The sequence below is a fragment of the Bradyrhizobium sp. SZCCHNPS1003 genome, assembly GCF_032381555.1.
Taxonomy (GTDB): Bacteria; Pseudomonadota; Alphaproteobacteria; order Rhizobiales; family Xanthobacteraceae; genus Bradyrhizobium.
Genome location: NZ_JAUHIU010000027.1, coordinates 1 through 57,671 on the forward strand (window position 1 = coordinate 1; position 57,671 = coordinate 57,671).

Genomic DNA, 57,671 nt, shown 5'->3' on the forward strand with positions numbered 1-57,671 from the left:
CTCTTGCTGCCACAGGTCATCCTCGAAATGCCTGTCACAGAAATTATCGTGTCTCACTTAAGGGGTGCAGTCCAGCAGCGTCACCGTAACCCCTGGCGCATTCAGCCGGGCGGAAGCGACAGGGCGTCACTCGAGAGCAGGCGAAAGCAAACGATCAATCAGAGTTTCGTGCACTGCACCGTATTCCCCACCAGGTTCCGAGTACAATGTCACCATCATCCCCAAAGTCGATCGGAAAGCCGCTGCGGCTTTGTGGAAACCGGGTTACGGTGACGCTGCATTTTTTCTCCGACGGGCTCCTGCCGCCCTTACCCCATGCCAGACATGCCCATGGATGACCAAACGACCATGACTGGGCCAAGGAGCTGTGTCACATATCCGGGACCGCCGTAGCGAAGGACCGGTTCAATGCCAACATCGAGTGCCTCAGAGTGGATCGAATGGCAGCGGCAGCTTGAACGACCGTGTGTGCCGATCAAGGTTGGTGGCTCCCTTTCACCAGATAGGAACCAGCTCGCCTCGGTCTTTGGCCGGGTCGATGTTTGCTTACCCGGGGAGCATTGGCCGACGTGGCGCGAAAAGCCGCTCTGGCCCCTGTGCCAACTGAACCTGACGGAGGCTCCCTGGCGTCCGAACAGCCTCGCCGATATTGAACTCATTGCCTTGTTCATTTCGTTCCACTTCATGGAGGCCGAGTTTCCGTGGCTGCGAGATCCGGGTGAAGGAAAGGGAGCGAGTTGGTGCTTAAGGACGTATCCTTCTGTTGACGCGCTTGTCCCGCTCGTTGCGCCGTCACACGGCTCCACCATCCGTGACACCCAAGTTCTCTGGAGCAATGTCACACCCGACTCGCCGACGCACGATCTCCTGCCGCTCGACCTTCCAGACAATCTCCGCGACACTTATTATGAAATGAATTTCCCACGCATACATGCGACCAAATTGGGAGGTTGGCCCAGCTGCGTTCAGTCGGAGCCGTGGTGGTACCATCAGGACAGCGATGACGACTTCTCGTTTGCCATCCAAATCGATAGCGAAAGCGAGGCTGGCTGGATGTGGGGAGACAGCGGCACTGCGTATTTCGCCCGCAGCCAACGCGACCCACGGAAATGGGCATTCGACTGGCAGTGTTATTGAAAGTCCGATAGCGGACGAGCGGAAGTGCATATCGCCTTCTTGCATTCAGCTGCAATTGGCACGACGCGATTGCCCGAACGCTCTAGGATTTCCGGAGCTGGTGATAGACCGGCTGTGCCATCGGAGCGGGCTCTCAGTCAGAGTTTAGATTGGGACTACGTTGACGCTGCACTTTTTTCCGCGCGTTTCTTGCGAGCGCCAAGCGGCGATGTTTCGTCGTGCTCGGGAAGCAGGTCGTCATCAATGGTGAGTTTGATGGCGGCCAACTCATGTGATCAACTGATGCGGCACGACAGCGGCGCAAGCCATAAATTCTGAATACCAGAATATTTATTGACACCACCCCCAAATCAGTGATTTTATTCCCGCCATCCTGCTTCGCCGAGAGGGGCGTATCGCGATCGTCACGGCACGTGAGGCGGGGATGCGGTGGCCGCGGCTTCGTCAGGCGCTTTTGCGCGACGACTGATGAGCTGCGGACGGCGAAGTCGCGTGGTCCTGGCGCCCCGATGCTGGCGCCAAGGTCGCGGCGTTCATGACGAGCGCGGCGGGCGACGGGGGCAAGACAGCCGGTCCCCGGGGAGATCGCGTATAAGCCGTAAAGCCATCGCGCGGGGAAGGCCGGATGTTCGGCCGTACCTGTGGTTCTGCCGCGTGCTTTTTTGCTGCACGCGGACCGCGGGTGCGACCAGCACCCGGCCTTCCCCGCGCCCTCTCATCTGACGAGGACGCCAACTGCAGCAGAGCTCGGGCCGATCAAGCCGCGGGATCGCGGCGGCATGACCGTGAGCAACGCTGCGACGAGCAGCAGGCTGTTTGACAGAGTTGATTGGGATTAGAGAGCGCGGCTCAGTCGAGACGCGCGACGCTCGCGGATACGAACATGCCGAGATGCCCGACATGCGGGTTGATGAGATAGACGATGCGCTGGCCCGCCCGCTTCAGGTCGTCCGTGTCGGAGTAAACACTCGGAATCCAGCCGAGCGCCTGATGGGGCGGCGTGATGTTGTCGCCAGGCCACACGCCGATGGCGGCCGTCGGAGCGGCACCGGCGGCCGGCTCGGAAGAATCCGCCAATGGCCTGACCACTGGACCAGCCTGCGATCTGCGTTCGCGGAGGGTCTCAGGGAGGAAAGCGTGGGCCATGGCAGCCCTCCAATGGGCGAGTCGGAGCCTTACCGTCCCTGACCCTGCGTCATCATTCCCGGTTGCATCTGGCCGGACGGCATCATGCGCGCCATCGCGTTCATGCCCATATGTGGCGCCAGGAGTTCGTCGGCGGTTTTCTTCTGTTCGTCGGAAAGGGTGCCGACGAGGTTTGTCAGCGCCGACTTCATCGCGCGGGTGCCTTCCAGGCGCGCAGCCAGCCACTTCTCCTGCAGCGCAAGACGATCGACCAAGCCTTGCTGCCCAGCCCCCGTCTGCGGCATCATCGAGGCGCGCACCTCGCCAAGGCTCTTTGCGTTGGTGCGGAGTGCGTCGGCGAAGGCATTCCAGGCGGCGTCCTGCGCATCGGTGATCTTGAGCTCGGTCTTAAGGAAGGCGATCCGGCCCTCGACCCGGTCGATGGTGGCCAACCCGCTCATGCCAGCGCAGCCCCCTTCAGCGCCCGATTGCCCCATCATCCCCATCATGTTCGCCATGGGCATGTTGCCGCCCATCATGCCCCTGCCACCCATCATGCCTTGTCCCATCATTCCGGGCTGGCCGGCAGGCGACTGAGGTTGTGCGGCGGCGGGCGCCCCCTTCTGGTCAGGATGGTGCGCTTCGTGATCGGCGGCCGATTGCGCCCAGGACGTTGTGCTCGCCGTTGCAAGCAGCAATGCGACAGGCAGTGCCAGACGTTTCATGGAACCCTCCCGCTGATCAGTTGATTGGTCGCAATGAGTGCCGATTTTTACCGGCTACCGATTGATGCAAGTCAATCTCAGAAGCGATCCCAACTCTAAATTGCTTCCTGCGCGGTTTCTTATCGTCAGCGATCCGTTCGCTGATGTGGATTTTTTCACAGCGCAAACGAGCTTCGTCTGGGATCTTCACGCGAGACCGCGACCCGACATCTGTCGTCCAAGTTTCACAATGGAGAAGCCAATATGACCCTTCCCAAAATTCTTGCCGCTGCCGCGGCCCTGTCGCTCATTGCGTTGCCAGCGATGGCGCAGACCGGATCATCCGACACCGAAAAGAACGGCCATCACTATCAGGGAGGGCCGAAGACCGAAGTCCCCCACCATATGGGCAAGAAGGAGACGGTCGGCGTCTCCACCAAGACCCAGGGCACCGGCGGTCACCACTACCGCGGCGGACCCGCGACGTCGACGCCGCATCACATGGGCGACAAGGAGCGGTGAGCTGCGAGGTTGAGTAGGTGCGACGCCCCTGCGGGTCGCCGCACCCAATCAGCCGATATTGATTCCGACTGACACCAAGTCAGGCGCGAGCTATTTTTGAGCCTACGCCATCAGATGTCAGCAAATGTCGAAATCATCCAAAAGACGACCCGCACAACACGAAAGCGGCAAGACTTATCGCGCCGCGCTGCACGACCTACAGGTCGAACTCGTCAAGGTGCAGCGGCACGTCACGCACCTCCCACTCGCCGCGCCTCACCTCCAGCAATGGATTATAGGCGGCTGACTTCGCGTTGGTCGGATCGAACAGCAAGACCCGGCCGTGTTGGGCTCGGAAGCCCGAGGTCAGGGTCCAGTTCTCGCCCTTGATGTCGTGAACGATGCAGCTGCCCGGCCAGGTCAGCAGCGTTGGCACCACCAGACCGACGCCTTTACCGGACCTGGTCGGCGCGAAGCACAGCACATGTTCCGGTCCATCATGACGCAGGTAATTTTGCTCGAAACGCCCGAGCACGACACCATCAGGGCCGGTAAGGCCGGCAGCCCGAATCTCCTGATGCGTCGCCCAGCGAGCTGAACCGTAGGTCGCGGCAGTCTTGGCTTCGCGCGCCCGCCATACCGACATGCCAACGGCAACCGTGATCGAGATGAATCCGCCAGACGACGCGATGTAAGCCCCCTCTACGAAGACCTGCGGCGCATACGCGTCATAGGCGTACCACCACCAGAAGAATGCTGGCGGGAAGTAGATGGGTACTCCCGAGATCAGCTCGAACCATGGTTGTCCAAGCTGAGGTTGGTAACCGAGCCTCCAAGCCACCCACTGCGTGGCCGCCCACTTCGATCTCGCCGCCGGTCGCGTAGGTCGGGAGACGCCGTCATCACGACAGCGCCGCAAGCTCCCTCACGCCAACAGGAGACTTGGTTCGCCAACCGATCATGAATGCCCGCTCTGCGAGGCCGTTCCGAACGCGAGCGATCTGAGTCCGCTCTCTGACGAGTCGCGATCGCAGCAGGGGATCGTGAGTTCCCGATGCAATCAGGCATTTGTTGATTACCCAACCGAATGGCTCAATGCAGGCGCGCCGCAAGTCCTCCTGAAGAGCAGCGGCCTCTGAAACCGGAGTCGTCTCCGGCAGCGTCACCAGGATCACCCTTGTGTAGGTGGGGTCTTGCAGCCTCATTAGCGGGGTGACGATACGCCCGGCTCCGCTTGGCGCAAGTTGGCTTGTCATCTGGCGATGATAGGCCCCGGTCGCATCCAGCAGGAGTAGCGTGTGGCCCGTGGGCGCCGTATCGAGCACGACGAAGTCGCTACGGGCCTCCGCAACAATGTGCGAGAAGGCATGGAAGACGGCGACTTCCTCGGTACATGGCGAAGCGAGGTCTTCGAGCAGCAGAGCTTTGCCTTGCTCGTCCAGATCACGACCCCGACTTGCCAGGATTTTCGCGACATACCGCTCCGTCTCGACCCGAGGGTCGATCCGGTCAACGGTGAGGTCAGGCATGGCGCCATCGACCACGAAAGCGACATGAGCTGCGGGATCGGTGGTGCTGAGGTGGACGGCATGACCCCGCTTGGCCAATCCCACGGCAATGGCGGCAGCAATCGTCGTCTTTCCGACGCCGCCCTTGCCCATGACCATGATGAGGCCGTGCTTATCCCGCGCGATGTCATCGACCAACCGGTCCAGGCCCGGCAGGTCAACCGGTTCCAGGTTCGGCATGCTCGCAGCAACTGAAGGCTGGCTGGAGGGCGACAGAAGCGCCCTCAGAGCCGTCAGACCCACGATGTCGAAACCAAGCAACGGGATTTCGTCTCGCGAAAGTTTCGTGAGCGACGCAGGCATTGCCGCTAGTGCCTCGTCCTGATCCCGCTCAAGGGCAGTCGCGACGACGTCAGTTCGATCCGCCGCGTGGAAGCGCCCGTTCACCACGAGGAGCTGGTTCGAGAGATTGAGCGCATCGAGTTCGCCCGATGTTCTGGCCGCCTCACGGATGGCCCCCTTGTCGGCGCGGGTGACGAGAACGATAGTGGTCCGCTCGGAATCGCCCAAGGCCTGGAGCGCCTTGCGAAAGCGGTCCTCCTGCATCTTCAAGCCTGAATGCGGCCCGAGGCAGGACGCTCCTCGGTCATTGTCCTTGAGAAAGCCGGTCCATGCCTTTGGCAGGCTGAGCAGCCGTAGAGTGTGGCCAGTCGGGGCCGTATCGAATATGATGTGATCGAATCCTGCCATATCGCCGTCCAGCAGTCCCACGAACTCGTCGAAGGCGGCTATTTCGGTGGTGCAAGCTCCGGAGAGCTGCTCGCGCACAGTCGACCGCTCACCGGCGGTGACTTCCGGTCCGAGCTGTTCGAGGACCCGGGTGCGATAGCTCTCGGCAGCAGCTTCGGGATCGATATTCATCGCCGAAAGTCCGGCCACGTTTGCCACCGGCGCTGGGCGATCAGTCAAAGTGACTTCGAGCATCTCGTCCAGGTTCGACGCCGGGTCGGTACTGACGAGAAGAACGCGTAGTCCACGGTCGGCGAGGCCAACAGCGGTGGCACATGCAAGCGACGTCTTACCGACACCACCCTTCCCGGTGAAAAACAGATACGGCGTCGGGGCGTTCAGCGCGCGAAAGTGAGACATAATAAGCTGTCCTGCAGACGCTGCAGTCATGCAATTGCCGTCAGTCCGATGGGTGCGACGAGCATTGCGTTCAAAATGACCGCATCGTTGCATCGCTTTGCGATGGGATACCTGCGGAGATTCAATAGCAACGCCGCGAGCTCCTCTGTTGCGATGGATCAACGGATGGGAGTGACCAACGGGCTACGAGGCAACAACAAAATAGGTATCGATGGTGTGTTCTGGGCACGCCTGAGGCCCGCCCTCTAGCGATTAAGCCGTCGGACACTGCGCCCGGCATCGCCTTCGACCGAGCGATCTAATGCGGTCGTTGTACCGGCTCATCTGGGCTCGATGACCTCGCCATCCTCCTTGACGAACCGCCCGAACGGGCCGTTAAGGAGGTCGATGACCGCTTCCGACGGTCTGCACAACCGGACGCCCTTCGGCGTGACGACGATCGGGCGATTGATCAGGATCGGGTGTGCGATCATGAAATCCAGCAGTTCGTCGTCGGTCCACTTCGGATCGCCGAGGCCGAGTTCTTTGTAGGGCGTTCCCTTCTCGCGCAACAGGTCGCGAACCGGAATTCCCATGGTGGTGATGAGCTCCTGGAGCTTATCGCGCGACGGCGGCGTCTTGAGGTACTCGATGATCTCAGGCTCGATGCCGCTCTGCCGGATCATCGCGAGCGTGTTGCGGGACGTACCGCAATCTGGATTGTGGTAGATCGTAATGGTCATCTGTGAGCCTCCATCGCGGGCTTGGCCGCATTCGCTCCGGATTCATACCAGCCGCGAGTCGCCTTCACGATGCGGACCACCGACAGCATCACGGGCACTTCGACCAGCACGCCCACCACGGTCGCAAGCGCAGCTCCGGAGTCTAGTCCGAACAGGCTGATGGCAGCAGCAACCGCGAGCTCGAAAAAGTTGCTGGCGCCGATCAGCGCCGCAGGTGCAGCGACGCACCAGGCGACGCCGAAGCGCCGGCTCAGCCAGTAGGCGAGACCGGCGTTGAGATAGACCTGGATCAGAATCGGCACGGCGAGGATCGCAATCACGACCGGCTGCTTGACGATCTGCTCACCTTGGAAACCGAACAGCAGAACTAGCGTCGCCAGCAGAGCAACAAGCGACAATGGCTGCAGCCTCCGCATGGTCCGCTCGAAGGCACCACCGCCAGCGGCGAGAAGGGACGTCCTCCAGGCCTGCGCTACGACGACCGGCACAACGATGTACAGGACGACCGAGAGCAGAAGCGTCGCCCAGGGAACGCTGATGGAGGCTACACCGAGCAGAAGCCCCACCAGCGGCGCGAACAGGAAGACCATGATCACGTCATTCAATGCGACCTGGCTGAGCGTGTAGTGAGGCTCTCCTTCGCACAGGTTCGACCAGACGAACACCATCGCGGTGCAAGGAGCGGCTGCGAGCAGGATCAGACCCGCGATGTAGGATGGGATCTGCGCGGACGGCAGCATCGGCGCGAACACGTTGCCGATGAAGAAGGAGCCGAGAAGCGCCATCGAGAACGGTTTGACGGCCCAATTGATGAACAGGGTAACCCCCACGCCGCGCCAGTGCTCTCGGACCTGGCTCAAAGCACCGAAGTCGATCTTCAGCAGCATCGGCACGATCATCAGCCAGATCAGGACTGCCACTGGCAAATTGACCTTGGCCACTTCCGCGGCTGCAACCACTCCGAAGAAGCTAGGCATGAAGTGGCCGAGCACGACGCCGGCGACGATGCAGAGGGCAACCCAAAGTGTGAGGTAACGTTCGAAGATGCTCATGTGTCAGGCCACGTCGTTGCGGGATGAACTCGCGCCTTCCGACCGGCCGATCTCGCGCAACTTGGTGCCGAGCGACAGTTTGTCGATGCTGCGCAGAGGAAGATTGGTGAAGGTACCGATGCGATTCTTCAGGTACCGGAAGGCGGTCACGAATGCCGCCTCCTTCTGGAGATCAGTACCTTCAACTGCGGCGGGATCCTCGATGCCCCAGTGAGCGGTCATCGGCTGTCCAGGCCACACCGGACAGGTCTCACCGGCGGCGTTGTCGCAGACGGTGAAGACGAAATCCATGACGGGTGCATCGGGGGCGGCGAACTCGAGCCAGCTCTTCGAGCGCAAGCCGTCGGTCGGATAGTCCAGGCTTTGGAGAGTGCGTAGCGCCAGCGGGTTGACCGCGCCCTTCGGCGTGCTGCCTGCCGAGAACGCCCGGAAGCGGCCGCCGGCATCCTTTCGCAGGATCGATTCCGCCATGATTGAACGGGCGGAGTTGCCGGTGCAGAGGAAGAGAACGTTGTAGAGGTGATCAGACACGGCTTCGCTCCCTTTTCTTTTTCGGAGGACAGCAAGGCGCAAGGCTTTCAATCAATGGTGCGCAGACTTCCGGCCGGCCGCCGCAGCAGTCCTGCAGCAGAAACAGCGCCACCTTCTGGAATTCGGCAAGATTGGCGCGATAGATGATCGACCGGCTGTGGCGCTCCGAGGTGACGAGGTCCGCCCTTGAAAGGATCGAAAGGTGCGCCGAGAGCGTGTTCTGGGGAACTTCCAGGGCGCGAGCAAGCTCTCCGGCCGACAGACCCTCCGGCTCATGACTTGCCAGAATACGAAATGCGTTCAGCCGAGTGGGCTGAGCGAGCGCGGCGAGCGCCAAGACCGCTTCTTCATTATCCATATTTCTAGACTTATGGATATTACAGTACTCTGTCAACCACAGAGTGGCGCTGAGCTCCCGCAGGTCCTTGAGACGCGCGCCGGTGAGCTGTTGCTTGAGCTATCTCAATACCTCACCGTCACATGCCTGTCATATTCGTTGCCGCGCCAGACGCCATTCGATACTCTCTAAGAAAAAAGGGGCGACGATGCTCTAGGAGGGATCGCCATGGGTTTGCGTCAAAGGCAGGCCCCTGCATCACATGTGAATAGAAAGCGAGTCACGAGGCGCGTAGTCCTATCCGGACTAGCGGCGAGTACGATTGCTCTTAAGGGCAGACACGCCGTAGCGGCTGATCCGCGGCCGGTGCAGATTGGGCTCACGCCCGTGCTTCTGACTTCCGACCTGGAGCTGTTGGCGACACTTCGCTCTTATCTTGAGCGCATTTGGAGCAGGGAAGTCCAGATCCTCACGCGCCGAACCTACCAGGAGATCACGCTCCTCCTGGTAAACGGACAAATTGATGCGGCCTGGATCTGCGGCTACCCCTACGTCCAATTTCGCGAGCAGCTCGATCTGGTAGCGGTACCGGTGTGGAAGGGCCGCCCACTTTACCAGTCCTACGTAATCGTCGACGCCCGCCGCAAGGCCGACTCGTTCGAGGATCTGAAGGGCGACACGCACGCGTTCTCCGATCCCGACAGCAATTCCGGCTTCCTCGTCACGCGAGCCCTCCTCACGGATCTGCACACCAAGCCGGAGGATTTCTTCAGGCATCACTTCTTCACCTATGGTCATCGCAATGTCGTCCGCGCAGTCGCCTCCGGGCTGGCGGACAGCGGATCCGTCGACGGCTACGTGTGGGAAGTCCTCAGCATCGTAGAGCCCGATCTAACCACTCCGACTCGCGTGTTGCGACAATCGGAATGGCTAGGATTTCCGCCGGTGGCGTGCGGAAAGAACCGCCCGAGCGGGCTTTCGGTCGATGACCTGGCCGCCGCATTCGTCGGGATGTCCTCCGATCCAGAAGCCCGTCGGGTGCTGCAGATGCTGCATCTCGACGGTTTCACGAGAAGCGATCCATCCCTGTTCGACACGATTGGGGCGAAGATGAACTATGTTCGGAGCCTCGGATGAGCGCTCGCTTCGACCTGAGATCGAATCTGCCGGTCGTGATCAAGGTCCCTGCGCTTGTGGCGCTGCTCATGGTCGCCATCGGGGTGGTGCTCACAGATCAGGTGCTCAAGAGGCTCGCCGAAACCCAGGATCGCCATTTCCGGGAATTGACCGCCGCCTACCTGGACGGGCTTTCGTCGTCGGTGATGCCTGGGGTGATCCGTGGGGACGCCTGGGAGACGTTCGACAATCTCGACCGCGCTCGTTCACTGTACCGCGGCTTGACAATTCTCGAGACGGTGGTGGCGGAACCCGACGGCATCGTCCTGGCTTCCTTCGATCCCCGTACCGTGCCGGCCTTTGCACCCGTGCCGAAGTCGATCGTCGATCGGTTTGCGGACGCAAACGATAGCTGGCTTGACGAGCAGGCCGAGCGTGCCGGCGTCCGCCGCGTGCTGCTCGATCAGGGGCGTCGCATCGGGGTGATCTACACCCAATTCGACGTCGGCGCTCGATTCAAGGAGCGGCGGGACGTGCTCTGGACGTTGGTCGCGACCAATATCGCCATCACTATGCTCGTCGCGGCGGTCGGCTTCATCGCGGTGCGCAGAATGCTGCGACCGGTGCAGCTCTTGACCACGCATTTCAGGCGGGGGCAGTCCGGCGAACTGCTGTGCATCGCAGATGAGGATGTCGGACCGCCCAGTTCGGAGTTCGGTCGCCTATTCAGACACTACAACATGATGGTGCGATCATGGAACGAGCGTGAGGCGCTGGCTGCTCGCGTCGCGGAAGAGCAACGCCTCACTAGCCTCGGCCGTCTTGCCTCCGGGATGGCCCACGAAATCAACAATCCGCTGGGAGGCATGTTCAACGCGATCGAGACGCTCCGGCGACATGGCCATCAGCTTGGGGTTCGGGAGCGTGCACTCTCTCTTCTCGAGCGGGGGCTCGCGGGCATCCGCGACGTCGTGAGGTCCGCATTGGTGACCCACCGTGTCGACACCGCGATGCGTCCGCTCAAGCCAAGCGACATCGAGGACCTGCGTCTTCTGATCGGTCCCGAGCTCGATCGCAGAAACCTTTCGCTGTCGTGGGCGAACGAGCTTCCCGGCGAGATTCCCGTCAGAGCGAATGCCGTCCGTCAGGCCGCGCTTAATCTGCTGCTCAACGCGTGCCAAGCAAGCGCGCCCGCCGGCCGTATCGCATTCGAAGCGGGGCTGGTGGACGGCAGCCTAGTCCTGACAGTGAGCGACGAAGGCGCCGGACTCGACCAGGATAGGGTCAGCTACCTCGAAAGCCGTGAAGCGGATGCCGCGCCACGGCCCGGAGAGCCCGGCCTTGGCCTTTGGATCATTCGGCGTCTCGTTCTGGAAGTCGGCGGCTCCATCCGAGTCGAGCATCCGGCCGGCGGCGGAACGGCGATCTCCATAGCGATACCCGATGGCTCGGGGGAGGAGCAGCGCAATGTTGCCTGAGTCAGTGTCCATCGCTGTGATCGAAGACGATCCGATCATGGGAGAATCCCTCAACCAGTACCTGGAGCTGGAGGGCTGCAAGGTCGAGTGGTGGCGCAGCGGCCAGGAAGCTCTCGCGGGCCTGAGGCGAGGTGCCCCCGATCTTGTCATCTGCGACATCCGTTTGCCGGACATGTCGGGTGAGGACATCTTCCGGAAAGTGAGCGGCGAAAGTGCCGCCCCGCCGTTTCTGTTCATGACCGCATACGGCCAGATCGACCATGCGGTGGCTCTCATCAGGGCCGGCGCGGGCGACTACGTGACCAAGCCATTCGAACTCGACGATCTGATATCGCGCGCCCGCGCTCTGATCGGCCGTAGGCCGGCGGTTCCGGACGGCGTATTGGGACTGTCGCAGCAGATGCGCCGCATCGAGGAACTGCTCGCCCGCATGGCCGGCCGTAATACGCCTGTGCTGTTCACCGGCGAGACCGGCTCTGGCAAGGAGGTCTGCGCACGCCACCTCCACAACATTTCGGATGCCGCTTCCCGGCCATTCGTGGCAGTCAACTGCGCCGCCATCCCGGACAGTCTGCTCGAGAGCGAGGTCTTCGGACACGAGAAGGGCGCCTTCACGGGCGCCAACAGCAGGCACCTCGGGTATGCGGAGCGTGCCCAATCCGGGACCCTCTTTCTCGACGAGGTCGCGGAGCTACCACTGCAACTTCAGGCAAAGCTGCTTCGGCTGCTCGACGAACGCCGCTTCTACCGCCTGGGCGGCGAAGCCATCGTCCCGTTCCGGGCGCGCGTCGTTTGTGCCACCAACCGGGATCTCGCGGCGGAAGTCGCTGCGGGGCGATTTCGCGAAGACCTGTACTACCGCATCAACGTCGTCGCGGTCGCGATTCCGCCGCTTCGCGAGCGGCCCGAAGACATTCAGCTTCTCATGCATCGCTTCTTCACCGAACTTGCCAGCGCAAATCCGGACCTGCGCGGACTGAGTAGCGGCGCCGAAAGTGCCGCTCTGGCTCACCCCTGGCCCGGCAACGTGCGCGAGCTGCGGAATCGGCTCGACAGGGCGGTCGCGTTGGCGACGGGCCCATGGCTTATGCCGGTCGATCTGTTTCCCGAGACGATGCGCAGCGCGAGCCAGCCGTCCGGAAGATCGCTCGCCGAGGCGCGTGACGCCGCGGAACAACAGGAGATCGAGCGCGCGCTCAAGGATACGGGCGGGCAGATCGCCGAAGCGGCGAAGCTGCTCGGTGTCTCGCGAACCACGCTGTGGGATCGCATGCGCCGTTTCGGCATCAACGCGGTCTGACACGTTCAGTATTCTGAACATCTCGCTTTGTGAACGTTCGGATAATTGGACGGCTTGCTGCAGCGCGTCCTAGAGACTTCAAGAACTTAGACCGTTCGCGCTTCTGGCCCGGGAATTGAAGTCCAGAGATGAACGGATCAGCCCAATGATCCGCGCATCACCCGGGAGAAGCCCTCATGAAAAAGTGCGATCTGATGGTCGACGCCGGCAGGCGCCGATTTCTAAGCGGCGCAACGGTGGCCGCCGCCGGCGCCGTGGCCGCGAGCGCGATGTCGACGCCCGCTCAGGCTGCCCCGTCCCAAGCCCGCGTCGCATATCCATCGAGCCGCCTGGCCAACGTGTCTCAGCTCAAAACGAATGAGCCCATGGACGTGGCGTATCCGGATGCGGACGCGCCGGGCGTGCTGATCAAGCTCGGCACCCGCGTGGAGGGCGGAATTGGTCCCGACGGCGATATCGTTGGGTTCTCGACCGTGTGCCCGCACAAGGGCTTCCCTCTGAGCTACTCGAAGGAGGATAGGTCGCTGAGCTGCCCCGGTCACTATGGACGCTACGACGTCGAAAAGGGAGGACAGCAGATCTGGGGTCACGCCACCCAGAACCTCGCGCAATACCAGCTCCGGATCGACGGCAAGGGCGACATCTACGCCGACGGTGTGGACGAGCTCCTGTACGGCCGGCTTTCCAACGTTCTGTGAGGGAGGGACAACATGACCTATAAGCGCCAGACCGACCGCCTCCCGATCATCCCGGCGGATGCCAAGGAGCACAACGTCACCTGCCACTACTGTATCGTCGGATGCGGCTACAAAGCCTACACCTGGGCGATCAACAAGCAGGGTGGCTTCGATCCGAAGTCCAACAAATTCGGCGTCGACCTGTCCAAGCAGCAGGGCGCGGAGACCGCGGCCTGGTATTCGCCGTCCATGTACAACATCGTCAAGCAGGACGGTAAGGACGTTCACCTCGTCATCAAGCCGGACACGGACTGTGTCGTGAACTCCGGTCTCGGTTCGATCCGCGGCGCGCGGATGGCCGAGAACCACACCTCCCAGCAACGGAACACCCAGCTGCAGCGTCTGACCGACCCGATGGTCTGGCGCTATGGCTCGATGCAGCCGACGAGCTGGGATGACGCGCTCGATCTGGTGGCACGCGTCACGGCAGCGGTCATCAACGAGCAGGGCGAAGACGGCCTCTTCGTATCGATGTTCGACCACGGCGGATCGGCTGGAGGATACGAGAACACCTGGGGTACCGGAAAGCTCTACTTCGGCGCCATGAAGATCAAGAACGTCCGCATTCACAATCGGCCCGCCTACAATTCCGAGGTGCATGCGACGCGCGACATGGGCGTCGGCGAGCTCAACAACTGCTACGAGGACGCCGAGCTTGCGGACACGATCGTGGCGATCGGCACCAATCCGCTCGAGACCCAGACCAACTACTTCCTCAACCATTGGATACCGAACCTGCGCGGCACCACGATGGACAAGAGGAAGAAGGAATTCCCCGGCGAACCCGTCGAGGCCAGCCGGATCATCATCATCGATCCACGCCGCACCGCGACTACGGCAGCCTGCGAAGCCGAGGGCGGGAAGGATCGTGTCCTCCACCTCGCGCTTGAGCCTGGCACGGACCTCGTGCTGTTCAACGCGCTTCTGGCCTACGTGGCCGACAAGGGGTGGATCGACAAGGAGTTCATCGCGGCAAGCACGTTGCCCTCGGGTCAGGCCGCCGGTCTGATATCGCGGCCCGGCGGCACGCCGGCCGATCAACCGTTGACCGATTTCGCGTCGGCCTTGGCTGCGAACCGCACGTCGATCGAGGACGCGGCGAAGATCACCGGGCTCCGCGGAGAGGACATCGTCAAGGCAGCCCAGTGGATCGCGGAGCCGAAGGCCGGCGGCAAGCGCCGGCGGACGATGTTCGGATACGAGAAGGGCATCATCTGGGGCAACGACAACTACCGCACCAACGGCGCCATCGTGAACCTCGCGCTCGCGACCGGCAACGTCGGCCGGCCGGGCGGCGGAGTCGTGCGCCTGGGCGGCCACCAGGAAGGCTACTCGCGTCCATCCGACGCCCATGTCGGGCGGCCGGCCGCCTACGTCGACAAGCTCCTCATCGAGGGGCGCGGCGGCATCCATCACATCTGGGCCTGCGACCACTACAAGACGACGCTCAACGCGTTCAAGTTCAAGCAGGTGTACAAGCGCCGGACGGACATGGTGAAGGACGCCATGAACACCGTGCCCTGGGGCGACCGCAAGGCCATGGTCGACGCCATCATGGTCGCGATCCGGCAGGGCGGCCTGTTCTCGGTCGACGTCGACATCGTGCCGACCCAGATCGGACAAGCCTCCCACGTCTGGTTGCCTGCAGCCATCTCCGGCGAGATGAACCTGACATCCATGAACGGCGAACGACGAATGCGGCTGACCGAGCGCTACATGGATCCGCCCGGCAACGCGATGCCGGACTGCCTCATCGCCGCCCGGTTTGCGAACACGATGGAGCGCGTGCTGCGCGAGCAGGGCAATGCCTCCTACGCCGATCAGTTCAAAGGGTTCGATTGGAAGACGGAGGAAGACGCCTTCAACGACGGCTACCGCAAGCACGAGAAAGGCGGCGAGAACGTCACGTATGCGCGCCTCCGCGCGATGGGCACGAACGGCTTCCAGGAGCCATCTGTCGGCTTCGCCGACAACAAGATCCAGGGAACCAAGCGACTGTACACGGACGGAAAGTTCTCGACCAAGGACGGCAAGGCATTCTTCATGGCCGCGCCCTGGCGCGGGCTTCAGGCCGCGGGCAAGGCCGAGCAGAAGGCCAAGTACAAGTTCCTGGTCAACAACGGACGGACCAACCTCGTTTGGCAGAATGCGTTCATGGATGCCCAGAACGACTTCGTCATGGACCGGACGCCGTACCCCTTCATCGAGATGAACCCGAACGACATGAAGGAGCTCGGCCTGGGCGAAGGCGATCTGGTCGAGGTCTATAATGATGCCGGTTCGACCCAAGCGATGGTCCAGCCAACGCCGTCGGCGAAGCCAAAGCAAACGTTTATGCTCTTTGGGTTCCCGACCGGCGTGCAGGGCAACGTCGTCAACGCCGGAGTGAACGAGCTCATCATTCCCAACTACAAGCAGACGTGGGCGGACATCCGCAAGATCGCTTCGGCTCCCGAGACCACCAAGCGACTGTCGTTCAAATCGCCGCACTACAAGGCGTAGAGACGAGGACCGGGCGGCGGGAGCCGCCCGGCCCCGATCAAGTGTATTGATCTCGGTCATGTCGCTGCCGGTCAGCCGAGGTCAACATAGTGCCGGGCTCGGCAAAATGCCGGATGCTCGACCTGTTGGACCTTCGCACCGGGGAGCGGGCGAGGATCATCCAGGATCGCGGAAGCGAATCTCGCGGCTGCAAGCTGGACGAACAGGCCCAGCTCTCGATGGCGCATTGCATAGAATCCGCGATCAGGGATGCAGTGGATCTCGTCGTCATCAGTCGGTTTGGCAGAGCCGAGGCCGCAGGACACGAGCTGCTCGCTTCCTGCGCGGACATCGTCTGCGCGGGAACCCCGCTCCTGACAGCGGTGCGGGAGCCCTACGTGGAACGCTGGCGCCAGTTTCACGGCGGCTTGGGAGCTGAGCTCCCCTGTTCGGCCGAGGCCGTTCTTGCCTGGTTCGACGCGATCCATCGCAATCCACAACACCGGGAGCAGAGCATGCACGCTGAACCCGCCGGATAGAGGTGCAATCGATGCCGCCCCGCTAAACCTGCGCCGGCTCTAGGTCTTGAAAGGCGAGAGGGCTATAATCGGCGGCCCGGAACGCCCGGCAGACCGCCATGTCGCGTACTCCATCGCTGTACGACCCGATTAACGAATACAAGCCCTTCGCGCCAGGAATCGGGGTCGTCGACGGGCCATTCGAGTACCTGACGATGGCTGGCGTGACGCTGCCACTGCCGTTTTCGACGCGCATGACCGTCGTGCAGCTTCAGAATGGTGAACTATTCCTCCATTCACCCATCGCGCTCGATCTCGAACTCGCGCGCCACCTACGATCGATCGGTTCGATCAGCCATCTCGTATCACCAAACCAATTTCACTATGCTCACATCGGGGAGTGGTCGCGAGCATTCCCCGATGCCACTACGTGGGGGTCTCCGGGCGCACGCCGACGCGCACGGGCGCGAGGAATTGACGTGCGGTTCGATGATGAGCTTACGTCGACGCCGCCGCCGGCGTGGGGAGGTGAAATCGACCAAACTGCCATCCCAGGAGGCATTTTCGGAGAAATCGTCTTCTTTCACAGGGCGTCCAGAACGCTCATTCTCACCGATACGATCATCAACCTTGAGCTGGACAAGATTAGCGAGCCCTGGCGCTCGGCTGCGCACCTCACGGGAATGTACCATCCCAATGGCCAGATCTTTTTCGGAATGCGCTTGCCACTCTTGTTGCACCGAAGAAGAGCCCGAGCCGCAATTGACAGAGTCTTGTCTTGGGACCCCGAGCATATAGTCGTGAGTCACGGGCGGTGCTTCGAGGCGAATGGCCGTCAAGTTCTCGATCGCTTCTTCGCCTGGTATGCCTGAGAGAACCAGAGCACGCGCTATTTCGACATTTCTAGAAATATAATTGACTCTTCCTGCGCGCCGGCGCATATTTGCCACATGAAGATCGAAGACGTCGCAGCGCGCCTGGAAGCGCTTGGAAACCGGACCAGGCTCCAGATCTATCGGGCCCTCGTGAGAGCCGGCAGGGCCGGTCTGCCGGTTGGCCGGCTCCAGGAAAAGCTCAAGATTCCTGCGTCCACGCTGTCGCATCACATCAAGACGCTGGTCTCCGTCGGCCTGATCACGCAGGTCCGCGAATCCACCACGCTCGTTTGCCACGCCAACTACGAGATCATGCGCGGGTTGGTCGACTTCATGGCGGCCGAGTGCTGCGCCGACGAAGTGGAGTGCCGGAGCAAGAAGCCGGCGGCTTGATTTCTGGTCGATCAATATTCGATAATTCTAGAAGGATAGGAGACGATCATGACGGAGAAGAAGAAGGTGGCGATCGTGGGGGCAGGCCCCGTCGGTCTCGCCGCGGCTGCGCACGTTCTCGAGCGCGGAATGGAGCCGATCGTGCTCGAGGCCGGACCCGAAGCGGCACATGCCGTTCGCCAGTGGCAGCATGTCCAGCTCTTTTCGCCCTGGGAGTACAACGTGGACAAGGCCGCGCGGCGTCTGCTCACGCCGACCGGATGGAACTCTCCGGACCCTCAATCCTACCCCACCGGCGGCGAGCTCATCGACCGCTACCTGGAGCCGTTGGCGACGAAAACCGCGCTCCGCGAGTCGATACGCACCTCGAGCCGCGTGACCGCGATCAGCCGGGTCGGATTCGACAAGGCCAAGACCAAGGGTCGCGAGGGCGCTCCTTTCGAGATCCGCTATCAGAACGGCAAGGGGCCCGAGGTGCTGCGGGCTGATGCCGTCATCGACGTGTCTGGCACCTGGTTCTCTCCCAATCCCGCGGGCGCAAACGGTCTGCCCGCCCTCGGAGAACGGGAGTACGGGGGCAAGATCACCTACGGCATGCCGGACGTCCGCGGCGCCGAGCGAGCCAGATACGCTGGGAAGGCGGTCGCCGTCCTCGGCGCCGGCCATTCGGCCGTCGGTACGCTCATCGACCTCGCCCACCTCGCCGAAAAGGCACCTGGCACTGAGCCGGTCTGGCTCTTGCGCGGCGCCGACCCTGCGAAGGCGTTCGGCGGCGGCCGCAACGACAAGCTCGCGGCACGCGGCGAGCTAGGCGCCGCCTTCGCCGCGCTCGTCGCCTCCGGCAAGGTCCGGGTCGAAGCCGAATTCGGCGTCACGCATATCTCGGAAGTTGAAGGCCGGCTACGGATCGCGACCGGCGCGTGCTGCGGGGCGCGCAGCGTGGTCGCCGATGAACTGATCGTCTCGACGGGCTTCCGTCCCGACCTGTCGTTCCTGTCCGAACTGCGCCTAAAACTCGATCCGGCCATCGAGGCGCCCGTCGCTCTCGCTCCCCTCATCGATCCGAACGAGCATAGCTGCGGAACGGTACGCCCCCATGGTGCGCGCGAACTCGCACACGACGAGCCCGGTTTCTACGTGGCCGGCATGAAGTCCTACGGCCGCGCCCCCACCTTCCTCATGATGACCGGCTACGAACAGGTCCGCTCGATCGCAGCCGACCTTGCGGGCGACAAGGCCGCCGCGGCGAGGGTCGAGCTCGTGCTGCCGGAGACCGGCGTCTGCACGCGTGGAAGCGTCGCGGCGGCCACGCTCGCGACGGCCTGCTGCGGCGGCCCTCCCAAGGAGGATGCATCGGCCTGTTGCGGCGCCGACGAGGCGGCCAAGAAGACGGGAGCTTCGGGGTGCGGGTGCTCATGAATCGAATTCCTGCGGGCCAGGCTGCAGGTCCGGTCGCGGTCGTCGTTGCACTCGGCACCACGCAAACCATTGCGTGGGCCTCGAGCTATTACCTTCCGGCCATCCTCGCTGCGCCAATCGCGCGGGATTTGGGTCTTGCACCCACCCATGTCTTCGCGGCGCTCTCGGGCGCCCTCGTGATCGCGGGACTTCTGGGGCCACGGGTGGGGCATGCCATCGACACGTTCGGAGGCCGAGGCCTGCTCGCGGCCTCGAACCTTGTTCTGTCGGGCGGCTTGTTCGTGCTCTCGATCGCAGAGGGGCCAGCACTCCTGGTCGTATCCTGGGTGCTGCTCGGGATCGGCATGGGAATGGGCCTCTACGAGGCGGCGTTCGCAACGCTCGCGCGCATCTACGGCAGCAAGGCGCGACGCTCCATCACCGGCATCACGCTGATCGCCGGGTTTGCCAGCACCGTCGGCTGGCCCTTGTCGACGTGGCTGGATGCCCAATACGGCTGGCGAGTGGCGTGCCAGGCTTGGGTGCTGATCCATTTGGTCCTGGCGCTTCCTCTCAATCTCTACTTGCCGCGTGCCGCGCCCCTACGACAGGAAGCCGGGACGGTGGATCATCCTCAACTCCCCTCGCGTGAAAGCGAAACGTTCGCGATCGTGGTGCTGGCCTACTTGTTCGCCGCCGTCGGGTTCGTCAGCTCGGGGTTTTCGGCCATCCTGCCGACGATGCTGGTGTCCCTGGGTGCCTCACCGGCTGCCGCGTTGTTCGCAGGAACGTTGGTGGGGCCCGCCCAAGTTGGTGCCCGGCTTCTCGAAGCGGGTTGGCTCGGTCGCTTCCACCCGCTGCTCTCGGCGAGACTTGCTACACTGATGAATCCCATCGGCGTCATTACGCTGATCCTGGGAGGTCCTCTGTTCGCGTCTGCCTATGCGGTCCTGTACGGCGCTGGCAACGGGATCATCACCATCGCGCGCGGCACGCTGCCGCTGGCTCTGTTCGGACCCGCCGGCTTCGGGAGACGGGTCGGCATGATTTCGCTTCCGGCACGGGCAACGGGAGCCGTCGCACCGCTCGCGATGGGGCTCATGGTGGAACATGTCGGTAGCGTCGCGCTTTGGGTCAGCGCTCTCGCATCGCTGTCTGCCTTCGTCGCGCTGCTGCTCCTGCAGCCTGGGCGAACCGCATGAATGCCCACAAACTCGAGGGGAGGCGAGCATCCGCAACTTGACCGGCCGGCCGCTGATCGCGGTGATGTGTCTTGGACAGGTGGGCAACCTGCTGCCGCACGTGACCCTTTCGGCAAATCTGGCTCAACACCTGATGCCGGCATGGGGGCTCAGTGCCGCCGAAGGCGGCTTGATGGCAAGCGGCTACGCCTTCGGCTACATGCTCGCGGTGCCCCTACTGACGACGCTGACGGACCGTATCGACGCGCGCTTGGTGCTCCTCTGCGGATCGGTCGTGAGCGGACTTGCGACCATCGCCTTCGGCTTGTTTGCGCAAGGATTCTGGTCGGGCACAATCATCTGGTCGATCGCCGGACTCGGCTTTGCGGGGGCGTACATGCCGGGCCTGAAGGCGCTCACCGACCGGCTCCCGGCAGGAGACAGTTCGCGTGCGGTCACGCTGTACACATCGAGCTTCTCGTTCGGGGTGGGCATCTCTTTTCTGGTGGCGCAGGTGACGGCGGACAAATGGGGCTGGCCTGCTGCGTTCGTGATCACCGGAATCGGACCCATTGCAATGGTGATGGCGTGCGCGCTGATGGTAGCTCGCCGACCGGCGTCCAAGACGGGGCGTCTTTTGAACTTCAAGCCGGTGTTCGCCAACCGAGAGGCACTCGGCTACATTTTCGGCTACGGTGCCCACTGTTTCGAACTCTACGGCATCCGTACCTGGCTCGTAGGTTTCTGGACGTTCGTGGTTGCGCACCAGGACGCGCCATCATGGCTGTCGCCAGTCGTAGTGAGCTTCTTCTTTGCAATCATCTCGATGCCCGCCAGCATTTTGGGCAACGAAGCCGCGCTGAAGTTCGGGCGGCACCGTGCGATTATCGCGGTGATGATCACGTCCGCCTGCGTGGCGACCATCATCGCCTTCAACGTAACCGCCCCGGCCTGGGCGCTGGTGCTGCTGCTGCTGATCTACGGCGTAACGGTCCCTGCCGACTCTGGAGCGTTGACCGCGGGAATGAGCGCAGCGGCCGACCCCAATTATCGGGGAGCCACGTTGGCGCTGCACTCCACTGTGGGCTTCGGGTTGTCGGCCCTCGGAGCCTGGGGCACGGGCGTGGCCCTCGACGCGGCGGGAGGACCCCAGAGCGCCGGCGGGTGGCGGCTTGCCTTTATGATGCTGGCCGTCGGGATTCTCATGGGTCCGCTTGCGCTGCTCCTGTCCCGGGCGGCTCGACCGAAGAGGGACGTCCCTGCGCAATAGGGCGAAGCACCTCGAGCGCCCTGTGCTTCTAACGATTTTGATCACCTCCACCAGTGTGATCAGGGAGAGTTCCTTGTGCTCCGGTCTCGTATCTACATCGTCGCGTATGGTTATCGGACTATCGCCTTCCGGGTCTCTAATTCGAGCACGGCGCTCGCGCGCCTTTGTCGCGAGTCGGCTTTGACGCGCGGAGACATGAACCAGATCCAAGCCACGACCTGGAGCGCGAGATTGAGAGCAAAGGCTGTCCGATAAGCGATTTCGGGATAGTGTCCCGCTTGAGGTGTCCAATACTGAAGTACAACGCCGGTCGCGTATTGCACAACGAAGGCCGCGGCAATGTGGAACAGATTCAGCGCGCCGTTGGCCCTTCCGGGGAGCTGTTTCGGGAAATACTCGGCCAGAGTCGCGAAGCTCAGCACCGTAGCCGCGCCGACGGCCGCTACAACGGCCCACTGCAAATATGACGGCAAGGGCAAGCGCAGATCAATGCGAACTGAGTTGCAATAAAGACAGCCGCAACAAGCCCCAGGAGCACCTCCGGTCCAACACCGCGCCTTCGCAGCCGATCGGCAGCGCCCCCAAGAAGAATGGCACCCAGGCTGAGCGCGACCGCCATCGCAAACAAATGAAATACCACGCCGGCGCGATCGAGGCCCTCAACGTCCTTGAGCCACTGCGCCGCCCAGAGCCGTTGGAGAGCCCAGGCCGTTCCAATGCAGGATGCCGAGAGCGGCGCAACGCGCCAGAATCGCGGATCGGCATAGACCTCCTTCAAACCGGCTGCGATCGCGCCGCCCGGAACTGCAGTCCTGTCGGGCACGATCAGATAAATCGTGACCGCACTGGCGACAGTCAGCCCAGCGAGCAGACCAAATAGTTCACGCCAACCAATCCACTTCAGCAACAGGTCGGCCGGCAATGTCGCCGTGACCGCACCCAGCGCGCCTAGCATCACCATCAAGCCGTTCAGGAGCGGGACGCGATCCCCGGGAAACCAGAGAACGAGTGGCACGGGGATTTTTTGGCCGCTTCTGCCAACCGCGCAGCCATGCCCTCGGAGAGGTAAACGCCAACTCTGGGTTTCATGAGAGAGACTTGCTCTGAGAGCGACTAAAGAGTCGTTAGTCGTGCAAACAAATCACGCTGGCATCAGCGGTCTGGTGCCGCGGCCGACGAAGGTCAGGATTTCGTAGGGCGTTGCCGCCATCAGACGGGACGTCTTCAGTCCGCCATCGCGAGCTTCAACGATTTGCGAAGCAGCTCAGATCAGGACGTCGGCGTCCCAAATAGTCGCCATGCCGTGCTCCGGAACGGCTTCGACACGAATGCTGATCTCGCCGGCGCGAAAGAGCACCAATCCATGGGATGAAGTTGCCGCGTGATTAAATGGACTCGCAATGACCACTCTGCGTATCAAGTACGTATACGAGGACATGGATCGACACGGTAATGTGCTCCGGTATTTCCAGCGCAATCGAGGACCCAAGATCCGTCTTCGTGCCGTGCCAGGTACCGACGAATTCGGGAGAGAGTACCAGGCCGCTCTGAATGGCAAGATCGAGCCCAGAGAGACCGAACAACTGCAGGGCTCGCGCGCGAAGAATGGGTCGCTGCGATGGCTGATTGAGCAATACTACGCCTCGGCGGAATTCACGAGACTCGACACCAGCATCAAGTCAGCCCGACGCGGCATTCTCGATAATTTGTGTAGCGAACCGGTCTCGGACGAGAATTCAAATTTGATCGGTTCCTTGCCCTACGCCTCGATGCCGAGCAGCAAGGTGCGCGCGCTGCGCGATCGCAAAGCGGAATTTCCCGAGGCTGCCAACGGTCACATCAAGGCGCTGCGCCAAGTCGTCAAGTATGCAATCGCGGCGGAGCATCCCGGCGCCGAGCGAAATCCGGCCCGGGATGTGCCGTACATGAAGACCGGATCGCAGGGCTTCCACACTTGGACGATTGCTGAAGTGCTGCAATATGCCAAGAAGCATCCAATCGGCACCAAGGCGCATCTCGCACTCGCGCTATTGCTGTTCACCGGTCAGCGAAGATCGGACGTCGTTAAATTTGGCCGACAACACATCAAGAATGGTTGGCTTACGTTTACGCAGGTGAAAAACCGGAAGACCAAGCCCGTAACCCTGTCGATCCCGATTATGCCCTGGTTGCAATCTGCAATCGACGCGTCGCCATGTGGCGATCTGACGTTTCTGGTTACAGAGTTCGGCCGCCCATTCACCGGCAATGGTTTCGGCAACAAAGTTCCGCGATTGGTGCGACCGGGCCGGATTAAATCATTGTTCGGCACATGGCCTGGGAAAGGCTGGCGCATGCGTTGCGGCCGAGAACGGCGCGGCCGAGAAGCAGCTGATGGCGATCTTCGGATGGCAGGCGATGAAGGAGGCCGCGCACTATACCAAGAGGGCCAACCAACAACGTCTCGCCGCGAGCGCGATACCGCTCCTGTCCCTCGATCAAACCGCGAACAATAGTCTCCCACTTTTGGGCCCGGTTGAAGAAAGTGGGAGTAAAAGGGGAAAAAACCGAGGAAGATCAAAGCCTGATTTGAGACATGGTGCCCAGGGGCGGAATCGAAAATTTCTCTATCAGCATGATTAATATGATGTTTTTCGCGCGCCAAAGGCATCGTGTACCTGCCAGTGTACCCGACGATCATCTCTCCTCCGCCACAGTTTACCCCCCCGCTCTGGCCTGAGCTACGTGGAGAATCTCCGCTGGCTGATCGATGAAGGCCCCCGCCAGTACGCGCCGAGAGAATGTTCTCGCGCTGGCCATGATGCGTCCTGCGAATTCGAGCTCATTGGCCCAAAAAGACGCGAGCGAGCCGCGATCCAAAGAGGGGAGTCAGAATGCACCCACACGAGGGCGACTTTGGCTCTTAAGGTTCCGAAGTCGAGTCGCGACGCGCAACTCCCCTCCTAGCGGGCCGGACTTTAGGCGATGCCGCGGCGGAGACCGCCCCCTTGCGGTACTGACGCCCCAGCGGCTAAACAGCCGCGGGGTGCCGTCAATGGCCTCGCAAACAACCGGAACACCAGTTTATGTCCCATGGACTGACGATCGCAGCGATAGGCGGTGCTTATGCCGGCTCGCCGATCGCGGCAGCGTTCGTGCAAGCCGGCCACCCGGCGATCGGATTTGACATCGACGTCGTACAAATGGCCGAGCTAGAAGACGGCAGGGACAGCAGCTATGAGATCCCGTCGGCCACTCTGAATCGGCCGGACTTGCACTTCACCACCGATCCGAGCGAAACGGTCGCGGCTGCTTGCGTCTTCGTCACCGTTCCGATTGACAGTGCCCACCAAGCCGATCTGGGCTCGATGCTCCCGGCCACGCGTGCCCTCGGGAAGGTGCTTGAGAAGGAGTTCGGCCGTCCGCCCATCATGAAGATGTTGCCGATGCAGCCGGAGACGTCGAGACGAACTATGCTGATGTCGGCGATCTTGAGCGCGACATCGGCTTCCGGCCGGCGACATCGATCGCCGACGGCATCGGACGTTTTGCAAAATGGTACCGCGACTACCATCGGATTTGACGGGTTGATTTCATGACCGGACGCATCATTCCTCTCATCATGTGCGGCGGCGCCGGGACCCGGCTCTGGCCGGCCTCGCGCGAGGTCAGGCCGAAGCAGTTCCTGCCGCTGTTCGGCGCCCGTTCCACGTTCCAGGACACGCTGCTGCGCGTCTCCGATGCCGATCTCTTCGAGCGGCCGATCATCATCACCAATCTGGCCTATCGCTTTATGGTGCTGGAGCAACTGGCCGAGATCGGCATCGAGGCAGACGTTTTGCTGGAGCCCATGCGGCGTGATTCAGGCCCGGCCATCGCCGCCGGAGCGGCCTTCGCCCAGTCGCGCCATCAGGACGCTGTCGTGCTGGCACTCGCGGCCGATCACGTCGTCCGCGACACCCCCGCTTTTCTCGCGGCGTGCCGCCAGGGGCTCGCTGCCGCCGAGGCCGGCCGCATCGTCACCTTCGGCGTCAATCCGGAGCGCGCGGCCACCGAATACGGCTATATCAGCCCGGGTGCACCGGTATCCGGGGAAGTGCGGGCGGTCGCAAAATTCGTCGAGAAGCCGGATCAGCCGACCGCCGAGCGCTACATTCGCGAGGGCTATCTCTGGAACAGCGGCAACTTCATGTTCCGCGCGTCGGTGCTGCTCGACGAATACCGCAAATACGATGCCGCCAGCGTGCAGACGGTGACCGACGCGGTTGCCAAGGCCGGCCGCGACCTCAGCTTCATCATCCTCGACTCCGACGCCTTCGCCGCGGCCAAGCCGATCTCGATCGACTATGCTGTGATGGAGAAGACCGAGCGGACGGCCGTGGCCCCAGTGTCGTGCGGCTGGTCCGACGTCGGCTCCTGGCATGCGGTCTGGGAACTGTCCGACAAGGACGGGCAGGGCAATGCCGCGCGCGGCACGGCCGTGTTCGAGGATTCCCGCAACTGCAATGTGGTCACCGACAAGGCGCTGGTCGCGCTCGAGGGCGTCGACGACCTCGTCGTGGTGGCGGCGCAGGATGCAGTGCTGGTCTCGCGCCAGCGCGATGCCAACGGATTGAAGCGGCTGGTCGCCAAGCTCAAGACCGTCGCGCCCGAAGTGACCGAGGCGCACATCAAGGTGCACCGGCCCTGGGGCAGCTATCAGTCGGTCGACAATGGCGAGCGTCACCAGGTCAAGCGCATCATCGTCAAGCCCGGCCAGCGGCTGTCGCTGCAGAAGCACTATCACCGCTCCGAGCACTGGATCGTAGTGCGCGGCGCGGCGCGGGTCACCATCAACGAGACGGTCAAGACCGTGCACGAGAACGAATCGATCTACATTCCGATGGGCGCGGTGCACCGGCTGGAAAACCCGGGCAAGATCCTGCTGGAACTCATCGAGGTCCAGACCGGGTCCTATCTCGGCGAGGACGACATCATCCGCATCGAGGACGATTACCGCCGCGAGTAGGGCGGGGTCTCGCCGCGAATCACGCGAGCCGAGCTGGGGGCGATGTTCGGCAAGCCGCTGGCCTGCCTCCCGACTCTGACGGAGAACACGACCAAAACATCGGCCAGAAGCGAAGTCGTGACTTCCCGCATTGACACTTGAAATGAGGGAATAGCTTGAGTGTTTACTCAGGGTAATAGAGCACTCGAACGCGGAGATTTTGTGGGCAATATCGATCGCCTGCTTCACGCGCGGGGCGAGAAGGTGATTTTCGCAATCAAATGTGCACTGTGGGGATTCGGATTCGACTGCATCCAGCACTATCCCCGCGCGCAGCTCATTAGTACGCGATGACCGGACTTGGGGTAGCTACGGCTTGTCTGATCTTCCTACCAGGCCTTTTGGTTTTGCTGGCTTGGATCGATTTCAAGCGCAGAACAATACCCAACGCGCTGAATGCGACGATCGCCCTAATTGGGGCGTTTCGGGCAGCTGCCCTGGGCGGATTGCCTGCCGTCGTCGAAACAATTCTCCAGGCAATGATCGTCGCTGCTGCCGTCTGGCTCCTACGCTGGCTCTATTTCGTCATCCGAAGGCAGCAGGGCCTGGGACTAGGCGACGTGAAGCTACTGACTGCGTCGACTTTTTGGGTTGGTATGGTCGGCATCCCTCTCCAGTTGTTGTCCGCCTCACTATCGGCGCTCGCGGTAGTCGCCACCCTACATGCGGCTGGCTACTCCGTCACACGGAGGAGCGCGGTCCCGTTTGGACCATTTCTGGCTTTTGGGCTGCTCGTCACCCTTGCTGCGCAGGAAAGTCGATGGCTCGTTTGATTCGTATACATCTGGGCACCCGCAGGGGGGATTCTGCCAGCCCTGGGCGTTTGAACCATCAAGCTTAGAACGTCGTCAGTTTCGGGAATAGAGCTGAGGGTCGATCGTGCACCCGCCACTGGAGCAGTGGAGTGCTTGCTGCATGGCGCTTTGGTCATCCTCTGTGGCGCCGATGCGCAGCTGCCATTCTCGGTTACAACATCGACCATTCGGTCAGCGTATCCGTCAACACTGTTGGCTACTCAACGGCTCGTATAACAATCGCACTCCGATGATGACATCCTGCCCGACACTCTTCAGGCAGCTGACAGATCGGCAGTCAAACCACAGCTGATCCTGAACCCAGGCAGGGGGTCCATACCGGCGGCTGCTTCCTCAAAGTCACCAACGCTTCCCTTATACTCGATCGAGAACATGAACCCATTGACGGACCAGACGGTTGCATCCAACGTCCCCAGGCCGTTCATCTCGATGCTCACCGTAGCCAAAGCTACCTCTCTCTTGTTGGGGAATGCGATACTTCCGTCGAAGCTCGGTCGTCCGTTTGACATCCTGTAGAAGTCCACCTCAACGCCGTTTGGCAGCCGTTGGACCTTGTTGATAGCCTGAACCTGACGATCCCACAAATCTCGAATTTGATCATCCAGCCGCGCTCGCACACAATCGAGAACCTGCTTCTCAAGCGACGATAGGCGCGAATTAGCCCCAGATAGCCAGGCGAGAAGAGCTCTGATTACCTGCATGAGCAATCGCCCCCGCCGCTTCCCAACTCAGCGTCCCCACGCCGGCGCCTATGCCCTTGCAGACCTTTGGAATGCGATCCCACTGCAGCTTGAAGACGGTCGGCATCGGCTTCCGAGCCGCCCAATCTGCTAGAAATTGAGACATTTCCTCGTTCGGACGTCCTGCAACGTTTCGGCGCCACCGCCTCGCGTCCAAGCGAAGCATTGGCGTACGAGATGATGATAACCGTCAGGAACCCTCGATAGTTCTCGTCCTGAAACTGAAACATGCCCACGTCTCCGATTTAGCGAGCGCCTCAGTGCAGGGAAATCCCGGGCTGACGGATTCGATATCGACGCCTATGACAACGATCTGCCGCGCCTGCGCGAAATAACCAGGGAGCTCATTGCGTCGCTGGTGGACAGCACCAAGCTGATACAGAGCGTCCGGGCATCGTATCAGAACGTCGGCCGGACCTTACTCACACGGCGGTCGAGGTATGTCGCAGGCCGGCCTGCTTTCAACCGCGTGCCTCAGCGACGGCTTGGGCCATGCGGTGAACCGATTTGACCCTGCGAACCTGCACCCCCAAGCGATCTGCGTCCTCCTGATCCATCGACGACTCTTTGATCGACTTGATCACGAGGGCCTTGCCTCCTCAAGGGTTAGGACTCGCGACTTGAACAACTGTAGCCACACAACCAAAAGTATCGACAGGGTCAGCCACCCCAGCACGATGAACTCAGAAACCGAGCGCCCCCGCAGCCTGCTGCACCACCAACTCCCCCCGCGAAATCACACCTTCCCTCGGCCTGGTCTCAATGATCCGCTCAAGCCTTTGGCCCCGCAGCCTTCCGATGCCGCCTTCGGACTCCCGCCGTCACCAACTTTCGGCGATAGCTCCTGCAATCATTCAGACCAATTCTAGCGGCTCACCCTAAAGTTGTTGATAAAGCCGCACCACCGTTGAAGGTATAATGCGACTTCTATCTTATGCCCCCCGTAAATCTACGGGGAAGCAGGCGAGGGGCATGAGATGTCGTCAGCGATCGGAGCGACGGGACAAAGAGCGATCGAGCACTCTACAATCCAATATTTCGTATCCTCTTGGATTAGAAATACCGATTCTGGCTGTACTTTTGGCTTGAAGGTTCTTGCTCCAATTTTCCAGATGCTTCTTGGGGCGGCGCGTCATTTTCGTTGCCTGGGACGAGCCTGTTTCATTCTCGCGTGCGCCACAACCGCAGCCGATGCAAACCCGCAATTAGGATATCCGATCGTCGTCAACAATATCCCTCTGACTACCCAGTACGTCACCGAGCCAGCTGCCGCTTGTCAGCTCGCAGCTTTGTACCCGCAATATATCATCATCGGCTTTTATGATTATGACGTTCATTTGCCGTTGAAATTCAACGGCGTCGAAGTTCGCCCGAACGGCAGCCTTATATGCTACGTTGCCGACGCCACCCGAGTGGCGTACGAGATCAACATCACGTCGCCCGACTGCGTCTCCGGCTACGCACTGCAGAGAGGAGTGTGCACAAAGGATCCGAGCCGCGGCCCCCCGAACAGCCACGCACCCGCGCCGCAGAACAACCCCGATCCGTGCACAACTGATCCGAGCGTTGGCAATCCGATCTCACTCTCGGGATCTTCGAAGTCTGAGGATGCCGTCGACTTCGTGTCGGGAGGAGCGCGCCCGCTCGGGCTTGTACGCCACTATCGAAGCCGCGGAACGCCGGGACAACGGCTAGGCACGGCACGGTGGCACTTCGACTTCGAGTACGAGATACTCGTTGGCAGCACCGTTGCCGTGTTCTCGCCAGACGGCATCGAATACGATTTCAACCAGCCGACGCCGGGGGTCTACGCGAGCGCCTATAGCGACTCGAAAGTATCGCTGACGAGTTTCGATAATGGCGGCACGAAGCTCTTCTCGTTCAAGGACGAGAATGATCGAACGGTCATTTTCATACAGAGCGGGAATACCTATTGGCCCCAATCGATCACGGAAAGGAACGGCGTCAGCAAGGGTATCATCGCCAACACAGCCGTACATCCCACGCGAATCGACTCCATAGGATTCGCCGATTCGAGGCATATCGATTTTCGCTACGAGACGAGCGCCTCGGGAACCCCTCTCCATGTCTCGACCGCAACATTTTACACCTATGCGCAGAGCACGGGACCCACTGAATACTTCAAGATCGACTACGGATATACGAACGGCAACCTGACGACTGTCACGAGGTCGGAAAAGAACGACGGAGTATGGCAGCAGATCGATGTGACGACGTATCACTACGAGAACACGACCTTTCCGGACCTTCTCACCGGAGTGACTGACGCCCGAGGCGTACGTTACGCAACTTGGACATACGATCCGGATGGGCGACCGATCTCCAGCTCGCACGCGGGTGGCGCGGACCTGACCACGGTTGTTTATGACGATGCTGCCCTGACCCGTACGGTCACCAATGCTCTTGGAAAGCAGGCTACCTACTCGTTTGCAAAGCGAGAGGGAACGATGAAGTCAGCAGGAGTGGCCGGCCAGGCGACCACCAATTGCCCCGCTTCGGCCCGATCCGTCAGCTACAATACGCTTGGGCAGGTCAGTCAGGTCGCCGATGACGAGGGACGCGTCACAGCCTATACGAGGGATTCTTACGGACGCCCGACCTCGATCGTACGCGGAAGCGGCACCGCAGCGGCGACTACCACGGGTTTCGTGTACGACAACACCTTTAATGTGGTCGCGCAACAGGTCGAACCTGGCCTGACCACGACATACACCTGGAGCACGGCCGGTCAGCTGTCGCAAGTGACCCAGACCGACACGACGTCGCAGACGGCGCCATATTCGACCAATGGACAGACGCGGACCTGGACGTTCAACTATACCGGGACGCTGCTGTCGAGCGTTGACGGCCCCCTCCCCGGCCCAGGCGATACGGTCTCTTTCTCGTACGATGCCAACGGCTATCCTGCCTCCTACACAAACGAGATCGGACAGGTCACGATCATCAACTCGGTCAATTACCGCGGACAGCCGACGCTCGTCACCGATCCCAACGGCGTCACCACCAGCCTTACCTACGACGCGCTCGGCCGACTACTGACTGTCACCGTCGACCCGTCGGGATTGGCCGCGACGATGTCGCTGACATACAATGCAGTTGGCGATGTCACCAGAGTGACGCGCGCGAACGGCGCCTATCTGTCTTATACCTATGATGATGCGCGGCGGGTGGTTCAGATCCAGGATAATACTGGCGCATCCATCTCACTGACGCGCGATGCGATGGGCAACGTCACAGCGCGGCAGATCAAGGGATCTGACGGAACCATCCAGTTGGCGCAGACGGCCGTATTCGACGAACTCGGCCGACTGTTGAAGTTCATCGGGGCTTCAAACCAGACTTGGGTTCACGGCTACGACAAGACCAATAATCGCGTCTCGATCACCGACCCGCGCTCGAATGTTTTCGGCTGGTCATTCGATTCGCTGAACAGGTTGATCAATTCGAAAGACGAGGAGGGCAACAGCGAGACGGTCACCCTCGACGGCAGAGATGAAGTAACGAGCTATAGCGATCCCCGCTCTCTCAACACCACTTTCGTGCGGAACGGCTTCGGCGAAGTAATCCAGCGAACGAGCCCCGATACGGGCACGACCACCTATGTCTACGATGCCGCCGGCCGACCGACGCAAATGACTGACGGGCGTGGCGTCGTTACCAATCTGACCTATGACGCAGCAGGGCGCTTGTTGAGCAAGCAATATCCGGCTGCACCGGGGGAGAACGTCACATTTTCCTGGGATGGGACATCTGGCGGAAACAAGGGCGTTGGGCGCCTGACACGGATCGACGACGCCTCCGGGAGCATCGAGTGGACCTTCAATTCGCTGGGACAGGCCATTCAGGAGAAGAAGACAACAGCCGGGATCGTCTACCTCGTTGGCTATGCCTATGATCTCGACGGCAATCTGACCCGCATCACCTATCCATCCGGCCGGATCGTCAACTATTACCGCGGTGCAACGGGGCTCGTGAACACCGTGACGCAGCAGCCGGGCGCCGCAACTGCCGAAATGCTGCTCGCTAAGTGGGTGACTTACCAACCCTTCGGCCCATTGCAGTCGCTCTCGTACGGCAATGACCTAATCCTGTGGAAGACATTCACGCAGGACTACAATTTGAGCACCTTCGTGGTCGAGCAGGGATCGAATTCGGTCATCAACCGCGCCTATACCTACTGGTACGATGATTTCGACATCACCAATGTCTGGGACAACAATGTCGCCGGTCGGACCGACAACTATGTCTTCACTCCGAGTCATCGGCTCCAGAATGTCTACGGGGACTGGGGGACGCAGACCTATTGGCAGGACCCGGTCGGCAATCGGACCGGCGACGTCTTTACAAATGGTACAACCACCACGACAAGAGTTTTAGGCTATCCTTACAACAGCAATCTCTACGTCGGCACCACTGAGGGCACGAATACGCTGCGGAGCGTCACGAATGACGGAGCCGGCAATATCGTCACTGATGTCAGGGGCACTACGACCTACAACTACCGCTATAATAATCGTAATCGGCTCGATCAGCTCACAATCGGCACGACGGTGACCGCGAGCTACGTCTATGACGGGCTCGAGCGGATGGCCGTTCGGACCACCCAGAATATGACGCCATCGACTACGACCCACTATATCTATGACAGCTCTGGGCGGCTATTGGCCGAGGCTGGCGCGAACGGCACGACGCAGCGGGAATACGTCTGGCTGGATGATACACCCCTTGCGCTTTTTGCCGATCTGGACACGGCAACGCCCAAACAATGGTACGTGCATCCTGATCATCTCGATCGCCCGAGCAAGATGACCGACGCAAACCAGACCGTGGTTTGGGACGCATGGTACTGGCCTTACGGTGAGGCCCGCTCGATCACCGGAACCGCAAGCAACAACCTGCGATATCCGGGTCAGTATTTTCTCGTCGAGTCAGGGCTTCACTACAACTGGCATCGGCATTACGATGCATCGATTGGGAGATACACGCAGGCAGATCCGCTTGGGCTCGTCGCAGGGCCGAGCCTCTATGTTTACGCTGGCGGGAATCCTGTCTCTTTTACGGATCCGACGGGAGAATTCGCGTGGGGCCTCGCTTTTGCCGCAGCAGATATTGGACTTCAGCTCTACGAGAACGGCGGAAACTGGCGGTGCATTAACCTCGGAGAGGTTGGACTCAGCCTCGTCGGGGGGGGCCTCGCTGGCGCCTTGGAGAAGGGAGCGTTCCGATTTAAGGATTTTGGGAGTCATACTTGGGACGCGACACGCAAATGGATGAACAGGGAAGGCATTCAGCTGCTCGGGGAAGGGCAGGTAAGACATCATTGGCTATTGGAGCGGAACCAAGGCATAGGACGGATGGTACCGGATTGGATTAAGAACCAGCCCTGGAACACCAATCCCATCTCCGCGTCCCTCAATTCGACGCTCGCGCAGTATCCCGAGCTGGCTTGGGTGGCTGGCCCCGGATGGTCTAAGAGCCTAACGATCGGCGCAATTTTAGCGGGCACTTCACCCCGGGGAGGCGGATGTGACTGCAGATAGTGGGCCACGTACCTTGCTGTTCTTTGATGAGAGAAGAGAAACGATCCTGCCATATAGCAGCGATGCGTTCAAAGTCTCGACGGGTCCGAGAGAACGGGTCCTTGAGCGCTATCTCGGGATAACTGTTTTGGATCGTGACGGGACAATCTGGCGGATTGATGAGATTCGCTTCGAGCATCTTTGGGGTGAAAGCCGTTGGCGAAGAATATTCAGCTTTTTGAATGGTGGGACCAGGAAGATATCGGTAACTCTGCGCCAGGCGCCTGAAATTCGCTTTAGTGAGATGCGGCAGCGCGCCGTCGACTATATAACAAAACGTCCCGCACTCGTTGAGCAGTACTTTGACAAGACGGATCCTGAACAGGCTGTAAGTCAAGCGGCCCGGTCGTCAACGGCGTCAGAGCTCTTTGACGCCCTGGGAGCACCGGCGCCGTTAGACTGCCTCGACGCGCTCATTGCTGGGTCCTGATTCCTCGAAAAAGCCATCATGACCTCACCACTACATTGCAGTGATACGGCGGTTAGCGGATGGACCGGCTCATACCAATGATGTTGATACTTGTCGGCGACCGAATCGATGACAAATGACGGAGCAGGTTAGGCATGCGCTGAGACGAAGCCCTCATTTGAGACTTGTCCTAGCGTTGGAGCAGGATGATCCCGCTTACGGGCGGTGATGCGCGGAGCCGGGAGATTCGTCCGCATTCTTGTTTGGGAAACTGCGGCGAAAGCATTCAAGCATTTCAGATCGTCGAAATCCAGCGCGACCGCTCCGCGTTTCGCCGCTCCAACAACGACGGCGGGCCTCCGCCGGTGAACACCTGCGACGTGCCGGCTCCATGATAGCACTACGCGTCAGGATCCATTCTAAGCCCTACGATCCACAACAACAGACCACAGACATCGCAGATCAATCAGAGGCCGAAGGGTGGGAACTGGACAACGCTTACGAATGGACACGGCCAGGAAGGTGTTCCACAGACACTACGTCTCTGACAGAGCGCTGGTCGCGAGCTTACGTCATCTTCCAGCTGAGAAGGAAATAGGGATGTACCGGATTGTCCGTCATTCGAATAACAGCTCGATATCGAGAAACCTGGCCTGACTTTTCGACTTCGATACAGATCATGAAGGCGCGACCGCGCAAGGATGACGTTGGCTCTTCGTTTGCGCCGATCGGAAATGGAGGCGGGCGATCTGAGGCCGCCCCTTGCTTACTGATCATCTCGGGCATCGCCGCCAGAGCTTCAGGTGTGGCACGTCGTGGGTCAACGAACTGGCTTCCGGAATACACGGTCACGGCTGGTTCGATCCGCTGAAAGAGAGCAGGCGTCATGTCCATTACGAGAAGAAGCTCGTCGACGCTCTGAAACGGACCGTTGCGCGGCCGGTGGGGACTATTCGCCGCGCGATAGTCGAACTCCTTGGCGCCATTAAGATGCTTCAATTCGCTCGCGGTTCGCCAGTCCACGATCTTGTCTGCAAGCCCATTTGCCGCATCGGCGTTTAGCCCTGCCGACCGCAGCAAACTGGCAAGCAAGGCAGGGTCGGCCTGGTTGATGTCGATCTTGCCGAGCTCGTCCTGGATCACGATCCGGATCTCGGCTTCGCCGAAATGGAGCAGGCGAACCTCGCCTACACCTGGATGCAAGAGGCGATCAGATTTTTGATCAAACAATCCCGACACGGCGTAGTCCAGCGCCCCGTCTGCAGTCGCACTCAGATTCGCAAGTTCACAATCGTTGCGGGCGAGGCGGTACGACACCTCGCTGCCCCAGAGCAGCGACAGTGACAACGTTGTCAATAAACCTAGGATCCACAGGACCGCTATGACTGGCATTTCTGATCTCTGGGACTGCCATGGTCCGAAGATCGCTTGGCGGACGACGGTTTCGAGAAGACATGTAAGAGACCTAGCTCATATGAGAGCACCGAGAAGCCGAGCCAAGCAGGAACGAACAATTCGCGCTCCTCCTCTACGAGCGGCTGTCTGCGGATTGGCCCTTGATCTTTCGTCTGTGCGAACAAGGCTTTTCTACTCCGGCTCGAGGGGCCGCAGCGCGGCCTGTATTCTTCAATTCTTGGGGTAGAGCTGCAATTCGATCGCGCGCCCCGCCTGCTCGATCCGAACACCTGACGCGTCGATCGACGTCACCCGCCAGCCCTGAAACGTCTCGTTTTCGTTGATCCAGGAGCCTGCGCCCCCTCCCGCCTTGCTGAGCAGATAGGCCTTGCTCGTGCCGCCGTTGATCATGACACCGCCGACCAGGAGGCCCGGGTCAGTGGCCACCGGGGGCGGAGCGGCCACCGGCATCGGCGGTGGCGGCGCGGGTGGGGGCGGAACGAACGGCTCGCGCGACTTCTGGAACACCGGATGGGCCAGGATCTCGGCATATGTCTGCAGCGGCTGCCGTCCGGCCACGCCCGCCATGGTCCGGGGCACCGGCGCTTCCCACGCCGCGCGGCGGGCGCCCGGTGCTTCTCCGCCCACAACTAACGTCGCGAGCCAGGCTCCGAACAGCAGATCAAGACCCGCCAGGAGCGCCAGAACTCCGGCAAGCGGCCTCACCCGCCATCGCACAAAGCTCCTCATTGCACGGCACCGTAGATATCGAGCTGCGCCTGAAGCACCGGCTCCTCGGCCGTTCCCGGGCGCATCGCAGGCGCGCTCTTCAGCACCGCATTGGCAATGAACAAATATGGCCTTGCGCTCTCGACCGCGTGGACCGCACGCATGACGGCGGGCAACTGCCCGGACAGATCGATGCGCGCGCCGCTGTACTTGATCTGATCGACGGTCCGGCCCGGCAGCGATTGAATCGCGCGGGACTGGGCGCCGGCATTGCCCATGATCGTCTTCAGCTTCGTCTGCAGGTCGGCGGCGATCACGTTCTCATTCGCACCCGTCAGAAACTCCCCGTTCTGGAGCTGCGACTCGGTTTCGGAGGCAAGGCCCTCGATGGCCGATGCCTGGGCTGCGATCGCGCTCAACCGTGCCAGCAGCGCCTGCTGTTGCTGGATCCGCGCCTCCCGCTCGGCGAACATCGCCCCGATCGGCGCCACGAAGCCCCAGAACAACAGCGCAAGAAGCGCGAGATTGACGACGATGAACAGGCCGCGGCGTCCGAGCGCGTCCCTGCGCTTGGTCCATTCGCTCATGGCGCCACCTCCTTGATGGCATCAGGCACACGAATCCTGGCCTGCAATGAAAAGCGTTCCCGGTTCTCGATCGGATCCATCGCGACCGGCGACGTCAGGGCAGCGTCCACGAACAGTCTCGATCCACCGAGCGTGTTGATCAGGCTCGGCGCCGCGGCCGAGAATCCGGTCATCGTGACCGTTGCGCTCCGTAGGTTCGCTCCCTCCACGAGCCGCAATTCGGTCAGCCAGGAATGCTTCGGCAGAATGCGCGAGGCTTCATCCCAGACGTCGATCAATCCCGGCACTTCGCTGCGCTGCAGACGAAGGCGCGACAGCGCCGTCCGCCGCTCCCGCAATTGATCCACCAGGACGCGAACGCGCTCGGCGCCCTTGCGGGCCACAACGATCTCGGCATCGAGCCGGTCCAGCGAGGCCTGTTGCCGGGCAAAGGTCAGGACCGCGATGCCGGACCCTAGAAGCACGGCGAGCGCGCCGAGCCCTGCGATCGCAACGGTGGAGGTCTTGCGGGCAGCCGCAGGACGCGCCAGTCGGATCGACGGCGAGGTTTGATCGTCGCCGAACACGACAAAGTCGATGTGCGCGACGGCAAGCCCGAGCTGATCTGCGGCCTGCTGCACGTGATGGCGCCGCGTCACCCATTGCCGAACCGCGATCCGACCGTCAGGCGATGTGGCGGTCAAGTGGTCGCAATAGATGTCCTCCGCCTTGAACGGCGTCCGGCGCAACAGGTCCTGCGGCACGATCGTATCGATCGCGCCCTTCGCCTCGGGTGGAAGCATGAGCTCGCGGCGAAAAACACTCTCTTCCGGCAGACGCAAGCCCAGATCCACGTCGCGCCGATCCAGACCATGACGCTGCAGGATGGATGCGATCGCCGCCGTCACCTCACCTGCATGGGTCGTTTCACCAGCCTGCACTCCCGATCGGGGATCGTTCAACTGAAGCCGGATCCCCGTGTCGTCGCGATCGACCAGAAGTCTCGGCCGGCCGGCCGGCGCCAGCGCGGCCACGAACCGTTGCGGCAGCAGATCGACCGCTTCCCTGCACCACCAGGCGGCCGCCGATTGCGCCCAGTCGCGCGGACGCGCCGCACGAACCGTGGCCAGCAACGCGCCTCTATCCTTGCTCTCATGCATCGCCCGTCCCGCCGCCCTATCCCATGCGCGTCGCGCGCAGAACTTCGTCGATCGTGGTCTCGCCGCGCCAGACCTTCCGGACTCCGGTCTCGTACATGCTCTGCATGCCCTGCTCGCGGGCGGCGCGCTCGATCGCAGTGTCCGACGCCTTGGCCAGGATCAGACTCTGACATGCCTCGTCGATGACCAGCATCTCCGCGATGGTCGAACGTCCGGAGAAGCCGGCATTGCCGCAATCGGAGCAGCCTTGCGGCTGGCGAATGTCTGGCTGCCCCAACGCACGGAGTCCGGTCACGGACCGCTCGAAGCTCTCCGCCCAATAGCTCGCCTGCGGATGACCATGCGAACAACGGGAACAGAGCCTGCGTACCAAACGCTGCGCAATCACGCCCTTCAGCGTCGAGGCCAGCAGATAGTTCTCGACGCCGATGTCGATCAGCCGCGTGATCGCAGACGCCGCATCGTTGGTGTGGAGCGTCGAGAGCACGAGGTGACCGGTCAGCGAGGCCTGGATGGCGATGCGCGCCGTCTCGAGGTCGCGGATCTCGCCGATCATGATGATGTCAGGATCCTGCCGGAGCATCGAGCGCAGCGCATGGGGAAACGTCAACCCGATCTCCGACTGGACCTGGACCTGATTGATTCCCGGCATCTGGTATTCGATCGGGTCTTCCACCGAGAAGATCTTGCGCTCGGTGCTGTTGAGCGTCTTCAGTGCCGTATACAGCGTCGTGGTCTTGCCACTGCCGGTCGGTCCTGTAACCAGGATGATCCCATTGGGCTGCTGCAGCAGAGCTTGGAGCGTCGCGATATGCTCACTGGAAAATCCGAGCTCGACAAAATCGAGGCTGATGCGATTGCGGTCGAGCACGCGCAGCACGACGCTTTCGCCGAAGGCCGTGGGGATCGTGGAGACGCGGAAGTCGATGTCGATGCCACGGACCGCGATCTTGATGCGCCCGTCCTGCGGCAGGCGCCGCTCCGCAATGTCGAGCTTCGACATGATCTTCACGCGGGACGTGATCGCGGCACGCAGGTCCGCCGCGAGCACCTGGACCGAGCGCAAGGCGCCGTCGATGCGATAGCGGACGAGCACCTGGTCCACATTGGGCTCGATATGGATGTCCGACGCCCTCGCCTCGACGGCACTGGTGATGATCTGGTTGACGAGACGGATGATCGGCGCCTCGCTCGCAAGATCGCGCAGCCGCTGCACATCGGCTTCGTTGGCCTCGGCGCCGCCGGTGGCGCGGGTCTCGTCGCTGCGCGACATGGCGGGATAGAGCCCCGCGCAGGCCTTGTCGAAATCTGCGGCCGTGAACAGCCGCATGTCGACCGAAAGGCTCGTGAGGAATGCAAGGGCCCGGATCGGATCGTGGTTGAACGGATCGGTCACGCCGACGGCAAGCCGGCCATCGCTGCAGCCGAGCGGCAGCACATGATTGTGACGCACGAACTCCGCTTCGACCAGTTCGGGCAACACAGGGTCGATCGGAATCTGATCCGGACGCACCAGATCGAGTGCCAGGAATTTCGCCAACGCCGCGACCAGACCGGCCTCCGACACCAGACCGAGCTTGGTCAGCACGGTGTCGAGCCTGTCTCCGGTGGTTTGCGCCGCGCGTCCGGCACGGTCGAGGCTCATACGATCGACGATGCCTTCCTCGCGCAGGAAGTCGCCAAAACTCTGCAACAATGCGGTCCGGTCCATGTCGGGCATGGACCGGTGCAGCTGCGCGCGCGGCTCCTCGATGTCTGCGGCGAAGGCGGCGTCCCGCTGCATCGCTGGCCCTGCGCGTCCGGTCATCGCGTCCCCCAGCTCAGCACCCAATAGGGCTGCTGCGGATTTTCCGTCAGGCGCACCGCGACCTCGCCTTCGACGACGCGCGACGCCTGGGAAAACTCGGTCCGGATCGTGAAGGCGCGCCCACGCAGCACCGTCATCGGATTGCCTTCGGCAAGGCCAGACCTGGCACCGTCGCGCGCGGCCAACGTCGCTTCGGCACTCTGCGCGGTCATGCCGGGCAGCGCGCGCAGCACCTCGCGCGGCGCCAATTGCGGATCGACGAACTGCCGTCCCGAATGGACCGTGAGCGCCGGCGCGATCCGCGCAAAGATCGCCGGAGTCATGTCCATCACCAGGAGCAGCTCATCGACGCTCTGGAACGGACCGTTGCGGGGATGATAGGCGGCGTTGCGCGACGCGTAGTCCCGGTCCTTGGCGCCGTTCAGATGCTTCAGGGACGTTGCGGTTCGCCAGTCCACGATCTTGTCGGTCAGGTCAGCGGCGGCCCGCGCGTCCAGCCCTGCTGATAGTAGCAGGCTGTTCAGCATTGCCTCATCGGTCTGGTTGAGGTCGACCCGTCCGAGCTCGTCCTGAATCCTGATGCCGATCCGCGTGCCGTTGAAATCGAGCGTGTAGAGGCGGCCGTCGGCGCGCCAGCGGCGGTCCGCCCTGGCATCGAGCAGACCGTCGATGGCGGCGTTCACGCCGGCCTCGACGAGCGCACCGAGAGCGGCCTGATCGACGCCGTTACGGGCAAGGCCATAGGACACGCTGCTCGACCATGACAGCGACAGCGCAATCGCCGTCAGCAGCCCGAGCCCCCAGAGAACCGACAGCACCGGCATGTCGCCCCCTATCGCCCGCGACAGCGCATCGTGAGCGCGTCGTAGACGCAGGCCACATCGGCCTGCACCCGCGGCGCGATCACGAGCTCCGGCCAGTGACGGGCATCGCCGGGACGCATCAGGACCCGCAGCCGGATCAGGCCGGGAGCCTCGCTCTGATCCTTCCAGCTTGTGCTCCAGGCCGCATTGGCGTCTCCCGTTGCTCTTGCCGCATAACTGAGCTCGATCCGATCGATGTCGGACACCAGCAGCGTCCGCTCGGTGTCCTGCTTCACCGCCAGTTCGGGTCGCGACTGCAGAACGAGATCGACCCCATCACGCCTGCGGTCGGCGAGCAGCTTGAAGCGGAAGCGGCCGGCCCCACCGGACACGGCCGGCGCGTCGCTGAGGAACTCGAGGCTCTCGGCCTGGCCGTCGATATCGATGCGCCGCTGCGCCGCGCCTTCGCCCAGCATCATCGGATAGAGATTGCCGATCAGCCGCCGCAGTACGTCCTGCGCCGCGAGCTCGCGCTGGAACGACTCCGCGCGGGCGCTGCCGCTGCGCCAGGCCTGCACGCCGAATTTGAGATTGTCGAACAGCAGGACGGCGAGCAGGCTGAACAGCGCCAGCGCAACGAGAACCTCGACCAGGGTGAAGCCGGCGTCGCGATCATCCATCCCGCTTGCTTTCGGCGACGTCATCGGCCTGGCTCACTGCGATCTGGAGGCTCTGGGCCCGAGGCGAAGCGTCGAGAGCGCATAGGAGCGCGGGTCCTGCCCTTCCAGCCAGCCGATCTCGACCGAGACCTGATACAGCTCGACCGGGCGTGCATCGCTGTTTGGCGCCGGCCGATAGGGCTGCATCGCAAGGCGCCACCGATAGCCGTTCGCCTCGGCGCCATCGCACGTCTCGGTGCGCAGCGGAATCGAATTGCCGACCTGGGCCATGAGCGACTGCGCCAGCGCAACGGCACCAGCCACGCGTTCGGCCATGCCCGTTCGTGACAGTCCGGTCGAGAACAGGCTCATCACCAAAGCGAGGCCGACCGACAGCATGGCCAGCGCAACGAGGACCTCCACCAGCGTGAAGCCGGCGTCGTCGCCGTCCGCGTGCTTCACCTCTGCCGTGGCGAGAGTCACGGCTGCCAGCTCGTCACATTGGCCGTGGCCGAGGTCTCGTCCTCACGTCCCTCGGGCCCGAGCGAGACGATGTCGTAGGTGCCGTGCTGTCCCGGGAATCTGTAGACATAGGGCCGTCCCCACGGATCGTTCGGGACCAGGGTGCCGCTGAGATAGGGCCCGTTCCAGGTGGTCGCGGTGGCCGGCTTCTGCACCAACGCACCGAGCCCTTCGGCTGCGGTCGGGTAGCGGCCGTTGTCAAGGTGATAGAGGTCGAGCGCCGAGGACAGGCTGCGGATCTGGATCCGCGCCGTCTTGAGCTTGGAGTCGGAGAGATAGCTCAGCACGCGCGGGCCGACGAGACCCATGATCAGGCCGATGATGGTGATGACGACAAGCATCTCGACCAGCGTGAAGCCCGCCTCGCCATCGCGGCCTCTGCGCAGACGAAGCCGGAATTGCCCGCGCCACGCGGCCACGCGCAGCTTCACGACATCACGACATTCCATCCATCCCAGCATGATCGTCCCCTCCCCTCAACACGTCGCGGCGGTCCGCACCGTCCCTGTCAGCCATTCGACACAGAGCCTGATATGATGCCCGTTCACCTCCAGGCTCAGATCGCCGCCGGTCGACGAGCCGTCCGGAAAGAACCGGAAGCCGCCCACGGCGGCGCCCACGCGCGTCGCGGCGGCATAGGTCAGCTTCGCCTGGATGTCCGGCGCAAAGGTGCGCGGCCGGACGACGTCCGAGCTGAAGGTCCGGCGGTCGACGTCGATGGTCAAGGTCATCACGCGGTTCTGCACGATCGCAGCCGAGCGCGTCGCGCGCAGCGCCGACGCAATCTCGCCTGTCGCCGCATCGAGGCTCACCGTGCCGGCGCCGCGTGATAGCAAAGGGACGGCGGCGGATACCGTCAGCGCCAGGATGACGAGCACTGCAAGCATCTCGACCAGCGTGAAGCCGGCGCTCGCCTCGTCTCGTCCCGGTTCCGCCCGCGCGCTCATCGCCCCGCCAGATCATTGATACTGAGGACGGCGTTCATCACCGGCATGATCAGCGCGCCGATGATCAATGCGATGCCGACCGTCATCGCCGGCGTCAACGCCGCCATGAAGCGATCGACGCTGGTCTGCAGCTGCTTCTCCAGCATCTGCGCCACGCGCAGCAGCATGCGGTCGAGCTTGCCCGCCTCCTCGCCGACCGCGATCATCTGCAGCGCGACGGCCGGCAGCGCGACCTCGTTGCGCAGCGCGCGGTGCAACGCTGTGCCCTGCTGGATCCGCTCGATCGCCTGTTCCATGCCGGCGCGGAGATGACGGTTGTCGACGACGTCGCTCGCCGATTTCGTCGCCACTATCAACGGCACGCCGGCCATCAGCATCGTACCGAGGGTCCGGGCGAAGCGCGCGGTGTCCTGCTGTAGAAGGAAGCCGCCGAGCAGCGGCAGCCGCAGCGCGAGCTGGTCGAGACGCCGGCGGCGGCCGGGATCGGCCAGCACGAATGCGACGACCGCCCCCCCAGCCACGATGGCGGCAACGCCGCCGACCACGATCTCGAGCCAATGCGCCTTCAAGGCCAGCATCAGCTGGATGGTCAATGGCAGCGGCTTACCGCTCTGGGTGAAGATCGGGGCCATCGACGGGATCACGCCGCCAACGATGATCGCGAGCGTTGCGAGGCTCAGCACGATCAGCATCGCGGGATAGATCAGGGCCGACTGGATGCGCGCACGGATCTCCGCCCGCCGCTCCAGGAGCTCGGCAAGCTCGGTCAGCACCTGCGCCAGCCGCCCGCCGCTCTCGCCGGCGCGCACGACAGCGACATAGTCAGCCGGGAAGATGCGCGGCTGTGCCTGCATCGCCTCCGACAACGGGCGGCCATTGAGGACATCGGCGAGCAGCGCCTCGACCAGGGTGCGCAGCCGCGCTGCCGAGGCCTGCGTCTGCACGATGCGCAAGGCGTCGTCCATTGGAATGTCGGCCGCGCAGAGCGTGGCGAACTCGCGCGTGAAGGCCAAGAGGTCCGCGCGCGCCGCGCCATTGCCGAGCGTGATCTCGCGGTTCCACCATGCCGTGCCGGCGCTATCGGCGGCCTGCATCTGGAACGGCGACAACCCCTGCGCCCACAGCGTCGCGCTCGCCGCATCCGCGGACGCAGCCTCGATCGTCCCCTCCGCGAAGGAGCCGTCGGTGCCGTAGGCGCGGTAGCGGAAGCGCGGCATCAGTCGAGAATCCTGCGTCCGGTGTCCTCGACCCGCCGCCGCGCCGGCTGCCGGCGATGCGGACCCTCGATCGCCATGAAGTGGCGGTACTCCTCGGTCACGCTGCGCGCCTCGTCGAGGCTGCGCATCACGTGCGGCCGGATCAGGATGATCAGCTCGGTCTTGCCGATGACGTTGTCGCGACTACCGGCGAAATTGCCGATAAATGGGATGTCGCCAATGATCGGCAGCTGGCTCCGGCCGGTCGTGCGGCCCTCCTGGATCAGCCCGCCCAGCACCAGCGCGTCATTGTCGTTCACGACCACCGATGTCCTGATCTTGCGCTGCCGGATGGTCGGCGAATCGATGTTCGATGACGTGGTCGGCGCCACGCTCGACACCTCCTGCTCGATGTCAAGCAGCACCCGCCCGCTCTCATTGATGCGCGGGATGATCGACAGGATCACGCCCGTATCCTTGTAGCTCACGGAATTGACGATCGGCGCGCCGGGCGTCAAGGTGCCGGTCGCCGACTGCGTCGTGATCGGCACCTGATCCCCGATCTGCAGCACCGCCGGCTTGTTGTCCATGACCGCGAGCGACGGCGAGGACACGATGTTGACGTTGGTGATCTGGTTCAGTGTGTCGATCGTGGCGGCGATGTTGGCCGCTGTCAGCGCGTAGGAAAAGCCGGGAAACACCGAGCTGACGGCGCCGGAGGCCGCTTCCGTCAGGGTGAATTTCGAGCTGTGCTTCTGCATGTACCATTGCACGCCGAAGCGCAGCTCGTCGTTCAGGGTGACCTCGGCGATGGTCGCCTCGATCAGCACCTGGTTCGGCATCTGGTCCAGCCGCTCGATCACCTGCAGCACGCGCTTGTAGTCGGCCGAGGCCGCCTCGATCAGGATCGCGTTCTTGGCCTCGTCGGCGACGATCCGCAGCCGCGGCCCGTCGGCCTCGCCGTCGCGACCGGTGGGTGCAGCCGGAGCCGCCGCCGGCATGACGCTCGGCGCAGCAGCCGCCGGCGCCGCATTGCGCATGCCGCCGAAGCCGCCGCCGGACGCGCCGAGCCCGCCGGTGAGGGACGGCGACGACGATCCGGACAGCCCGCCTCCGGAGGGCGACGGCTGCGACTGCACGCTCGCCTCCTGATAGTTCGGCGCCACGGTGCGCCGCGCGGCCGTCGCCGTCTGCGTATCGGTCGGGAACATCGACTGCAGCACGTCGACCAGTTCCTGCGCGCGACGGTTCTGCACCGCGTAGGTGAAGAGCTGCTTCTCCGACCCTTGCGCCTGTGCGTCGAGCTTGCGGATCCAGGTCTCGGCGCGGCGCAGATACTGGACCTGCGGCGAGATCACCAGAATCGAGCGCAGCCGCTTGTTGGGCACGAACTGCACCATGCCGGCCATCGGCCCGTCGCGGTCGGAGGCAAACACGCTTTTCAGCTCGGTGGCGATCGCGTCGGGCGCCGAGGTCTTGACCGGGATCAGCGCGAACGACATGCCCTTCATGGTGTCGACGTCGAACAGCGCGATCGCCTCCATCATCGCCGCAATCTCCTGGCGATTGCCCGAGAGCGTGATCAGGTTGCGCGCATCGTCGACCCGCACGACCCCGCCGCGCGGCGCGATCGGCTCGATAACGCGCCGGATCTCGGACGCCGAGACATATTTCAGCTGCACCACCTGCAGCCCGTTGCCGACCATCTCGCCGGTGTCAGCCACATCATCCGTGCGATACGCGCCCGAGACCGCCGTCTGGTCCGCAGCGACGATACGATAGATGCCCCGGTTGTTGACGAGCGCCGCATTGTTGGCCCGCAGCGCCGCCTGGAACAGATCGATGACCGCGGACCGCGCCACCGGCTTCGGCGTCTGGATCGTGATCCGCCCCTCGATTCCGGGATCGACAGTGTATTTGACCCCCAGGATATCGCCGAGCACCGTCTTCGCCGCCTGCGGCGCCGGCACGCCCACGAGATTGATGGTGATGCCGTCGGCGACATCCTCCGATGCCCGCGACACCGCCCCCGTCGGCGGCTCCCCGACGAAGCGCCCGGTGCCCTCAACCATGGTCGCCGGCCCACCCCTGACATCATCGAGCAGCGGCGAGCCCGACAGCTTGCCCACGCGCGCGCTTGCAGCTGGCGACCGCATCGCCGCCTGCGCCTGGGCCGCCGCACCGGCCTCCGCAGCACTCGTGCTCCAGGCGAACGACGACGTGCCCTCCTCCACCGTCTGGCACGCCGACAACGCCAGCACGACGGGAAGCGCTATCAGCTGAACTCTGCGACCCCCGCCGCGCAACACAATCACCCCGACTAGAAGCGGCCATCCAGCCCAACAACTAACAAGCGCAGCTTAAAGGGTTTGGGTCGCGAGGCACATTGATTACGTGATCCTCTGACGAGTCATGCACACATCTTTGATGTGATGATGTCCGAAAGCAGCAACACAACCATGAAGTGTACCGGACCGAAAGCGTTGGACCGCACCTGCCGTTCTGTCCCTTCGCCTCATACGCTTTCGACGACCGATTCAGTCGCGCAGAAGCCTGTTCGCAGTTCAATCCATGATAGCGATCCGCTGAGTTGCTGCGGCTACTCCGGTCTATAGTCTTCGAATTCCCAATACCCAATCCTAGCGACTTTGTCTGCGACTTCACGCCACGAATTGCCTGAGCATGAGGTGCAGTATTTTTCTAAGTAGCTTATGATTGCATCGTAATCGAACCTTTTTACAAATAGATGGTGCCTGCCGGACACTATCGGCGCATTCATACATTTCTCAAACCAGCCGGTGGTACATATCGTCAACCCAAAAGACTCCTCACCGACGCTGCCGGCCGGTCCAACCAGGGCAAGGACGTACACTCCGAAGTCACCCGAAGGTTGAAAGTTTACAAGATCGACATCAGTGCTGGTCAGTCGTCTAAGGTTTGCTACAATCATCGGTCTTCACCCTATTGTCTGATCGTGAGATGCCCATTGTTTTGCCACCGTCCAGATGGCTGAAATCGTGACATGAAGTTAGATTGGCTATTGCCCCAATATGGCTTGTAGGATGGTTGGCGATATAACCGGAGCAAGTCAGCGCTTTCCAAGTATCCATCACTTGTTACCCGGAAATTTGGTCCGACCCAAGCCTCGCCGAGTCTAGCTGAATCGCCTGCACTTGCTGAGCCTAGCCCAAAATTGCCCTTGCCTGTGGCGGCAGCTCTTAAAATCGCGATTTCCTCCGCCAGCGCGAGGCGACCGAAGATGGCACCCAAGATCGCATCTGGTGCCGCGGCCGTCACTACGAACAGCCACGCCTTACCCAGATTTCCTATAATGTCCGGTGCATATCCAGAATACCCGAGCGACGCGGCCGCCTGCTGGAAAGGGATCTGCTCACTACAGTGCAAGCAACTGGCGTATGAGTCATACGGATTTTTGTGGGCATCCTCATAGCTTAGCGTCGCCAAGTACTGGAACGCTCCCGTAACCGCTCCGTTCGCGAACTTTCCACCGCCCGCGACAGAGGCAATTCCACCTACAGCAGCCTGCACGATCGTGCCGCCCACACGTTCGCCCATGTTAGTTCTGGCATCGGGGAACAGTGTGTTCGTCAGCGGGTTGAACGCCGCACTCACTGCTGCAGCGGCCGCTCCGGACCCGCAAGACCCCCCCGAGATTACCGAGGAGGCGCATCCAATCGCGGCGCTGCCCGCCACATTCGCGGCATAGAGTCCCGGATTGAACGCAGGGTTGTTGAACGGGAGCGTTCCCGCGAACGTGGCGCCACCGAGCTGTTGGAACGCGAATGTCGACATCGCTGCGATCGCGCCGGCTTTGATGATGTCGCCCAGATTGCCACCCGATAAACCTGTGACAATCGCGGCCGCCAAGCCGGCTGCAATCGGAGTGCCGCCCATGCCGATCGTCAATGCAATCTGCAGGATCGACCGCGCGATCGCATTGGTCTGGAAGAAGTGCGTCACCGCCCGCCACGCGCTGCTGAACGCCTTGCCGATCGCATTCCAGAAGCAGCCGAGGATGCAGTGGCCGTTGGGATCGGTGAAGGTCAGCGGGTCGTTGCCGACATAGGAATAGCGGTTCCAGCCCTGCGTGCTGAACGGAAACTGAGTGACCGTGTCGGCGCTGGTGAAGCGTGCCAGCAGTGGATCGTAGACACGGCCGTTCATGTGAACGAGGCCAGCGACCGACAGCTCCTCGTGGTCGGTGAAGCCACGCGTGGTCTGGCTGGTGATGCTGCCGGTGGTATCGTCAGAGCCGTCGACGTTGCGGCGCTTGCCCCAGGCGTCGTAGCTCAGGCGCTCGACCAGCAGGCCGTTCTCGTCTGAGATCGCCGAGATCGAGCCGAGATGGTCGGTATGGAAGTAGCGCGTGGTGACCGTCGTGCCGCTGCCCGAGGTCTGAGCAACCCGCATGCCGACCCTGGCGTTGCCGACCAGGAGATAGTCGGTCCACTTCTGTGTGATCGTACCGGGGTTCTGCACCTCGGCCGCGACGCCAAAGGCGGCAATGTAGAGCGTCGTGCCCTCCGGTGTCACCTGCTTGACGCGCTGGTGGTCGGTGTCGTCGACGAAGGAGATCGTCCGCGCCCCCTGCGTGATGCTCGCGGGCTTGTTGTAGGAAGTGTAGACGATACTGCGGCCGAGACCGGAGGTCTGGTTGCCGTTGGCATCATAGGTGAAGGTGGCGCTGATCGTGCCGCCCGAGACGCTGGTGACCGCGTGGGGGCGCGGCTGCCCCGCCGCCGGATAGGTGTAGGTGCCGACATCCGACTTGGTCAGAATGTTGCCGATCGGGCTGTAGGCGAACGTCTTGACCAGCGGCGCCGTGTTGACGCTGGTGGTCGACGTCGTCAGCCGGCTCAGCGCGTCATAGACGAAGCTCTCGCTGACATTGGTGTTGGCATCGCTGCGCGAGGTCAAATTGCCGAGCCGGTCGTAGCCGAAGCTCTGGTTCTGCACCGTGCTGTTGACGCCGGTGGCGACGCTGATCAGCGATCCCGTCAGCGGATCGAAGCCACGGGTCGTGACCAGGCCATTACCTGCTGTCTGCTGGGTGAGGTGCCCCTCGGCATCCATCGCATAGGCCGTCCAGTAGGACTGGCCGCTGGCATCGTCCTGCAGCTGGTTGGAGAAGCCGAGGCTGTTGTAGCCATAGCGCGCGGTGAAGCCGGAGGGATAGCTGACCTTGGTCAGCCGGCTGTTGGCGTCGTAGGTCGCGCCCATCGTGTAGGTCGCGCCATCGATGGTGGTCGCGACCTGCAAGGGACGGCCGAGGCTGTCATAGCTGACGCTGCGGGCAAAGCCGTTGCCGGAGCCCGAGGTGATGCCGGTCGAGGCCAGCTTACCGATGCCGTTGGCGGCCGTGTCGTAGACCCAGACCGAGGTCATGTCCGGCTCGACCCGCTGCACCGTTCGGCCCAGCTTGTCATAGCTCACGCTGACCACCTGCCCCTTGGCGTCGGTCTGCGTGGTCAGCTGCCCCAGCGTGTTGTAGGTGTAGCTCCAGACGCCGAGATCCGGATCGGAACTCGATATCTTGCGCCCCCTGATGTCGTAGCTCGCAGTGACGACATTGCCGACCGGATCCGTGGTCTGCACCATGTTACCGACCGCGTCATAGGCGGCGGTCAGCGTCTGGCCGAGCGCGTCGGTGACAGAGACCACCTGGCCCTGGCTGTTCTTGACCGTCGTCCGCGCCTGGTTGAGCGCGTTGGTCTCGGTGGTCGTGAGGCCATGATAGGCGACCTGCGAGATGCTGCTGTCCGGCTGCGTCGTCGTGACCACGCGCCCGAGGGTGTCGTAGGTGAAGGTCGTGTAACGCGGCGTGCCGCCGTTCTGGAAGTATGGCCGGCTGGTCTGCGTGACCCGCCCGAGCGCGTCATAGGCCTTGGTGGCCTGGACAATGCTGCCGTCGAAGCCCTGGGTCTGACGCCCGATCTCGCGCTCCAGTGCATCGAAGAACACGGTCGCCACCGGTGCGATCACGGTCGAACCGTCGGCTGCGTAGGAGGTCTCCTGAATCAGATAGCTCGCGCCTGAAATACAGCTCGCGGTGCCGCCATTGACGCCGCTGCAGAACTGGTAGGACCAGCGGGTCTGGGTGCCGTCCGGCGACACGACCTGAGTCTTGCGGCCGAACTCGTCATAGCTGAAGGTCGTGGTCAGACCGTTCGGTCCGGTGTGGCTGGTCGGCTGGCCGAAACGCAGGTCGTATTGGAAGCTCTCGCTCTGCCCGAGCGCATTGGTGTTCGACGTGCCGAACTGTCCCCGCGCGTCATAGGTGCTCGAGCTCGAACGGCTGACGATATCGGCGCCGCTGACCGTCACGGTCTGCTTGTGGCCGAAGGCGTCGTAGACATAGTCCGTCTGCAGCCGCAGCGCCGGGGTATCCGGCTCGACGACTTCCTGCGTCAGCAGGCCCGAAGCGGCGTCGTAGGAGAACGACGATGTCCGGGTGATGGTGTAGATGTCGGCGACCGGCGTCGATCCTGACCCTGAGCCGGTCGACGGCGTGTAGGTGATGACGATGATGCCCTGCGCGCCGGCCGTTCCCGCCGTGTTGACGCCGGAGCCGCCCGGACCACCGGCGCCGTAGAGACCGGCAGACCCGTTCGCTGCGCCTGGTCCGCCACCGCCGCCGCCACCACTGCCACCGCCGCCGCCCGAGCCATGTGTCGCATCCCACTCGGACCCGGTGCTGCCGCTGCCACCAGCGTTGTTGATCCAGGCGCTGCCGTCCCAATAGCCCGAACCACCGCCGCCGCCGTTGCTGCCGACACCGCCGGGAACGCGGATCGTGCCTGCGCTACCGCCTCCCGTTCCCACGTAGTTGTTGCCGCCCGCGCCCGCGCCGGCGCCGTTCGTGCCGCCGCCATTGCCGCCGCCGCCGGCGCCCGAGCCATTCTGTCCGCTGGAGCCGCCATTGCCGCCATTGCCGTTCGGTCCCGCAGCGCCGCCGCCGCCACCACCACCATTACTGCTCGCACCGGAGTTGCCGCCAGCGCCGCCCGAGTATCTGACCGTGCCGACGCCGCTGCCTGCGGTGCCGCCAGCACCGCCACCGGCCGCGTTGAGGCCGCTGCTGGCCTGCCCGGAGTTCCCGCCCTTGGCGCAGACCGACTGCCACAGACATGTGGTGCCGGTGCCATTGAAATATGTGTCACCACCGCCCGCGCCTGCATTGGCGGCGCCGCCGCCAGCGCCGCCAAGACCGATCCGATAGCTGACGCTCGAGCCAGGTTGCAGCGACAGGTTGACGGCCTTCGAGTAGGCGCCGCCGCCACCGCCGCCTGCTCCCTCGGAAGAGGCATTGGATCCGGCGCCGCCACCACCGCCGGCGATCACCTCGACGGTATTGTTCGCGCTGTTCCAATCGCTCGGGACCGTCCAGCTCGAGCCGCTCGTCAGATAAATCCGCGTTGCCGATGAGGGCGGCGGCGGAGCGGGCGTGTAGTTTATGACGATGATTCCGGACGCGCCGGGCATGCCGGCGGTGTTGTTGCCGGAGCCGCCGGGGCCGCCCGCGCCATAAAGCGCGGCTGCGCCGTTCGCGGCACCGGCGCCACCGCCGCCGCCCGCCCCACTGCCACCACCGCCTCCAGAACCATGGGAGGCGTCCCACTCCGTTCCGGTGCTGCCGCTGCCGCCGGCATTATTCACCCAGGCGCTGGCATTCCAGTAGCCCGCCCCGCCGCCGCCGCCACCACTGCCATTGCCGCCCGGAGCTCCGGCGGAGCCTGCAGTTCCTCCACCGACGCCGGAGATGTTGTTGCCGCCGGCGCCGGCGCCGACACCGCTCGCGCCGCCGCCATTGCCGCCGCCGCCGGCGCCCGAGCCGTTCTGGCCGGAGGCGCCGCCATTGCCGCCATGCCCCAACGGGCCCGCGGCTCCGCCGCCGCCGCCGCCGCCGTTGCTGCTGGTGCCCGAGTTGCCACCCGCGCCGCCTGAATATCTTACGGTCCCGATGCCGTTGGCCAACGCGCCGCCTTGGCCGCCGGCCGCCGCATTCAACCCACTGCTGTTCAGGCCCGCGCCGCCGCCTTTGGCACAGACCGACTGCGCCTGACAGATCGTTCCGGACCCGTTGAAGTAGGTGTCACCTCCGCCGGCACCGGCATTCGCGGCGCTGCCGCCCGCGCCGCCAGGACCAACCCGGTACGTGATCGATGCGCCCGGCTGCAACGGGAGATTCGATATCTTCGAATAGCCACCGCCGCCGCCGCCACCGGCGCCTTCCGTCGACGCGTTCGACCCCGCGCCGCCGCCGCCGCCGCCGATGACCTCGATGGTGTTGTTCGCGCTGTTCCAATCACTCGGGACCGTCCAGGTCGAGCCGCTGGTGAGGAATATCTGCGCCGCGCCGGCGCCTGACGGGACGGCTGAGCTCATCAACAGAGCGAGCGCCAGCCTCTTCAAACCAGCGAAACGACTTGAACGCGACACACGAAATGACACGGCCTTGAACATGGTCAATTCCTCGGCCTGCAACGGCCAGCGTGAGCTCGATTTCGATCTGAATGGGGAAGATGGGCCGCTATTGCGGTCTGCGACTCGTGACTGTCGCCCGCGTCAATCTGCCGAGATACCAGTTCGACGTATCATTGGCGTACGTGTTGACCGTGGTCTTGCTGTTACCATCGGGCGTCGCCACCACGACCTGCGTCGCATTGCCGAAGTCGTCATACTGATTTGTCGTCGTGACCGTCGGCAGTCCGGATCCATCCAGATCCGTGCCGCTAGACGTGTTTTGCGTCAGAAAGACACGGTATGGCGCACTGGACGGACTGATTCCCGTTCCACCGCCTGCGTTCAGGCACAGATAGGTGTTGACCGACTGGCCGAGCGTCTGCGCGCCAAGCGTTCGGGTAGCTGAGGACACCATGCCGATGAAGGGGAAATCCTGACGAAAGGTCGTCGTGTCAGCAATGCCAGTTGCCAGGTCTTTCACAGTCATCTGGCGAAAACCAAGGTAGCCGCGACCACCCAAATCGAGCTTGGCGCCTGCATAGCTGTAGGACGAGCTGTAGGTACCGCCGACGCCATTGGATTGGTCCAGCCTGGACGCCACGTAGAGGGCCATCTGCATGTCCAGGATGGGATAGCTACCATTCGTGTCCTTGGTATAGACTGATCCGTTAGTCATAGGTGTATAGGTGATCGATGCCGTTGCACCGAGCCCACTGGTCACTTGGCTGACGAGATCGCCCGAGCCGCCGTTCGCCGCAAGAGTGTAGATGTAACCGTTGTCCATCAGCGCGAAGTCAGACCGCCCGTCACCGTTGAAGTCCCCCCCAAACACGAAGTAGTTGGCGCTCGGCGGCGCTCCAAAGTTCCAGCTGTTTGGCATCGAGATCGTATTGTAGGCAAAGGATCCATCTCCCTTGCTCAGAAACTGGTAGATATATGGCCCATTGCCCCCGATCAGAACAAAATCGGATCTACCGTCCAAATTGAAGTCACCGGCAATCACGTCAAATCCGGTGGTCGGCGGAGTACCGAAATTCCAACCCGGAATTGCGATCTGCACGTAGTCGAAATTGCCGTCCCCCCTGCTCTGGAACATATAGAGCGTCCCCGCTTTGAGCATCAGCCAGTCAGTCTTACCATCTCCATTGAAGTCACCCACGACAGGCATGTAGTCGGACGGGGGGATTCCATCCTCGGGCCAGCCGAACCGCCAGCCATTGGTTAGATCAATCTGCCGATAACTGAAGGTGCCATCGCCATTGCCAAACGCCTCGTAAAGCGTTGTGCCTCCAAGCATGATGAAATCGGTCTTGCCATCACCATTGAAGTCGCCCGTGATCGGCACATAACGGGTATTCGGATTCCCGAAGTTCCATCCATTATTGATCCAGATCGAGCTGCAACCAAACGAACCAGCTGCATTGCTGATGCACTCGTAGAGATAATCCTGATTGATCAGGATGAAATCGGTACGGCCATCCCCGTTGAAATCGCCGGAAACCGGAGCGAACGAACCCTGATCCAAGATGGGCCAGTTGGCCGGAGTCTGAACGACTCCGACGCGAAACGTGCCGTCACCATTACCCAGAAACGGAAAGATCTGCGATGAGTTCACGAAAGCGAAATCGCTCTTCCCGTCTCCATCGAAGTCTCCAACGAACGTCACATACATCGCGGCCGGATAGCCGCCGAAGTCCCAGACGTTCTGCGTCGAATTCACATTGGTGTAGCTGCCATCGCCATTACTCAGATACGCAAAAATCGACTTGTTCTTCGTCAGGACAAAATCGGTCTTTCCGTCGCCGTTAAGATCCATCAGAACCGGCGTCCAATACTGCATTCGCACGTATGACGATGCGACGAGATTATTCGGATTCGTCGCAACAGACGGCGAGAATGACCCGCCGCCACCGTTACTCCACTGGAACGTCGTTGCCGGAAGACAATTTCCCGAAGCGGCGCACGCCGTCACTGACGTCAATTCGGAATTGCCGCTCGTGCTGCTCTGCTGATAGGAAAGTCGGTAGTCCGAGACCATATTTGCACCGGCATAGGTCTTCACATTGGTCAGGCGAACTACAGTTCGGACGATAGACCCAGCTTGGTAATGCTGAATGACGTCCGGTCGCGACGCATAGGTAAACTGAACAGAATTATATGGACTGACCCCGGCGACGCTGTTTCCCGTGTAGTCGATCCTGCTTGGTAAGGCCTGGCCATTTGCCGCATCGACATTGTAGGTCAGACTCAAATAATTCCCCTTCGTGTCGGTCAACTTGCTAAGGGCCCAGGCCCTCGCGGTCGACTTACCAACCGCAAGGATCTGCGAATCGGTCGTATGGCCAAATTCCATGACCTGCCCCGATTTCGTGCGAACCTCAAACCACGACGGGCCGGTACCCGCGACTCCATGCGAGATCACCCTCGAGAACGATTCGACTTCGGTCCGATATTCGGTACCTTCGGCCCCGTAGGCGCCGCTCACTGCAACAAGCCTCTGCCCGTCGAGACAGAAGCGATCGTTTGCATCGAAATTGACGCTGCCCAGTACGCCATCCTGCACGATAGTCCGGGCACAACGCCCGATCGAGGGCAAGCCCCCCAGCGACCAACCGACCCCGACGATGCCGTTTCCGCCCTGACTGTTGTAGTCGAGCGACAAAGATGGCGCGACACCTGCAGATCCCGGCGGCAGCGCGATCGGAAGCGAATAGCTTGCAGAGCCGCTCTGGCCGACCGAGACCTTTCCCGGTAGCGACATCGTCTCGGCATAACTTATAGTTGTATTCTGAAAACAAAAAAATGCACTCGCGTACGCAAGCGCAGCACTGATTGCTCTACGCGCGCGACGACGTCGAGCGCCGAACTCCAGATCTCTCGTCACCCCTGCCCCCGCAGTCTCTGTACACCCCGAAACACAACAGACATTATTTGTATTTCACGATCAACTGACATTCGAATTTTTTCACAACATGTGGATGAGCATGGTCTATAAATACAACCTACATCTCCAGGTGCCGCACCCTCCTCTACATTTGCGAGCAAAGGTTGTTCGCATGACGCACCCATCGCCGCACTCGACGACACGGCACACAACGCTGAGTACAGAATAACTCCATGACATCCTCGCGCGTGCACGAATTGGACGAATCAGACTCAACGCTTTTGCTGCACGCCCTGCCTCGCTGTGAACTCGATGCCGACCTTTGTGAGCCTTGCACCGTCCGCAGGTCTGCAGCTCACGTCAGAAGCCGACCTGCACACGTTGCGCTGGATCAGAGCGCTGCAGCGTCGACACGGCCCGAGGAATCGGTTTCCGCTTTCCCTTCAAACCAATCGGGCATGTCCAGCTCCCGCGGAACGCGCATCAATTTCGCGTTCTCGGAAAACACGGTAAGCATCCGTCGTAGGCCGCGGAGGAAGCAGCCGCTGGCTGTCAGCGGGTCAGCGGTTCTCAGATTTCCCTGCGCATCTTGAGGATCTCAATCAAGTTCTCGATGCCGAAGTCGGTGATGGCCATGACGCCGTCGTCGGCGACGCCGTAGACCCAGATGACGCCGTCCTCGATGTCCATTCCGCTGGCGACGTCCTGCAGCCAGTCTTCATCTTCGCCGAGGTCCTTCGCGACCTTGGCTATGGTGGTGACGTGATGCACTTTGTTGACGTGCGTGGTCATGCTGCTTGAGCCGAGAGCGCTTTGGCCTGAGGCCCCCACTTCCAGGGCAGAAATCTATCCAGCCGATGCGCCGGATGAGCAGCGATGCGCGGGAGGACATCCGCGAGCTAGGCTTGCGGATCGATCAATGGCAGGAGTGCTGAGGAGCGCGTTCGGGTGCGGCAGACGCTGAGCCGGCCTCTGGTCGAGGATCTGCAGGTCTACATGCGCGAGCAGTTCGCCAAACTGTCCCGTGGCCACGACATCGCCAAGGCGTTCAACTACATCCTCAAGCGCTGGACGAGCTTCACCGCGTTCCTCGATGACGGGCCGATTTGCCTCTCGAACAATGCTGCTGAGCGTGGCCTGGGAGGCATCGCTCTCGGTCGAAAATCCTGGCTGTTCCGCATTCAGCTCGCCACGCCAGCGCCGCCAAAACGTGCTGCGGATGTTGGTTAGCGGGCGCGATTGTGACTTCGAGCCCCGCCGCCCCCGCACGTGCAGCTATGTGGGGGTTGGCCTCGGCGGTCTGCACGGTCCAGTCAGACAGGGCATCAATGAGTGCACGGATCGAAATTCTGTTACCTGCGCCGACATCGAAACAGCGATGCCGGAACATTACCTGCGGCGACAACATAGACGACGGCAACGAGAACGTCAGGCGGATAAGTCGGCCGGCTAGCGTCGCAAAGGTCGGCGAGACCGTTAAACTTACGCGTATGGTTCTGCATTGCGGACAAAGCTCCTTGAATTTGCCTGTGGCAGGATCAATAGACGGCGCCTTCAACAACCTTGTTTCAGGCAGACTCCAGGCTTCCCCTCCGTTGGCGGTCCGCGAACACGATCCTGCAATTCAATCGAGGGTTGACCGTCGAGCGGCGGCCGCAAGGCTCGTGGTCGTGAATGCACCGCGGAGACCCGGCCGCTATCGACACGCCCGGCACAGAAGGCGGTAGCCTTCCAGGACTGCCCCGTCGACTGTTGCAGCGACCGCGCTGTCTGATGACACTTCCTCCGCGCTCTGCGCATCTGCGCGACATGCATATCTGATACGTGTGCTCTGCAAATCGCGAGCGTCGCCAGCTCATTCTCAGCGGGTCGAACTGATTCAGCGCAATCGCGCGGCCGACTCGCCGGCCATAATTGATGCTGATCAACTACTTTCAACAATTTTTGGTCGCAGTCCATGATGATTATCGCCCCGCGTGCATTCGACTTGTGCAACCTCGGCGAGCTTTTGCCTTGCTCGTGCGGATGATCGTTCGTATGATTCGAATGTGATCGGACCGTGAGAAAAGTTCACTGCCGGCACGCATTCCTTCAACGCTCGCGAGACCCGGCCAGTGTTACAGCGACGTAGTTTTCTCGGGCTTCCGTTGTTGGCGTTGTGTGGCTTGGCAAGGTCGGCCTGGGCGGGCAATTCCGTCGAGACGTCCAGAGTCAGAGTGACGATCGGCGGGAAGGCATTCCTACAATACGCACCGGTCACACTTGCCGAGCGCCTTGGCTTTTTCAGGGACGCGGGTCTCGACCCGGAGCTTCTTGACGTGAGCGGCGGATCCAAGGCGCTCCAGGCTCTGGTGGCAGGAAGTGCCGAACTCACCGCTGGCGCTTTCGACCACACGATTCAGATGCATGCCAAGGG

At 62.2% G+C, this 57,671-nt stretch carries 44 protein-coding genes and 5 pseudogenes (1 of these 49 running past the window's edge); 21 read left to right on the forward strand and 28 right to left on the reverse strand.

The window, feature by feature from the left end:
- Positions 1–468 precede the first annotated feature (468 nt).
- Complete coding sequence (locus tag QX126_RS30935; protein WP_315777872.1) at positions 469–1,137, forward strand: DUF1963 domain-containing protein; 669 nt, start codon at positions 469–471, stop codon at positions 1,135–1,137.
- 852 nt (positions 1,138–1,989) lie between these two features.
- On the opposite strand, the pseudogene QX126_RS30940 reads toward QX126_RS30935, so the two are convergent.
- Together QX126_RS30940 and QX126_RS30945 are read right to left on the reverse strand one after the other, a co-directional pair.
- A pseudogene (locus QX126_RS30940) lies at positions 1,990–2,151 on the reverse strand (DUF3141 domain-containing protein); the annotation flags it as partial.
- 161 nt (positions 2,152–2,312) lie between these two features.
- A complete protein-coding gene (locus QX126_RS30945; RefSeq protein WP_315736038.1) occupies positions 2,313–2,987 on the reverse strand; it encodes a Spy/CpxP family protein refolding chaperone in 675 nt (224 codons plus the stop codon).
- Between the two features lie 243 nt (positions 2,988–3,230).
- Between QX126_RS30945 and QX126_RS30950 the strand changes: the two genes are divergently transcribed.
- Positions 3,231–3,488: a hypothetical protein gene (locus tag QX126_RS30950; RefSeq protein WP_315736036.1), complete on the forward strand. Its 258-nt coding sequence runs from the start codon at positions 3,231–3,233 to the stop codon at positions 3,486–3,488.
- A 226-nt stretch (positions 3,489–3,714) separates the two neighbouring features.
- Here the strand turns inward: QX126_RS30950 and QX126_RS30955 are convergent.
- The 6 genes and pseudogenes from QX126_RS30955 to QX126_RS30980 all read right to left on the reverse strand — a co-directional run.
- Positions 3,715–4,326 (reverse strand): annotated as a pseudogene (locus QX126_RS30955) (type IV secretory system conjugative DNA transfer family protein); the annotation flags it as partial.
- 43 nt (positions 4,327–4,369) lie between these two features.
- Complete coding sequence (gene arsA / locus QX126_RS30960) at positions 4,370–6,124, reverse strand: arsenical pump-driving ATPase (protein WP_315786076.1); 1,755 nt, start codon at positions 6,122–6,124, stop codon at positions 4,370–4,372.
- Between the two features lie 320 nt (positions 6,125–6,444).
- On the reverse strand, positions 6,445–6,846 hold the full coding sequence (gene arsC / locus QX126_RS30965; protein WP_315736031.1) for an arsenate reductase (glutaredoxin): 402 nt from the start codon (positions 6,844–6,846) through the stop codon (positions 6,445–6,447).
- Positions 6,843–7,898, reverse strand: coding sequence for an ACR3 family arsenite efflux transporter (gene arsB / locus QX126_RS30970; RefSeq protein WP_315736029.1), 1,056 nt, complete (start codon positions 7,896–7,898; stop codon positions 6,843–6,845). Before arsB ends, arsC begins: the two co-directional genes overlap by 4 nt.
- Before the next feature lie 3 nt (positions 7,899–7,901).
- On the reverse strand, positions 7,902–8,429 hold the full coding sequence (locus tag QX126_RS30975) for an arsenate reductase ArsC (protein WP_315786165.1): 528 nt from the start codon (positions 8,427–8,429) through the stop codon (positions 7,902–7,904).
- Positions 8,422–8,787, reverse strand: a complete 366-nt coding sequence (locus QX126_RS30980; protein ID WP_315736027.1) for a metalloregulator ArsR/SmtB family transcription factor — start codon at positions 8,785–8,787, stop codon at positions 8,422–8,424. Before QX126_RS30980 ends, QX126_RS30975 begins: the two co-directional genes overlap by 8 nt.
- Before the next feature lie 366 nt (positions 8,788–9,153).
- Here QX126_RS30980 and QX126_RS30985 point away from each other — a divergent pair, with 366 nt between their 5' ends.
- The 11 genes from QX126_RS30985 (at position 9,154) to QX126_RS31035 (ending at position 21,513) form a co-directional block, all read left to right on the forward strand.
- Positions 9,154–9,903, forward strand: a complete 750-nt coding sequence (locus tag QX126_RS30985; protein ID WP_315786079.1) for a PhnD/SsuA/transferrin family substrate-binding protein — start codon at positions 9,154–9,156, stop codon at positions 9,901–9,903.
- Complete coding sequence (locus QX126_RS30990; RefSeq protein WP_315786081.1) at positions 9,900–11,360, forward strand: HAMP domain-containing sensor histidine kinase; 1,461 nt, start codon at positions 9,900–9,902, stop codon at positions 11,358–11,360. The genes QX126_RS30985 and QX126_RS30990 overlap by 4 nt, the downstream gene beginning before the upstream one ends.
- Positions 11,350–12,660: a sigma-54 dependent transcriptional regulator gene (locus QX126_RS30995; RefSeq protein ID WP_315786084.1), complete on the forward strand. Its 1,311-nt coding sequence runs from the start codon at positions 11,350–11,352 to the stop codon at positions 12,658–12,660. Before QX126_RS30990 ends, QX126_RS30995 begins: the two co-directional genes overlap by 11 nt.
- Positions 12,661–12,836: 176 nt before the next feature.
- Positions 12,837–13,358, forward strand: coding sequence for an arsenate reductase (azurin) small subunit (locus tag QX126_RS31000; RefSeq protein ID WP_315736019.1), 522 nt, complete (start codon positions 12,837–12,839; stop codon positions 13,356–13,358).
- 12 nt (positions 13,359–13,370) lie between these two features.
- Positions 13,371–15,899, forward strand: coding sequence for an arsenate reductase (azurin) large subunit (locus QX126_RS31005; RefSeq protein ID WP_315786087.1), 2,529 nt, complete (start codon positions 13,371–13,373; stop codon positions 15,897–15,899).
- A gap of 113 nt (positions 15,900–16,012) precedes the next feature.
- Positions 16,013–16,417 carry a DUF2478 domain-containing protein gene (locus tag QX126_RS31010; RefSeq protein ID WP_315786091.1) on the forward strand — a complete coding sequence of 135 codons (405 nt, stop codon included), beginning with the start codon at positions 16,013–16,015 and terminating at the stop codon, positions 16,415–16,417.
- Positions 16,418–16,515: 98 nt separating this feature from the next.
- Positions 16,516–17,268 (forward strand): DUF4336 domain-containing protein, encoded by a 753-nt coding sequence (locus QX126_RS31015; RefSeq protein ID WP_315786094.1) that lies wholly within the window; start codon positions 16,516–16,518, stop codon positions 17,266–17,268.
- 78 nt (positions 17,269–17,346) lie between these two features.
- Positions 17,347–17,664, forward strand: coding sequence for a metalloregulator ArsR/SmtB family transcription factor (locus QX126_RS31020; protein WP_315736010.1), 318 nt, complete (start codon positions 17,347–17,349; stop codon positions 17,662–17,664).
- 48 nt (positions 17,665–17,712) lie between these two features.
- The gene (locus QX126_RS31025) at positions 17,713–19,083 is read left to right on the forward strand and encodes an NAD(P)-binding domain-containing protein (protein ID WP_315786097.1); all 1,371 of its coding nucleotides are present in this window, start codon (positions 17,713–17,715) and stop codon (positions 19,081–19,083) included.
- Positions 19,080–20,264 (forward strand): MFS transporter, encoded by a 1,185-nt coding sequence (locus QX126_RS31030; protein WP_409999139.1) that lies wholly within the window; start codon positions 19,080–19,082, stop codon positions 20,262–20,264. The genes QX126_RS31025 and QX126_RS31030 overlap by 4 nt, the downstream gene beginning before the upstream one ends.
- A gap of 64 nt (positions 20,265–20,328) precedes the next feature.
- Positions 20,329–21,513 (forward strand): MFS transporter, encoded by a 1,185-nt coding sequence (locus tag QX126_RS31035; protein WP_315786168.1) that lies wholly within the window; start codon positions 20,329–20,331, stop codon positions 21,511–21,513.
- 442 nt (positions 21,514–21,955) lie between these two features.
- Here the strand turns inward: QX126_RS31035 and QX126_RS31040 are convergent, their stop codons facing one another.
- Both QX126_RS31040 and QX126_RS31045 read right to left on the reverse strand, forming a co-directional pair.
- A complete protein-coding gene (locus tag QX126_RS31040; protein ID WP_409999135.1) occupies positions 21,956–22,528 on the reverse strand; it encodes an MFS transporter in 573 nt (190 codons plus the stop codon).
- Between the two features lie 147 nt (positions 22,529–22,675).
- Positions 22,676–22,867 (reverse strand): annotated as a pseudogene (locus QX126_RS31045) (replication initiator protein A); the annotation flags it as partial.
- 46 nt (positions 22,868–22,913) lie between these two features.
- Between QX126_RS31045 and QX126_RS31050 the strand changes: the two are divergent.
- From QX126_RS31050 to QX126_RS31070, 4 genes are all read left to right on the forward strand, one after another.
- Complete coding sequence (locus QX126_RS31050) at positions 22,914–24,008, forward strand: integrase (RefSeq protein ID WP_315786106.1); 1,095 nt, start codon at positions 22,914–22,916, stop codon at positions 24,006–24,008.
- A 570-nt stretch (positions 24,009–24,578) separates the two neighbouring features.
- Complete coding sequence (locus QX126_RS33635; RefSeq protein ID WP_409999136.1) at positions 24,579–25,091, forward strand: hypothetical protein; 513 nt, start codon at positions 24,579–24,581, stop codon at positions 25,089–25,091.
- Complete coding sequence (locus QX126_RS31065; RefSeq protein ID WP_315786109.1) at positions 25,088–26,500, forward strand: mannose-1-phosphate guanylyltransferase/mannose-6-phosphate isomerase; 1,413 nt, start codon at positions 25,088–25,090, stop codon at positions 26,498–26,500. Before QX126_RS33635 ends, QX126_RS31065 begins: the two co-directional genes overlap by 4 nt.
- 329 nt (positions 26,501–26,829) lie before the next feature.
- Positions 26,830–27,312, forward strand: coding sequence for an A24 family peptidase (locus tag QX126_RS31070; RefSeq protein WP_315786112.1), 483 nt, complete (start codon positions 26,830–26,832; stop codon positions 27,310–27,312).
- Positions 27,313–27,608: 296 nt separating this feature from the next.
- Here QX126_RS31070 and QX126_RS31075 read toward each other — a convergent pair whose 3' ends face one another.
- A complete protein-coding gene (locus tag QX126_RS31075) occupies positions 27,609–28,055 on the reverse strand; it encodes a hypothetical protein (RefSeq protein ID WP_315786116.1) in 447 nt (148 codons plus the stop codon).
- 1,016 nt (positions 28,056–29,071) lie between these two features.
- Between QX126_RS31075 and QX126_RS31080 the strand changes: the two genes are divergently transcribed.
- Positions 29,072–33,655: an RHS repeat-associated core domain-containing protein gene (locus tag QX126_RS31080; RefSeq protein ID WP_315786119.1), complete on the forward strand. Its 4,584-nt coding sequence runs from the start codon at positions 29,072–29,074 to the stop codon at positions 33,653–33,655.
- Positions 33,642–34,124 (forward strand): hypothetical protein, encoded by a 483-nt coding sequence (locus tag QX126_RS31085; protein WP_315786122.1) that lies wholly within the window; start codon positions 33,642–33,644, stop codon positions 34,122–34,124. Before QX126_RS31080 ends, QX126_RS31085 begins: the two co-directional genes overlap by 14 nt.
- A 546-nt stretch (positions 34,125–34,670) precedes the next feature.
- Here QX126_RS31085 and QX126_RS31090 read toward each other — a convergent pair.
- The 17 genes and pseudogenes from QX126_RS31090 to QX126_RS31165 form a co-directional block, all read right to left on the reverse strand.
- Positions 34,671–35,495, reverse strand: a complete 825-nt coding sequence (locus QX126_RS31090; protein WP_315786124.1) for a type II secretion system protein GspK — start codon at positions 35,493–35,495, stop codon at positions 34,671–34,673.
- A gap of 234 nt (positions 35,496–35,729) precedes the next feature.
- A complete protein-coding gene (locus tag QX126_RS31095; RefSeq protein ID WP_315786126.1) occupies positions 35,730–36,248 on the reverse strand; it encodes a hypothetical protein in 519 nt (172 codons plus the stop codon).
- On the reverse strand, positions 36,245–36,814 hold the full coding sequence (gene gspM, locus QX126_RS31100; protein WP_315786128.1) for a type II secretion system protein GspM: 570 nt from the start codon (positions 36,812–36,814) through the stop codon (positions 36,245–36,247). Before gspM ends, QX126_RS31095 begins: the two co-directional genes overlap by 4 nt.
- On the reverse strand, positions 36,811–37,827 hold the full coding sequence (locus tag QX126_RS31105) for a PilN domain-containing protein (protein ID WP_315786131.1): 1,017 nt from the start codon (positions 37,825–37,827) through the stop codon (positions 36,811–36,813). Before QX126_RS31105 ends, gspM begins: the two co-directional genes overlap by 4 nt.
- 142 nt (positions 37,828–37,969) lie before the next feature.
- Positions 37,970–39,736: a GspE/PulE family protein gene (locus QX126_RS31110; protein ID WP_315786170.1), complete on the reverse strand. Its 1,767-nt coding sequence runs from the start codon at positions 39,734–39,736 to the stop codon at positions 37,970–37,972.
- 20 nt (positions 39,737–39,756) lie between these two features.
- Positions 39,757–40,584, reverse strand: coding sequence for a type II secretion system protein GspK (locus QX126_RS31115; protein ID WP_315786133.1), 828 nt, complete (start codon positions 40,582–40,584; stop codon positions 39,757–39,759).
- A gap of 8 nt (positions 40,585–40,592) precedes the next feature.
- Positions 40,593–41,267 carry a prepilin-type N-terminal cleavage/methylation domain-containing protein gene (locus QX126_RS31120; protein WP_315786137.1) on the reverse strand — a complete coding sequence of 225 codons (675 nt, stop codon included), beginning with the start codon at positions 41,265–41,267 and terminating at the stop codon, positions 40,593–40,595.
- 9 nt (positions 41,268–41,276) lie between these two features.
- Positions 41,277–41,705 (reverse strand): type II secretion system protein, encoded by a 429-nt coding sequence (locus QX126_RS31125; protein WP_315786138.1) that lies wholly within the window; start codon positions 41,703–41,705, stop codon positions 41,277–41,279.
- The gene (gspG, locus tag QX126_RS31130; protein ID WP_172184652.1) at positions 41,702–42,205 is read right to left on the reverse strand and encodes a type II secretion system major pseudopilin GspG; all 504 of its coding nucleotides are present in this window, start codon (positions 42,203–42,205) and stop codon (positions 41,702–41,704) included. Before gspG ends, QX126_RS31125 begins: the two co-directional genes overlap by 4 nt.
- Before the next feature lie 15 nt (positions 42,206–42,220).
- Positions 42,221–42,691, reverse strand: a complete 471-nt coding sequence (locus QX126_RS31135; RefSeq protein WP_315786144.1) for a GspH/FimT family pseudopilin — start codon at positions 42,689–42,691, stop codon at positions 42,221–42,223.
- Complete coding sequence (locus QX126_RS31140) at positions 42,688–43,908, reverse strand: type II secretion system F family protein (RefSeq protein ID WP_315786147.1); 1,221 nt, start codon at positions 43,906–43,908, stop codon at positions 42,688–42,690. The genes QX126_RS31135 and QX126_RS31140 overlap by 4 nt, the downstream gene beginning before the upstream one ends.
- On the reverse strand, positions 43,908–46,163 hold the full coding sequence (gspD, locus tag QX126_RS31145) for a type II secretion system secretin GspD (protein ID WP_409999140.1): 2,256 nt from the start codon (positions 46,161–46,163) through the stop codon (positions 43,908–43,910). Before gspD ends, QX126_RS31140 begins: the two co-directional genes overlap by 1 nt.
- 323 nt (positions 46,164–46,486) lie before the next feature.
- Positions 46,487–46,837 carry an immunity 8 family protein gene (locus QX126_RS33640; protein WP_409999137.1) on the reverse strand — a complete coding sequence of 117 codons (351 nt, stop codon included), beginning with the start codon at positions 46,835–46,837 and terminating at the stop codon, positions 46,487–46,489.
- A gap of 11 nt (positions 46,838–46,848) precedes the next feature.
- The gene (locus tag QX126_RS31150) at positions 46,849–52,371 is read right to left on the reverse strand and encodes an RHS repeat-associated core domain-containing protein (protein WP_409999138.1); all 5,523 of its coding nucleotides are present in this window, start codon (positions 52,369–52,371) and stop codon (positions 46,849–46,851) included.
- Between the two features lie 67 nt (positions 52,372–52,438).
- Positions 52,439–55,132 (reverse strand): FG-GAP-like repeat-containing protein, encoded by a 2,694-nt coding sequence (locus QX126_RS31155; RefSeq protein ID WP_315786153.1) that lies wholly within the window; start codon positions 55,130–55,132, stop codon positions 52,439–52,441.
- Positions 55,133–55,825: 693 nt separating this feature from the next.
- Complete coding sequence (locus tag QX126_RS31160) at positions 55,826–56,047, reverse strand: hypothetical protein (RefSeq protein ID WP_315786155.1); 222 nt, start codon at positions 56,045–56,047, stop codon at positions 55,826–55,828.
- Positions 56,044–56,172, reverse strand: a pseudogene (locus QX126_RS31165) (transposase domain-containing protein); the annotation flags it as partial. The gene QX126_RS31160 and the pseudogene QX126_RS31165, both read right to left, overlap by 4 nt.
- Between QX126_RS31165 and QX126_RS31170 the strand changes: the two are divergent.
- Together QX126_RS31170 and QX126_RS31175 are read left to right on the forward strand one after the other, a co-directional pair.
- Positions 56,168–56,431 (forward strand): annotated as a pseudogene (locus tag QX126_RS31170) (transposase); the annotation flags it as partial. The pseudogenes QX126_RS31165 and QX126_RS31170 overlap by 5 nt on opposite strands.
- 1,040 nt (positions 56,432–57,471) lie before the next feature.
- Positions 57,472–57,671 carry the 5' end (the start) of an ABC transporter substrate-binding protein gene (locus tag QX126_RS31175; protein ID WP_315786157.1) on the forward strand. It continues 733 nt past the right edge of the window, so only the first 200 of its 933 coding nucleotides appear in the window; it begins with the start codon at positions 57,472–57,474; its stop codon lies beyond the right edge, outside the window.

Excerpts from the sequence above, each read along its gene's own strand:
- QX126_RS30945 (WP_315736038.1), bottom strand. The coding sequence starts at position 2,987 with ATGAAACGTCTGGCACTGCCTGTCGCATTGCTGCTTGCAACGGCGAGC.
- QX126_RS30950 (WP_315736036.1), top strand. The coding sequence starts at position 3,231 with ATGACCCTTCCCAAAATTCTTGCCGCTGCCGCGGCCCTGTCGCTCATT.
- arsA (WP_315786076.1), bottom strand. The coding sequence starts at position 6,124 with ATGTCTCACTTTCGCGCGCTGAACGCCCCGACGCCGTATCTGTTTTTC.
- arsC (WP_315736031.1), bottom strand. The coding sequence starts at position 6,846 with ATGACCATTACGATCTACCACAATCCAGATTGCGGTACGTCCCGCAAC.
- arsB (WP_315736029.1), bottom strand. The coding sequence starts at position 7,898 with ATGAGCATCTTCGAACGTTACCTCACACTTTGGGTTGCCCTCTGCATC.
- QX126_RS30980 (WP_315736027.1), bottom strand. The coding sequence starts at position 8,787 with ATGGATAATGAAGAAGCGGTCTTGGCGCTCGCCGCGCTCGCTCAGCCC.
- QX126_RS30990 (WP_315786081.1), top strand. The coding sequence starts at position 9,900 with ATGAGCGCTCGCTTCGACCTGAGATCGAATCTGCCGGTCGTGATCAAG.
- QX126_RS30995 (WP_315786084.1), top strand. The coding sequence starts at position 11,350 with ATGTTGCCTGAGTCAGTGTCCATCGCTGTGATCGAAGACGATCCGATC.
- QX126_RS31000 (WP_315736019.1), top strand. The coding sequence starts at position 12,837 with ATGAAAAAGTGCGATCTGATGGTCGACGCCGGCAGGCGCCGATTTCTA.
- QX126_RS31005 (WP_315786087.1), top strand. The coding sequence starts at position 13,371 with ATGACCTATAAGCGCCAGACCGACCGCCTCCCGATCATCCCGGCGGAT.
- QX126_RS31010 (WP_315786091.1), top strand. The coding sequence starts at position 16,013 with ATGCTCGACCTGTTGGACCTTCGCACCGGGGAGCGGGCGAGGATCATC.
- QX126_RS31015 (WP_315786094.1), top strand. The coding sequence starts at position 16,516 with ATGTCGCGTACTCCATCGCTGTACGACCCGATTAACGAATACAAGCCC.
- QX126_RS31020 (WP_315736010.1), top strand. The coding sequence starts at position 17,347 with ATGAAGATCGAAGACGTCGCAGCGCGCCTGGAAGCGCTTGGAAACCGG.
- QX126_RS31025 (WP_315786097.1), top strand. The coding sequence starts at position 17,713 with ATGACGGAGAAGAAGAAGGTGGCGATCGTGGGGGCAGGCCCCGTCGGT.
- QX126_RS31030 (WP_409999139.1), top strand. The coding sequence starts at position 19,080 with ATGAATCGAATTCCTGCGGGCCAGGCTGCAGGTCCGGTCGCGGTCGTC.
- QX126_RS31035 (WP_315786168.1), top strand. The coding sequence starts at position 20,329 with ATGTGTCTTGGACAGGTGGGCAACCTGCTGCCGCACGTGACCCTTTCG.
- QX126_RS31050 (WP_315786106.1), top strand. The coding sequence starts at position 22,914 with ATGACCACTCTGCGTATCAAGTACGTATACGAGGACATGGATCGACAC.
- QX126_RS33635 (WP_409999136.1), top strand. The coding sequence starts at position 24,579 with ATGTCCCATGGACTGACGATCGCAGCGATAGGCGGTGCTTATGCCGGC.
- QX126_RS31065 (WP_315786109.1), top strand. The coding sequence starts at position 25,088 with ATGACCGGACGCATCATTCCTCTCATCATGTGCGGCGGCGCCGGGACC.
- QX126_RS31070 (WP_315786112.1), top strand. The coding sequence starts at position 26,830 with ATGACCGGACTTGGGGTAGCTACGGCTTGTCTGATCTTCCTACCAGGC.
- QX126_RS31075 (WP_315786116.1), bottom strand. The coding sequence starts at position 28,055 with ATGCAGGTAATCAGAGCTCTTCTCGCCTGGCTATCTGGGGCTAATTCG.
- QX126_RS31080 (WP_315786119.1), top strand. The coding sequence starts at position 29,072 with ATGTCGTCAGCGATCGGAGCGACGGGACAAAGAGCGATCGAGCACTCT.
- QX126_RS31090 (WP_315786124.1), bottom strand. The coding sequence starts at position 35,495 with ATGCCAGTCATAGCGGTCCTGTGGATCCTAGGTTTATTGACAACGTTG.
- QX126_RS31095 (WP_315786126.1), bottom strand. The coding sequence starts at position 36,248 with ATGAGGAGCTTTGTGCGATGGCGGGTGAGGCCGCTTGCCGGAGTTCTG.
- gspM (WP_315786128.1), bottom strand. The coding sequence starts at position 36,814 with ATGAGCGAATGGACCAAGCGCAGGGACGCGCTCGGACGCCGCGGCCTG.
- QX126_RS31110 (WP_315786170.1), bottom strand. The coding sequence starts at position 39,736 with ATGCAGCGGGACGCCGCCTTCGCCGCAGACATCGAGGAGCCGCGCGCG.
- QX126_RS31115 (WP_315786133.1), bottom strand. The coding sequence starts at position 40,584 with ATGCCGGTGCTGTCGGTTCTCTGGGGGCTCGGGCTGCTGACGGCGATT.
- QX126_RS31120 (WP_315786137.1), bottom strand. The coding sequence starts at position 41,267 with ATGACGTCGCCGAAAGCAAGCGGGATGGATGATCGCGACGCCGGCTTC.
- gspG (WP_172184652.1), bottom strand. The coding sequence starts at position 42,205 with ATGCTGGGATGGATGGAATGTCGTGATGTCGTGAAGCTGCGCGTGGCC.
- QX126_RS31135 (WP_315786144.1), bottom strand. The coding sequence starts at position 42,691 with ATGAGCGCGCGGGCGGAACCGGGACGAGACGAGGCGAGCGCCGGCTTC.
- QX126_RS31140 (WP_315786147.1), bottom strand. The coding sequence starts at position 43,908 with ATGCCGCGCTTCCGCTACCGCGCCTACGGCACCGACGGCTCCTTCGCG.
- QX126_RS33640 (WP_409999137.1), bottom strand. The coding sequence starts at position 46,837 with ATGATTGTAGCAAACCTTAGACGACTGACCAGCACTGATGTCGATCTT.
- QX126_RS31150 (WP_409999138.1), bottom strand. The coding sequence starts at position 52,371 with ATGTTCAAGGCCGTGTCATTTCGTGTGTCGCGTTCAAGTCGTTTCGCT.
- QX126_RS31155 (WP_315786153.1), bottom strand. The coding sequence starts at position 55,132 with ATGTCGCTACCGGGAAAGGTCTCGGTCGGCCAGAGCGGCTCTGCAAGC.
- QX126_RS31160 (WP_315786155.1), bottom strand. The coding sequence starts at position 56,047 with ATGACCACGCACGTCAACAAAGTGCATCACGTCACCACCATAGCCAAG.